We start from the raw sequence: 56,088 nt of genomic DNA on the forward strand, positions 1-56,088 counted from the left end.
GGCGGCAGGAACGCCAGGGTGCCCGCCGGGGAGCCGGACCCGCCCGCCGGGGAGCCGGCCCCGCCGGACCCGCCGGCCGCGGCACCCGGGCCCCCCGGACCGGACCCCGCCCCGGCCGGCGCGGTGAGCACCGGCAGTCCGGACGGGGCCGGGCCCTGCGGCACCTCGCCCGCGACCCGCTCCGCCGTCCCCCGGCAGGTCGGGCAGTCCACCACGTGCCGCACCAGCTCGCGGCGGAGCGCCGGGCCGAGCACCCAGTCCCGCCAGCTCTCCGCCCCGGCGCCGCCGAGCCGGTCCAGTTCGGGGCAGCTGCCCACGCCCAGCACCAGCAGGGCGGCCCTGGTCCGGTCGACCTCGGCCCGCGCGGAGGCCAGCAGTACCCGGACGGTGTCGAAGGGCTGCCCCAGGACGGCGGCCACCTCGATCGGGCTGAGCCGGTGGCGGACGGCCAGTTCCAGCGCCTCGCGCTGCTCGGGATCGGTGCCGGCCGCCTCGGGCCAGGCCAGTGAGGCCAGCTCGCGCCGCCGCCGGACCGCCTCGGGCCCGCCCTCGCCGTCCCCGCCCGCCCGGTCCCCGGCCGTCCCCGCCGCCCAGCTCCCGCGCGCACGCCCCGCCGCACCCACAGCGCCCACCGCACCCGCGGGGCCCGCCGTACCGGTCTCCGGACCGCCCTGCGGGCCGTCCGCCAGCCGCCGCAGGCAGCAGTACCGGGCCAGCGAGTAGAGCCAGGCCCGGAGCAGCCCGGGCTCGGCCAGCCGGGCGCCGTGCCGCACCGCCAGCTCGCGCACCTCCCGCAGGGCGGCCGCCGCGGCCTCGTGCTCGCACAGCACCGAGAGGCAGTAGGTGAAGAGGCCGTCGACCTGTCGCTCGTACGCCGCGAGGACGGCGTCGCGCGGCCCTTCGGTACTCGTCGTCACCCGTCCGACGGTAGAGACGGCGGCGGCCCGGCCCGGGCCATTCCGCCCGGTTGTACTTCTTTCGGGTAACAACATCGCTCATTCGTGGACCGGCTCCGGCTCCCGCCCTCGCGCCCGTGCCCGTGCCGTCCCCGGCCCGGCCGCCCCCCGCGTTGTCGTACCCGGGCGCTACGGTGACCGCATGGCTGCCCGTACCAAGACCACCGCCAAGCCGCGCCCGGCCTACCGCTGCACCGAGTGCGGCAACCAGCTGCCCAAGTGGGTCGGCCGCTGCCCGGAGTGCAACGCCTGGGGCACGGTCGAGGAGTACGGCGCGGTGCCGATCCGGACGACGGCCGCCGGGCCGGTCAGCTCGCCCGCCCGCCCGATCGGCCAGGTGGACGGTCAGGTGGCGACGGCCCGCTCCACCGGCGTGCCCGAGCTGGACCGGGTGCTCGGCGGCGGCCTGGTCCCGGGCGCCGTGGTGCTGCTGGCCGGCGAGCCCGGCGTCGGCAAGTCCACCCTGCTGCTCGACGTCGCCGCCAAGGCCGCCAGTGACCGGCACCGCACGCTCTACGTCACGGGTGAGGAGTCGGCCGGCCAGGTGCGGCTGCGCGCCGACCGGATCAACGCGCTCTCCGACCACCTCTACCTGGCCGCCGAGTCCGACCTCGGCGCCGTGCTCGGCCACATCGAGGCGGTCGACCCCGGCCTGCTGATCCTGGACTCGGTGCAGACCATCGCCTCCGCCGAGCTGGACGGCGCGCCCGGCGGCCCGGCCCAGGTCCGCGAGGTGGCCGGCGCGCTGATCCGGGCCTCCAAGGACCGCGGCATGGCCACCCTGCTGGTCGGCCACGTCACCAAGGACGGCCAGATCGCGGGCCCCCGCCTGCTGGAGCACCTGGTGGACGTCGTGCTGAGCTTCGAGGGCGACCGCCACGCCCGGCTGAGGATCATCCGCGGGATCAAGAACCGCTACGGCGCGACCGACGAGGTCGGCTGCTTCGAGCTGCACGACGAGGGCATCGAGGGCCTGGCCGACCCCTCCGGCCTCTTCCTGACCAGGCGTGACAAGCCGGTGCCCGGGACGTGCCTGACCGTGACCCTGGAGGGGAAGCGCCCGCTGGTCGCCGAGGTGCAGGCGCTGATGGTCGATTCGCAGATCCCCTCGCCCCGGCGGACCACCTCCGGTCTGGAGTCGCCCCGGATCGCGATGATCCTCGCCGTGGTCGAGCGGCACGGCGGGGTCAAGCTCGGCAAGCAGGACATCTACACCGCCACCGTCGGCGGCGTGAAGCTCTCCGAGCCCTCGGCGGACCTCGCGATCGCCCTCGCGGTCGCCAGCTCCTCCTCGGACACCCCGCTGCCCAGCAACCTGGTCGCGATCGGCGAGGTCGGCCTGGCCGGCGAGGTGCGGCGGGTGACGGGTGTGCAGCGGCGGCTGGCCGAGGCGCACCGGCTGGGCTTCACCCACGCGCTCGTCCCGCCGGACCCGGGCAAGGTCCCGCCGGGCATGAAGGTGGTCGAGGTGGCGGACATCGGCGAGGCGCTGCGGGCGCTCCCGGGCCGCCGTCGGGCCGCCGCGAAGCCGAAGGGTGAGGCCCCGTCGGCGCCGCCGGCCCCCCGGGCGCACCGGCCGGCGGCCTACCCGGAGGAGGTCATGGAGGGGTGGGAGCCGCTCGACTCCGACGAACTGCGCTGACCCAAGCCCTGTCGTTGCCGCACGCAGTTAGACTTTCCCCTGTCTCATTGGTGATAAGGCAGTACTAAGCGACAGAGCAACAGACCGCAGGCCGGCGCCCGCCGCACGAGGCGCCCGGTACGGGGTCGACCGGAGGAGTCACGTGGCAGCCAGCGACCGGGCGGACAAGTCCTCCCGCGAGGAGGCCCTGCTGCGGGCCTCCCTCACCGCCATCGCCCCCGGCACCGCACTGCGTGACGGTCTGGAGCGGGTGCTCCGGGCCAACACCGGCGGTCTGATCGTGCTCGGTTTCGACAAGACCGTCGAGCCGATCTGTACCGGCGGCTTCGTGCTGGACGTCGAGTTCACCGCGACCCGGTTGCGCGAGCTGTGCAAGCTCGACGGCGCCGTGGTGCTGGACAAGGACATCACCAAGATCGTCCGGGCCGGTGTCCACCTGATGCCGGACTCCACCATCCCGACCGACGAGACCGGGACCAGGCACCGCACCGCCGAGCGGGTCAACCGGCAGACCGGCTTCCCGGTGGTGGCGGTCTCGCACTCGATGCGGCTGATCGCCATGTACGTCAACGGCACCCGCCGGGTGCTGGAGGACTCCACCACCGTGCTGTCCCGCGCGAACCAGGCGCTGGCCACCCTGGAGCGCTACAAGCTGCGCCTGGACGAGGTGGCGGGCACGCTCTCCGCACTGGAGATCGAGGACCTGGTGACGGTCCGGGACGTCACCGCCGTCGCGCAGCGGCTGGAGATGGTCCGGCTGATCGCCACCGAGATCGCCGGCTACGTGCTGGAGCTCGGCATCGACGGCCGGCTGCTCTCGCTCCAGCTGGACGAGCTGATCGCGGGTGTGGAGCCGGAGCGCGAGCTGGTCGCCCGGGACTACTTCCCGGAGCGCGCCGCCAAGAAGGGCCGGACCGTCACCGAGGTCCTGGCCGACCTGGAGGCGCTGACCCACGCCGAGCTGCTCGACCTCACGACGGTGGCCAAGGCGCTCGGCTACTCGGGCACGCCGGAGTCGCTGGACTCGGCGGTCTCGCCGCGCGGCTACCGGCTGCTGGCCAAGATCCCGCGCCTGCCCAACACGGTGATAGAGCGCCTGGTGGAGCACTTCGGCGGACTGCAGAAGCTGCTGGCCGCCAGCATCGACGATCTGCAGACGGTCGAGGGCGTCGGCGAGACCCGGGCCCGCTCGGTCCGGGAGGGCCTGTCCCGCCTTGCCGAATCGTCCATCCTGGAGCGCTACGTCTGATCGGACGCCGGGCCCCGGGGCCACCCGGGGCCCGGCCCCGGACCCGCAAGGCGCGGAGCATGCGGAAGGCCCGGACCGTTCCCACGGTCCGGGCCTTGCGCGTGGTCCGAAGGACCCGCCTCAGTTCTCCAGGCGGATGGGGGAGCGGGCCGAGGCCTGGCCGCCGGAGAGGCCGGTGAGGTCGGCGACCACCAGGTAGTTGCCGGCCGGGGCGGGCGCCGGGTCGGCGGTCGCGCACTGCGGCTTGCTGCGGACCCGGTCCCAGCCGAAGGTCTCGGTCAGCCCGCCGTTGGCGGGGAGCTGGACCCAGGAGCTGTTCCGGTCGGCCGGGCAGTCGCCGGAGGACCAGATGCGCTCGCCGTTGCTGGCGGTGACGGTGATCGCGGAGGCGGTCCGGCCCAGGTCCACCCGGCAGCTGGTGGCGGAGGAGTTGTTGATGGTCAGCGCCAGCTTGGGCTTGTCCTTGGGCTGGTAGGAGTTCTGGGCGCTGGCCAGATTGAGCGTCACCTGGGAGGAGGCGCAGACCGGCAGGGCCATGATCTCGGTGGTGTTCACCGGAGGCTGGCCGCCGTTGCCGCCCGCACCGCCGGTCCCGGCCGGAGTGCCGCCGCCCGAGCCGCCCGCGCCCGTGGCGCCGCTGCCGCCCGTGCCGCCCGTGCCGCCGGCGCCGCCCGCCGCTCCGCCGCCCGCCGCTCCGCCGGTGGCGGGTGCCGGGGCAGCGCCGCCGCCGGTCGTGCCGCCGGTGCTCAGGCTGACGTCCCCGCCGCCGGAGCCGCCCACCGCGCCGCCGGAGGCACTGCCGCCGCCGCTGCCGCTGCCGGGCCGGGAGTTGTTGGCCGGTCCGCTCGGAGAGGCGCCCGGCGTGATCGCCTGGGCGGGCGTCTGGTTCTGGGACTGGGTCGGTACGGCCTGTGCGGCCTTGTCCTTCGCTCCGTCGCCACCCCCGCCCTGATCGGTCATCAGCCAGATGACGAGGGCGGCGACCGCGACGGCGGCGACGATCACGACGACGCGCCGACGCCAGTAGATCGAGGCCGGCAGCGGTCCTACGGGTTGACGGAGAGAGGGCACGCCCAAACTCTACGAGACAGTGTGTGCCCCTTGACGCACCAACACCGCACAGTCACCCCTTCCTTCACATGATCCGCCATTTGCGCCGTTCGGGCGAGGCTGAATGGGGTGTTTTGCACGCTGAAGCGGAACCCGATGATCCACTTCGGTGACCGGGTCGGGCGTGGGAGGATCGAAGGGCCATGGCTGCCAACACCGTCACCCCTGTCCTTCCCGCGCCCGCCGGCCCCGCCGCACCGCCGGGCCCCGACGCGCCCGCCGGGGCGACGCCGAAGCTCGGGCTGCCGCTGCCGGTCCTGCACGCGACCGTCCTCGACTGGTACGCGGCCAACGCCAGGGAGCTGCCCTGGCGGACGCCGGACGCCTCGCCCTGGGCCGTGATGGTCAGCGAGTTCATGCTTCAGCAGACCCCGGTGAAGCGCGTCCTGCCCGTCTGGGAGACCTGGATGGAGCGCTGGCCGACCCCGGCCGACCTGGCCGCCGAGGCGCCCGGCGAGGCCGTCCGGATGTGGGGCCGGCTGGGCTACCCGCGTCGGGCGCTGCGCCTGCACGGCGCCGCGGTGGCGATCACCGAGAAGCACGGCGGCGAGGTCCCGGACGACCACGCGACCCTGCTCTCGCTGCCCGGGGTCGGCGAGTACACCGCGGCGGCGGTGGCCTCCTTCGCCTTCGGCCAGCGGCACGTGGTGCTGGACACCAATGTCCGCCGGGTGTTCGCCCGGGCCGTGACCGGTGACGAGTACCCGGCGCAGGCCACCACGGCGGCCGAGCGGCGGACCGCGACCGCGCTGCTGCCCGCCGCCGACCGCACGGCCGCCACCTGGGCGGTCGCCGTGATGGAGCTGGGCGCGCTGGTCTGCACGGCCCGCGGTCCGGAGTGCGGGGACTGCCCGCTGTTCACCTCCTGCGCCTGGCAGCGGGCCGGCCGCCCGCCCTACGAGGGCCCGGCCCGGCGCGGCCAGACCTACGAGGGCACCGACCGCCAGGTCCGCGGCAAGCTGCTCGCGGTGCTCCGCGAGGCGCACGACGAGGTGCCGCAGGCCCGGCTCGACGAGGTCTGGCCGGATGCCGTGCAGCGCGCCCGCGCCCTGGACGGGCTGGTCGCCGACGGACTCGTCGAACCGGTCGAGCAGGGCGTCTACCGGCTCCCCCGCTAGCGGGCTCCCGGCCCCGGGAACGACACGAGGGCCCCCGCCCGCCGGTTCGGCGAGCGGGGGCCCGGTGCGTTCCGGTGGTGGACCGGGTCAGATCGCGACGGCCTCGGTGTTGCCGACCGCCGCGCCCTTGCCGGCCTCGCCGTCCTTGGTGTCGGTGGCGGGTCCGCCGGCCCCGCGCAGCGGCACCTCCCGCATGAAGACCGCGGCGGCGACCGAGATCACGGCGGCGGCCGCACCCCACAGGAAGACGGTGTGCATGCCGTTGGCGACCGCGTGGTGGTAGGCGTCCTGGACCGGCGCGGGCAGCGCCCTGAGCGCGCCCGGGCTCAGCTGGGCCGGGTCGCCGCCCTGCGCGGAACCCGCACCGGCGGCCGAACCGAGCCGCTCGTTCATGGTCTCGGTGACCCGGTTGTTGAACAGCGCGCCGAACAGCGCGACACCGAAGGAGCCGCCGATGGTGCGGAACAGGGTGGCGGTGGAGCTGGCCACGCCCATGTCCTTGAGCTCGACGCTGTTCTGCGCGACCAGCATGGTGATCTGCATCAGGAAGCCCATGCCGGCACCGAGCACCACCATCCAGCAGGCGGAGGTGAAGCCCGAGGTGTCGGTGGAGAGGGTCGACAGCAGCAGCATGCCGGCGGTCATCACGACGGTGCCGATGATCGGGTAGATCCGGTACTTGCCGGTCTTGGTCACCGCCTGGCCGACCACCAGCGAGACGACCAGCATCCCGAACATCATCGGCATCAGCAGCAGGCCGGAGTTGGTGGCCGAGGCGCCCTGCACGGTCTGCTGGTAGAGCGGCAGGAAGACGGTCGAGCCGAACATCACGAAGCCGACCACGAAGCCGATGATCGAGACCAGGGTGAAGTTCAGGTTCTTGAACAGCGACAGCGGCAGCATCGGCTCCTCGACCCGCTGCTCGACGTAGCAGAAGCCGATCAGGGAGGCCGCGGCCAGCGCGCCCAGGCCGAGGATCTGCTTCGAGCCCCAGGCGTACTCCTGGCCGCCCCAGGTGGTGATCAGGGTGAGCGAGGTGATGCCGGTGGTGAGCAGCACCGCGCCGAGGTAGTCGATCCTGGCCTTGCTGCGGACCTTCGGCAGCTTCAGGGTGACCACGACGACGGCGAGCGCGACGGCGCCGAGCGGCAGGTTGATGTAGAAGGTCCAGCGCCAGTTCAGGTGGTCGGTGATGAAGCCGCCGACCAGCGGGCCGCCGATGGTGGCGAGCGCCATCACCGCGGCGAACATGCCCTGGTACTTGCCGCGGTCGCGCGGCGGGACCAGCGCGCCCATGATCGACATCACGCCGACCATCAGACCGCCGGCGCCCAGGCCCTGGAGGGCGCGGAAGCCGATGAGCTCCGTCATGTCCTGGGAGAGGCCGGAGAGCGCCGAGCCCGCCAGGAAGATCACGATCGAGGTGAGGAAGGTGCCCTTGCGGCCGTAGAGGTCGCCGAGCTTGCCCCAGATCGGGGTGGAGGCGGCGGTGGCCAGGGTGTAGGAGGTGACCACCCACGAGAGGTGCTCGGCGCCGCCGAGCTCACCGACGATGGTCGGCATCGCGGTGCCGACGATCAGGCCGTCGAGCATGGCGAGCAGCATGGTGACCACCAGGCCGACCATGACCAGGCGGATCTCGCGGGCCGAACGGGGCTGCTCGTCCTCGGCCGGTTGCTTCTCGGGGGCCGCGGTGCCGGCCTTGGGGTGTGACATGGGTGGGACTCCCGGGCAGGGGCGGGCGACCGATGGGGCCTGCGGAAGTTCCCTTACTTGTCGCCCGGCTAGTTTGTGGACCGTGGGCACGGTAGGTTGTTCACTAGCCGGTCGTCAAGCCAGTTTTTCGGTGGACCTCCGGGGCAGGAAGAATGGGCGCACCCATGGTCGCCGGTCAGGGGCGCCAGCCGCTCATGCCGCGGCTGCCGCGGGTCGCCGGGGACCGAACCACGACGCAGTCAGAGGCAGGCGATGGGCACGACGCAGAGCCCCCGTAGCGACACCCGGGCGCGCATCGTCGCGATCGCCCTGGAGCTCTTCTCCGAGCAGGGCTACGAGCGCACCTCGCTGCGGGAGATCGCGGACCGGCTGGGCGTCACCAAGGCCGCGCTCTACTACCACTTCAAGACCAAGGAAGACATCGTCCACGGCATCGTGGCGACCACCGCCGCGCCGCTCGACGAGCTGATCGCCTGGGGCCGGGACCGGACCTGGACCCCCGAGGTGCGGGACGAGCTGATCCGCCGGTTCGCGGCCGGGATGGCCGAGCGGGCGCCGCTGCTCCGCTTCTTCCAGGAGAACCAGCCCGCGCTGCGCGACCTGCAGGCCGGTCAGGAGTTCCGGGACCGCATGATCGCCCTGGTCCGGTTGGTGCACGGTCCCGGGGCGAGCTTCGAGGACCGGCTGCGGGCGATGATGTCCCTGTTCACCATCAACTCGGCGCTCTTCCTGCTGTACCAGGACCAGCGGCCCGAGGTGGACCGCTACGTCGGGGACATCCCGGTCGCCGAGGCCACCCGCGAGGAGGCGATCGAGGCCGCCCAGCACGTGGCGCTGGAGATCTGCCGACTGATCGTCCGGCCCGCCCCGACGGCCTGACCGGCCGGCGGCGCCGGCACCCCTGGCCGCGCACGGGAGGCCGCCGGTACCGGAGGCCGCGCGCAGCGGTGCCCCCGGTGCCCGCAGGCACCGGGGGCACCGGGGATCAGAAGTCGGTGACCCCGCGCGCGGCGAGGTAGGCGATCGGGTTGATCACCGCGCCGTACTGGTTGGCCGAGCGGATCTCGAAGTGCAGGTGCGGCCCGGTCGAGTTGCCGGTGTTGCCCGAGCGGCCGATCTGCTGCCCGGCCGCGACCTTCTGGCCCGGCGACACCGCGAGCGCCGACATGTGCGCGTACTGGGCGAAGCGGCCGTCGGCCAGCCGCAGGACGACCTCCTTGCCGTAGGCGCCGTCCCACCCGGCCGACACCACGGTGGCGTTGCCGACCGCGAGCAGCGGGGTGCCCGGGGAGACCGCGAAGTCCACACCGGTGTGGTACCCGGCCGCGTACTCGGCATTGCGCACACCGTAGGGGTTGCTGGTCGGCGCTCCCGGGATCGGCGCGGACCACTGCCGGGCCGGCGCGGGGGCCGGTGCGGGGGTGGGCGCGGGCGCCGGTGCGGGCGCGGCCGGCGCGGGGGCCTCCTCCGGCGCGGCGGGCTCCGGCTCGGCGGCGGGCGGCTGCCCCTCGGCCGGGGCCTGGTCGGCGGCCGGCGCCTGGTCGGCCGACGGCGCCTGGGCCTCCGCCTGCGCGGTCAGCAGATTGGCGGCGATCGCCACCGAGTCCTGGGCGGAGGACTGCTCCGACGGCAGGTTGTACGCGCTGGGGCCGGCCACCTGGACCAGGGCCGGGGCCGGGGCCGCGCCGTGCGGCGCGGTGAACACCGAGCTGCCGGGGGTGGTCGGGGCGATGGTCTGCGCCGAGGCGCTGACCGCGGCGGTGAGCACCAGGGCGCCGGTCAGGACGGCCGCCCCGGCCGCGGCGGCGGTGGTGGAGCGGTTCCGGTCGGTCTGCCTGAGGAAGGCGTCGGCGAGCCGGCACAGGGTCGGCCCCAGCGGGGGGACAGGAGACATCGGAACCTCACGAACACGTACGGGGGCAGCACGCTGAGCCCGTTCGGGCGTGCAGAGTGGGGGACCACTCAGGTGTAACCGTCACCGAGCGGAGTCCCAAACCGTGTGACGTACTACGGCGTGTAGTCATCATTGGGCCGGAGATTCAAACCGATGGAGTAAGGATCATGCGATCGGATGCTCCGTTCATGGGGCGAAGGCCGAGCCCGTCCGCCCCGCGGTCCTACTACTCCCGCTCGTACCGCCCCCGGTGGCTGTGAGGAGCACCACCCGCCCGTGGTGTTTGGACCGTCCGGGCACAAAGAATCCGGCCCGCCCCCGCGGGTGCGGGAGCGGGCCGAATCGGCTCAGCGGTGCCTGGTCACGGACCGGGCGTCAGAGCTCGGTTCGATCAGTTGTCGACCGGGCGGACGCGGATCCAGGTCTCCAGGTAGTTCGAGGACTCGTTCTCGACCTCGATGCTGGTGCCCGTCTTCGGGACGATGACGCTGCTGTACGGGTTGTCCTTGGTCCAGTAGGACTTCAGGTCGGAGAACTCGTCGACACCCTTGGCCTTCGGGACGACCGTCTCGACGCCCGCCTTGTGCAGGGTCAGACCGTCGGTGCGGCGCGAGCCGAAGGTGGAGTCGTAGCCGTTGATGCGCGGGCGCATCAGCGTGCCGTCCTTCCACTTCAGCGGGGTCGGGTGCGAGTCGACCGGCAGGATCAGGCCCTGACCCGGGTGGTTGGTGACGTTGTTGTCGGTCTGCGACTCGTCCCAGTACCAGATCAGCAGACCGGCCTGGTACGGGTAGTGCTCGACCCAGAGCGGCTTGTCGGCGAAGCCGAAGTTGTACGGGCCGACCTTGAGGGTGCGGTCGTACGACACGTACTGCCGGTTCTCGGCGATGTAGTACTGGTTGTAGTCGTTGGTGAACGAGCCGGTGGTCCGCGAGAAGCCCTTGGCGGTCCAGCCGTTGTCACCGTTCTCGGCACCGTCGGTGAAGACGTTGGCGCCGTCCGCGGTCACCGCGATGTCGTCCAGGGCCAGGCCCTTGAGGTGCAGACCGCCGTCGGTGGTGTAGCGGAAGCGGACCTTGACGGCCTTGCCGGCGTAGGCGTCCAGCGGGAAGGCGAGGTCGCCCCACTTGTCGCCCGAGTTGCCGGTCAGCGAGGCCTTGCCGGAGGGGTCCTTCGGCAGCGCGACGCCGTTGTAGGTGCCCTCGAGGGCGGACCAGTTGGCGCCGCCGTCGGTGGAGACCTCGGCGTAGCCGTAGTCGAAGTCCTGCTCGATGTCGTACCAGGCCTTGGCCGACAGCGCGGCCTTGGTCTTGCCGGTCAGGTCGAGGTCACGGGTCAGCGAGACGTTCAGGTCGTCCGCGCTGCCGCTCCACCACTCGTTCGCACCCGCGTAGGGCTTGTTGATGGTGGTGGTGACCGACTTCTTCGGCAGGTCGACGACGAGCGCCTGCGGGAGCGCGCTGTTGTACTCGACCGGGCCGATGTGGTGGGTCGACTCGGTGCCGGCCTTGGCCTTGTCGTACTTCAGCCAGCCGAGCTTGAGCTTGCTCCAGGCGTCGAGGTCGTTCGGCATGTCGCCGATCGAGTTCTTGCCCTCGCCGAGCCAGGAGCCGGACGACATCAGCGACCAGAAGCCGACCGAGTTGTCGATGCCGCTGCCGGAGGTGTCGTAGAGGTCCGGCAGACCGAGGTCGTGGCCGTACTCGTGGGCGAAGACACCGAGGCCGCCGTTCTCGGGCTGCATGGTGTAGTCGCCGACCCAGACACCGGTGCTGCCGACGGGGGTGCCGCCCAGCTTGTTGGTGGCCGGACCGGTGGTGCCGGCGCCGGTGCCGTAGACGTACGAGCGGTGGGCCCACAGGGCGTCAGTACCCTGCTTGCCGCCGCCCGCCGACTGGTCCTCACCGGCGTGCACGATCTGGAAGTGGTCGATGTAACCGTCCGGCTCGTTGAAGTTGCCGTTGTGGTTGTAGTCGTACCGGTCCCACAGGTCGTACTGCGCGATGGTGGCCTTGATCTGCGCGTCCGTCTGGCCCTTGGCCTTCTGGTCGGCGACCCAGGTGTCGATCGCGTCGCGGATCAGGTCCTGCGCGTTGGCGCAGACGTGCTGGCCGCAGTAGTCCGAGCCGTAACGGGCCTCGTTGTACTTGATCTTCACCCAGTCGGTGACCTGACCGTCGACCGAGTAGCGGCCCGAGGACTGCTTCTCGTAGAAGGTCTTCAGCGAGTCGCCGGTCTTGCTGAAGTACAGGTCCTGGTAGTGCTGCTGGTTGTAGTCAGCCTGCCAGAGGGTGGAGTTGTTGGTCGCGGCGTCCGGCTTCTCGATCTGGTTGCGCTGCGGGCCGGGCTGGCCGCCGTACTTGATCTTGCCGTCCGGGGTCTTGGTGGTGTTGTCCACCTCGTCGCCGAACTCCACCAGGATGGTGAAGATCTTGTCCGTGCGCTCACGGGCCAGCTCGACGTACTTGTCCTTGCCCAGCTTGATGCTGGAGCCGCCGCCGTGCTGCTCGATCTGGGCGGTGCCGGCGAGCAGCTGCTCGGTGGCGGCCTTCTGCTCGGCCTCGACCTTCTCGGTCAGCGGGCCGGGAATGTTGTGCTCAGTGCTGGTCTGAACGGCGTCGGCCGGGTCCTGCGGGACGGGGGCGGCGCCGGCGGCGACCGCCGTGCTCGGGAGCAGTCCCGCGCCGAGCGCGGCTATGACCGCCACGACTGAGGCGGCCGAAGCGGCTTTCCTGGTCATCTTCAACGTTGTGACGTCCTCCCCAAACCGTCCGGCTCTTGGCCTTCCGGTAAACCAATGAAAGACAGGTGGACGACATTTGATCCAAGCGTGGACGGAAAAGATAGACCTTGACCGTGACATGGCCACAGCGCTATCCTCCGCAACTTCGTATCAGCTGACGTGCTGTCAACAGCATTGCCATTAAAGATGACCGCAGCTTCGATCGCACCCGCACCGGCCCCCGTTCAGGCCAGCGACCTGCCGGTTCGTGGTTCGGGTCACAGTTTCGACCGGGGCACGGAAAACGGTCAGGGCCCCCGGCGCGAACGCCGGGGGCCCTAACCGTTGATGTTGTCTGTTAAATGTTGCTACTTCGTCAGGTCGGGACCCGGCGAGGCGACAGCGGCCGGAGTGTCCGCGACCGCGGACTTCTCCTCGCCGCGGAAGGTGAACTTCGCGTCCTTGCCCTCGCCCTCGACGCCGACGACCACGATGTGGCCGGCCCGCAGCTCGCCGAAGAGGATCTTCTCGGAGAGGTGGTCCTCGATCTCGCGCTGGATGGTCCGGCGCAGCGGCCGGGCGCCCAGGATCGGGTCGTAGCCGCGCTTGGCCAGCAGCTTCTTGGCCTCGACGCTGAGCTCCAGGCCCATGTCCTTGTCCTTGAGCCGCTCGTCCACCTTGTCGATCATGAGGTCGACGATCTGGATGATGTCTTCCTCGGACAGCTGGTGGAAGACCACGATGTCGTCGACGCGGTTCAGGAACTCGGGGCGGAAGTGCTGCTTGAGTTCCTCGCCGACCTTCGCCTTCATCCGCTCGTACCCGGTCTGGGTGTCGCCCTGGGCCGCGAAGCCCAGGTTGAAGCCCTTGGAGATGTCCCGGGTGCCGAGGTTGGTCGTCATGATGATGACGGTGTTCTTGAAGTCGACCACGCGGCCCTGGGAGTCGGTCAGCCGACCGTCCTCCAGGATCTGCAGCAGCGAGTTGAAGATGTCCGGGTGGGCCTTCTCCACCTCGTCGAAGAGGACGACGGAGAACGGCTTGCGGCGCACCTTCTCGGTGAGCTGGCCGCCCTCCTCGTAGCCGACGTAGCCGGGGGGCGAGCCGAAGAGCCGGGAGACGGTGTGCTTCTCCGAGAACTCCGACATGTCCAGCGCGATCAGCGCGTCCTCGTCGCCGAAGAGGAACTCGGCGAGCGTCTTGGACAGCTCGGTCTTACCGACGCCGGACGGGCCGGCGAAGATGAACGAGCCGCCGGGGCGCTTCGGGTCCTTGAGGCCCGCACGGGTGCGCCGGATGGCCTGGGAGAGCGCCTTGATGGCGTCCTTCTGGCCGATGACGCGCTTGTGCAGCTCGTCCTCCATGCGCAGCAGCCGGGAGGTCTCCTCCTCGGTCAGCTTGAAGACCGGGATGCCGGTGGCGGTGGCCAGGACCTCGGCGATGAGCTCCTCGTCGACCTCCGCGACGACATCCATGTCGCCGGCCTTCCACTCCTTCTCGCGCTTGGCCTTGGCCTGCAGGAGCTGCTTCTCGTCGTCGCGCAGGGACGCGGCCTTCTCGAAGTCCTGCGCGTCGATCGCGCTCTCCTTCTCGCGGCGCACGTCGGCGATCTTCTCGTCGAACTCGCGCAGGTCCGGCGGCGCGGTCATCCGGCGGATGCGCATCCGGGAGCCGGCCTCGTCGATCAGGTCGATCGCCTTGTCCGGCAGGAAGCGGTCCGAGATGTACCGGTCGGCCAGGGTGGCGGCGGCGACCAGGGCGGCGTCCGTGATCGAGACCCGGTGGTGGGCCTCGTAGCGGTCGCGCAGGCCCTTGAGGATCTCGATGGTGTGCGGCAGCGAGGGCTCGGCGACCTGGATCGGCTGGAAGCGGCGCTCCAGCGCGGCGTCTTTCTCCAGGTGCTTGCGGTACTCGTCGAGCGTGGTGGCACCGATGGTCTGGAGCTCACCGCGGGCCAGCATCGGCTTGAGGATCGAGGCGGCGTCGATGGCACCCTCGGCGGCGCCCGCGCCGACCAGGGTGTGCAGCTCGTCGATGAACAGGATGATGTCGCCGCGGGTGCGGATCTCCTTGAGGACCTTCTTCAGGCGCTCCTCGAAGTCACCGCGGTAGCGCGAGCCGGCCACCAGGGCGCCCAGGTCCAGCGTGTAGAGCTGCTTGTCCTTGAGCGTCTCCGGGACCTCGCCCTTGACGATCGCCTGGGCCAGGCCCTCGACGACGGCGGTCTTGCCGACGCCGGGCTCACCGATCAGGACCGGGTTGTTCTTGGTGCGGCGGGACAGCACCTGCATGACCCGCTCGATCTCCTTCTCGCGCCCGATCACCGGGTCGAGCTTGGCCTCGCGGGCGGCCTGGGTGAGGTTGCGGCCGAACTGGTCCAGGACCAGCGAGGTCGACGGGGTGCCCTCGGCGGGCCCGCCGGCCGTGGCCGACTCCTTGCCGCCGGGGGTCTGGTAACCGGAGAGCAGCTGGATGACCTGCTGACGGACCCGGTTCAGGTCGGCGCCCAGCTTCACCAGGACCTGGGCGGCGACGCCCTCGCCCTCGCGGATCAGGCCGAGCAGGATGTGCTCGGTGCCGATGTAGTTGTGGCCGAGCTGCAGGGCCTCCCGGAGCGACAGCTCCAGGACCTTCTTGGCCCGCGGGGTGAAGGGAATGTGACCGGACGGGGCCTGCTGGCCCTGGCCGATGATCTCCTCGACCTGCTGGCGAACGGCCTCAAGAGAAATCCCGAGGCTCTCCAGGGCCTTAGCGGCGACACCCTCACCCTCGTGGATCAGACCCAGGAGGATGTGCTCGGTGCCGATGTAGTTGTGGTTGAGCATCCGGGCTTCTTCCTGAGCCAGGACGACAACCCGCCGCGCGCGGTCGGTGAACCTCTCGAACATCGTTTATCGCTCCTCAGAGCGGTCGGGCAGTTCGGGGTCCGTCCCCGCCCTGTCCTTCCGCATGCTAGTCCCGCTCAGCGGCGCGGCCCACGGATTCGCTCCCCTCGCGGGGAGCGACATGCTGCGCGACCAGCCGACACCAGTCCCAACCCGATGTTGGGAGACGGTGTTCCCGCACGGGGGCCGGATGCACCGGATACCGCTACGCCATCGGCGAACAACCTCCGCCGCTGCGCAGCCGGTGGGCGTCCGACCGGTCACGCGTACTGCCCCGGACGGGGTCACGGACCTCGTCCATCTGCATTCATACCCGGTATCGGGGCGGTTCTCGCGCAGTTTCCGCGGTGGCGGTGTTCGCCTGGCGAGAAGTCGGCCGCCGCTGACGGTCGGTCAGCCGCGGCCGCGGTGGCCGGTACGCCGTCCCGGTGGTGTCCGCGTTACCGCTTCGCCCCTCCAGCGTTGCACAGGCCGTGACCGTTCTGCCGCCCGAGCCCGTGCCCGGCCCGCTGCCCGAACGGGCCGCCGCGCCCGCGCCGGGGCGCCGCGGCGCCGTCCGGACGTACGCCGCAGGGCGCGGAGGGAGTCCCTCCGCGCCCCGCGCGTGTGCCGTGGACGCTCCGGCCGGTGCCCGGGGCACCGCACCCGTCCGGGCGGCCGGGCCTCGCCCGGATCAGGCCGCGTTGGCCTTCTCGTAGGCCTCGCGCACATTGCTGGGGACGCGGCCGCGGTCGTTGACCTCCAGGCCCTGCTCCTTGGCCCACGCGCGGATCTTGGCGGTGTCCGGGACGCTGCCGGACGGGCGCGGGGCGGTGCTGCGGCCCGCGCGGCGGGGGCCGGCGAGGCGGCCGCTCTGCTTGCGGCCCTTCTCGACGTACGGCGCCAGCAGATCGCGGAGCTTGTCCGCGTTGACGCTCTTCAGATCGATCTCGTAGGCAACGCCGTCCAGGGCGAACGTCACCGTCTCGTCCGCCGACCCGCCGTCGAGATCGTCTTCAAGAATGACCTGCACCCTCTGTGCCACGGGCTTCCCTTTCCGCTAAACGACCCATTGCCTAAGGAAAGGAAAGCGCCTTTCTCCGGAAAACACAAACCCCTGACCGCCCGGGGGCGGCTCACAGGTGCAGCAGCATGCGCGAGTTGCCCAGCGTGTTGGGCTTCACCCGCTCCAGGTCGAGGAACTCGGCAACACCTTCATCGTACGAGCGGAGAAGTTCTTCATAGACATCCGTAGCGATCGCCGCCGGGTCTGTCGTACCATCATCGGTTTCCTGGACCTCTCCGATCTCCACGAAACCGTGTTTCGCGAAGAACGGGACCTCGAACGTCAAGCAGAAAATCCGACGGACGCCGAGCCAGCGGGCGGTCTGCAGCAGCTTCTCCAGCAGCAGGTGTCCGACGCCGTGGCCGCGGCAGGACTCGTCGACGGCGAGCGTGCGGACCTCGGCGAGGTCCTCCCACATGACGTGCAGCGCGCCGCAGGCCACCACCGTCCCGTTGTCGTCGCGTTCCGCGACCCAGAACTCCTGCACCGATTCGAACAGCGTGACGGTGGGCTTGTCGAGCAGAATCCCGTCGCGCGAGTAGGTGTCGATGAGCGTGCGCACTGCCCGAACGTCCGTGGTCCGCGCCCGGCGGATGGTGACCTCCATGGCGGGACGTTATCGTGCCGGCGCCGATCCGGTCTCCCCGGTATCCGGTCCGCTCTCCGGTCCGCTCCGCGCCCCGCTCTCCGGAGAATCCGGGGCCGCCGGATCGGTCGGGAACAGAGCGGCCACCCGCAGGGCGTCCCGCAGCGCCTCCCGTTGCTCGGGCGACATCAGGCCGAAGAAGTGCACCAGGGCCGCGGCCGGATTGTCGCCGGTGGCCCAGGCGTCGTTCATCAGGGCGGCCGTGTACGCCTCGCGCGAGGAGACCGGTTCATATCGATAGGCCCGGCCGACGCGCTCCCGACGGAGCCAGCCCTTTCGGTGCAGCTTGTCCAGGACGGTCATCACCGTGGTGTACGCGATTTCCCGTTCCGACCGCAGATCCAGAAGGACCTCGCGAACCGTGACCGGTCGGTTCCACTGCCACACCCGGGTCATGATGGCGTTCTCAAGTTCGCCGAGTTGCCGGACCATAGTGCGGCCAGGATAGGGAGTGAACGGGGCAAATCTTGTGAAGTGCGGTGAAACCGGCGCGCCGCCACCCCCGGAATCCGGGAATGGCGGCGCGGGTGCCGCGGGGGCGTCCGGCGGATGCCGGACGGGCCGTCGGCCGCTCAGTCGGCCAGGTCCTCCTTGGCCTTCTGGGCGCCGCCCTGGGTGCGGATGATGGCCCGCACCAGGAATCCGAAGCCGATCGCCATGACCAGCGGCGGGACGATCGCGCTGACGTAGTCCATCAGGTCACTCCTCCTCGGTCTGCTCCGCCGTACCGGCGGACGCCTTGGGCTCCGGCTTCACCAGCGGGAAGAGCACGGTCTCCCGGATGTTCTTGCCGGTGAGCAGCATGATCAGGCGGTCCACCCCGAGCCCGAGGCCGCCGGTGGGCGGCATCGCGTACTCCAGGGCCCGCAGGAAGTCCTCGTCGATCTGCATCGCCTCGACGTCGCCGCCGGCCGCGAGCAGGGACTGCGCGGTGAGGCGGGCACGCTGCTCGACCGGGTCGATCAGCTCGGAGTAGGCGGTGCCGATCTCGGTGCCGAAGATCACCAGGTCCCACTTCTCGGCCACGCCCGCGATCGAGCGGTGCTGGCGGGTCAGCGGGGAGACCTCGGTCGGGTAGTCCTTGATGAAGGTCGGCCGGACGGCGTTCTCCTCCAGCAGGCGCTCGACCATCTCCAGCACGATCTGGCCGTGGCCCCACTCCTTCTCGAAGGGGATGCCGTGCTCGGAGGCCAGCTTGCGCAGCTCCTCGACGCCGGTCTCCGGGGTGACCTCGGTGCCCAGGTGCGCGGAGATGCCGGGGTAGACGCTCACCTCGTCCCAGGGCTGGGCGAGGTCGATCTCGTGCTCCACGCCGTGCGGGTCCAGGCCCTTGATCACCGTGGTGCCCAGCGCGTCCCGGGCCGCGTTGACGATGGTGGCCCGGATCAGCTCGGCCTGGGTGTCGTAGTCGCCGTAGGCCTCGTACGACTCCAGCGAGGTGAACTCCGGGTTGTGGGTGGAGTCCGCGCCCTCGTTGCGGAAGTTGCGGTTGATCTCGAAGACCTTCTCCGCGCCGCCGACCACCAGCCGCTTGAGGTACAGCTCGGGGGCGATCCGCATGAAGAGGTCGATGTCGTAGGCGTTGATGTGCGTCTTGAACGGACGCGCGTTGGCGCCGCCGTGCACCGGCTGCAGCATCGGGGTCTCGACCTCGATGTAGCCGCGCTCCTCGTAGGTGCGGCGGATCGAGCGGACCACCCTGGAGCGCAGGTGCAGGATCTCGCGGGCCTCGGGGTTGACGATCAGGTCCACGTACCGCTGGCGGACCCGGGCCTCCGGGTCGGTCAGGCCCTTGTGCTTGTCGGGCAGCGGGCGCAGGCACTTGGCGGTGAGCTCCCAGCGGTCCACCATCACCGACAGCTCGCCGCGCCGGGAGGTGATCACCTCGCCCTCGACGCCGACCTGGTCGCCGAGGTCGATGTCCGACTTCCAGGCCGCCAGCCGCTCCTCGCCCAGCTTGTCCAGGGACAGCATCACCTGGAGGTCGCCGGAGCCGTCGCGCAGGGTCGCGAAGCAGAGCTTGCCACCGGTGCGGGAGAGCACCACCCGGCCGGTGATGCCGGCCCGCTCGCCGGTCGCGGTGTCCGGGGCCAGGTCCGGGTGCTTGTCCCGGAGGTCGGCGATGGTGCTGGTACGGGGGAAGCCGACCGGGTACGGGTCGATGCCGGCGGCCCGGAGCCGGTCCAGCTTCTCGCGCCGGACGCGCATCTGCTCGGGAAGGTCGTCGGTCGCGGTGATGGGACTCTGATCGCTCACCCCACCAGGGTAGCCAGCCCGCGGTGGTGCTCCGCCACGGGATTGCCGCGCCGCGCGACGGGTTCAGGGGCGCCGGCGGCCGAGGCGGCGGGAGGTGAGCAGCGCGGCGCCGCCCAGGGTCAGGGCGGTGGCGGAGGCCCAGGCCAGCGGGACGGCGTCGCGGCGGCCGCTGTCGGCCAGCTCGCCGCCGTCCGCGAGGCCGAGTGCCACCGTGTCGGTGGTCCCGGTGCTCCCGGTCCGGGCGGCGCTCCGGCCGGTGGTGGTGGCCGTGCCGGTCGCGGTGCCGGTCCCGGTGCCGCTGCCGCTGCCGGTGGCGTCCGCCGCCGAGGCCGGGACGACCGGTGCGACCTGCTCGGCCGGGGCTCCGGTCCCGGCGTCCGGGCCGGTGGGCACGGTCGCGGGGAGCGAGCGCAGCGCGACCTTGATCCGGTCGTTGTCCGGGTCGGGGTCCCAGCTCATGGGGGCGCTCGGGTAGCCCTCCTCGAAGTCGCTGAACTGGTTCTGGAACGAGACGGTGGCCGACAGCGGGACGGTGCCGTCGTCCAGCTGCACGCCCAGGACGTGCCGGCTGGAGGCGCCGTTCGCCATGAAGAAGGAGAAGGCGTCGCAGGAGTACCGGTTGAGCAGGCGGTCCGTCGGCTGTCCCTGGACGCGGTTGTCCGCCCGGCAGTTCTTGGGCAGGTCGGTGACGGTGGCGCCCTCGGGCAGCTGGATCCGGACGAACGGGGTGCCGTCGCCGCCGCTGCGGTCGTAGATCGAGGCCGGGCCCCGGTTGGCGGCCGTGACGGTGAGCGTGCCGGAACGGCCGGAGGCGTCCGGGGCCCAGCTGCCGGTCAGGGCGAAGTCGGCGCCGTTGTCCGCGAGCACCTCCTGCTCGGTGAAGTGGCCGTTGATGTCGGGGTAGCCGGAGGGGATGCCCTCGGCGGAGTCCCGGACCAGGGTGGCGGGCGCGCCGGTGCCGTGCTCGAAGGCCAGCCGCCGGCGCAGCGCCGGCCCCTGGGCGGCGGCCGCGTCCGGGTCGGCGAAGACCATGAAGTCCGCGAAGGTGTACCGGGCCTCGGAGGTGACGGTCAGGTCGACGCCTTTCAGCCGGACCGGCTCGTTGGGCAGGATCTCGCCCTCGACGGTGCAGATGGCGTGGGTGGTCGCGATCGGGGTGCCGAAGCCCTCCTGGCCGAGCCGGCCCGGGTCGGTGGCGTACTCGCAGTTGGACGGCCAGTTCTCGACCTTCAGCCCGGGCAGCATCATGACCTCGACGACGGCCCGGGCGGCCGAGACGCCGCCGCGGTTGGCGAACCGCACGGCCGGGGTGAAGGTGGTGCCGACCTTGGCCTGCTCCTTGGGGGCGATCTCGGCGACCCGGAACGCGGCGCCGCCGACCTCGACCGAGAAGTCCTTGTTCGCGGACTCGGCGCCGGGGGCGGTCAGCGCGGCGTGCACCACGCCCCTGGTGCCGGCCCTGACGCCGGGGACGGCGCTGAGCCACAGGTGGTCGGTGATGTTGATGCTGTCGCTGTTGAGGTAGCTGAGGTCGCAGGTGACGGTCCGGGCCGCGGTGGCGCACCGGCCGCCGGAGGCGGTGAGCGTGGCGACGCCGTCCAGCCCGGTGGTGTCGAGGGTGAGCTTGGCGCCCGGGACCGGGGCGGTGCCGGTCCGGCCGACCCGGAGGAAGACGTTCTCGCCGAACTGCGGCTGGGCCGTCGGCTCGCCCGGGACCTGGATCAGGGAGCCGACCTCGATGCTGAGGGCCGGTCCCGCGGCGTGGGCGGGGACGGCGAGCGTGCCGACGGACAGGGCGGCGACGGCCGTCGCGGCGGCCGAGCCGAGCACCCGGCGCATGCGGGTCGAGTTCACGGGGATCCTCTTGATCGTGGGGTGTCCCCGCGACCCTATGGACGGCCGGCCGGACGTCAAGCCGGTTGATCGCCCATCAATTCGTACAGGACGGGAGCGATCCGGCGGCGCGCGCGGTGATGGTTATCGAGTTGTGACCCGAACGATCCGCCCGGGGAACGGAATTGTCGACACATGGATCGGGGAGGCCGGGCCGCTCGGTGCGGCGCGGCCTCCCCGGGAGGCGGTGGCGGGGCGGGCTCAGCCGGTGCCGGTGGCCAGCTCCAGGTCCTCGGGTGCGGCCGGGTGGGCCGGCCGGTCCGGGTGCGCCGGGGCCTTGGGGCGGCGGCCGAAGAGTTCGGCGGGGGTCGGCATCCGGTGCGGCCGGGCGGGCTGCTGGTCCTGCGGGCCGCGGGGGGCGCCCTTGCGGCCGGCGGCGGGCTGCTCGGCGGGGTGCTCGGTGCTGCTCATCGGGATCCGTCCTCCAACAGGGATGAGGGGACTGCTCGGGGGTGCGGCGGGGCTCGGTACGGCGACGAGGTGGCGCTGGCCGGTGCTGAGCGCGAGCCGCTCGCGGACGGCGGCCTCGGCCAGCGCGTGGCAGCGGCCGGCCAGCCGGGAGCGGCGGGAGCGCTCGTGCTGGCCGCAGGGCTGGCGGGACAGTCCGCGCAGCGCGGTGAGGTCCTCCGGTCCCGGGAGGTAGCCGTCGGTGACCGCCTCCTCCAGCCGTTCCAGGTAGCCGCTGGCGCTGCCGGGCAGCGCGGCCCGGTAGCGGGTGAGGTCGGCGAGGAGGAAGGCGCGCAGCCGGCCCCCCTCCTGGACGGCCTCGTCGATCGCCTCGGTCAGGCGCAGTGCGTCCTGGACGTCCTCGGCCCACAGGGCGGCCACCGGGTCGGCGTACAGCGGCCGGTCGGAGAGCTGGAGGTGGGCGGGGACGGCGGGGTGCAGGGCTTGGGCGAGGGCGCGGCGCAGCACGCGGACTTCGTCGGCGCTGAAGGCCATGCCGCCGCGCGATCCGTGTGGCGTAGGCATGGACTGACACTACGTGAGGAATATCCGATTTGTCGGTAGTGTCGCGCCGAGCCCCCACGTTCGGACGCTGCGCCGCGCCCCCGGTCAGCTCGGGCGGTTGCGTTCGAAGACCAGGCGCAGGCCGATGAGGGTGAGCCAGGGCTCGTGGACGTCGAGGGAGCCGGCCTCGCCGAGGACGAGCGGGGCCAGTCCGCCGGTGGCGATCACCTGGACGTCGTCGGGGTCCTTGGACAGCTCCCGGGCCATCCGGTCGACCAGCCCGTCGACCTGCCCGGCGAAGCCGTAGAGGATGCCGGACTGCATGCCCTCGACGGTGTTCTTGCCGATCACGTTGCGCGGGCGGGTCAGCTCGATCTTGCGCAGCAGGGCGCCGCGGTTGCCGAGCGCCTCGACCGAGATCTCGATGCCGGGGGCGATCGCGCCGCCGACGTAGTCGCCGCGGGCGTTGACCGCGTCGAAGGTGGTGGCGGTGCCGAAGTCGACCACGATGCAGGGGCCGCCGTAGAGGTGGTTGGCGGCCAGCGCGTTGACGATCCGGTCGGCACCGACCTCCTTGGGGTTGTCCATGAGGACGTGCACCCCCGTCTTCACCCCCGGCTCCACGATCACCGCGGGGACGTCGCCGTAGTACCGGCGCGCCACCTCGCGGAACTCGTGGAGCACGGAGGGGACGGAGGAGCAGATCGCCAGGCCCTCGACCTTCGCGTCCGCGATCGCGGTCCCCGATCCCTGCGGGCCCATCAGGCCGTGCAGCAGCACCGCCAGCTCGTCCGCCGTGCGGCGCGGATCGGTGGAGATCCGCCAGGTCTCGACCACCTCCTCACCGCCGAACAGGCCGAGGGTGGTCTGGGTGTTGCCGACGTCGATGGTGAGCAGCATCGGGTGCTTTCTGCGTCGAGGGCCGGGAGCGAACGGGCGAACGGGCCGGACGGACGGTCAGGCGCGCAGGTCCAGGCCGATGTCCAGGATCGGCGAGGAGTGGGTCAGCGCGCCGACCGCCAGGTACTGGACACCAGTCTGGGCGACCTCGCGCGCGGTGGCCAGGGTGAGTCCGCCGGACGCCTCCAGCTCGGCCCGGCCGGCCACCAGGGCGACCGCCTCGCGCAGCTGCGGGACGGTGAAGTTGTCCAGCAGGATCAGCTCGGCACCGGCCTCCAGGACCGGGGGGATCTGCTCCAGGGTGTCGACCTCGACCTCGACCGGCAGCTCCGGGTAGGCGGCCCGGACGGCCCGGAAGGCCTCGGCGACGCCGCCGGCCGCGACCACGTGGTTGTCCTTGACCAGGGCCGCGTCCGAGAGCGCCATCCGGTGGTTGGCGCCGCCGCCGCAGCGGACCGCGAACTTCTCCAGCGCGCGCAGGCCCGGGGTGGTCTTGCGGGTGTCGCGGACCACCGCGTCGGTGCCCTCCAGGGCGTCCGCCCAGGCACGGGTGGCGGTGGCGATGCCGGACAGGTGGCAGAGCAGGTTGAGCGCGCTGCGCTCGGCGGTCAGCAGGTCCCGGGTGCGGGAGCGGACCGAGAGCAGCACCTGGCCGGCCTCGACCCGGTCGCCGTCCTGGACGTGCCGCTCGACCTCGAACTCCTCCTCGCAGACCAGCGAGACGACGGCCTCGGCGATCCGCAGGCCGGCCACCACGCCCGCCTCGCGGGCGGTGAAGTCGGCGGTGGCGACGGCGTCGGCGGGCACGGTGGCCACCGAGGTGACGTCCTCGCCGCCGGCCAGGTCCTCGGCCAGCGCCAGGGTCGCGATGTCCTCGACCTCGACCGGGTCGAGCCCGGCCTCCTCCAGCAGCTCGGCGAGCTGGGGGTCCAGGCCGGTCTCGTAGCCCTCGCCGTCCCCGCAGGCGCAGCCGTCGCCGCAGCCGCCGGCCAGCGGGAGCTCGTCGTGCTCGTGCTCGTGCAGGTGGGTCACGTCGGTCGCGTCGGTCATGGTGGTTACGGCTCCTCGAGGGTGCTGACGGGTCCGCCGGAGGCGGTGAGGGTGGTGATCAGATGGCGTCGCCAGTGCGCGTCGTCGCGCTCCGGGAAGTCCTCGCGCCAGTGGCAGCCGCGGGTCTCCTCGCGCTGCGCGGCGGCGGTGACCAGGGCGTCGGCGACCAGCAGCAGGTTGGCGGCCTCCCAGGTCTCCACCCGGGGGTCGGCCGGCTTCTCCTCGGCGACGGCGGCGCGGGTCTGCCCGGCGATCAGGGCCAGCCCCTCCGCCGTGGCGGCCATCGACGCGGCCGAGCGCAGCACACCGGTGCCGCGCGACATCAGCCGCTGGATCTCGGCCCGGGCCTCGGGCGCGGGCAGCGGCACCGGGTGGGCCGCGCGGGCCGCTCCGGCGTCCACGGCGCGTTCGGGCAGCTCCCCGGCGGTGTGCCGGGCGGCCAGGTCGGCGGCGATCCGCTCGGCGAAGACCAGGCCCTCCAGCAGCGAGTTGGAGGCCAGCCGGTTGGCGCCGTGCACCCCGGTGCAGGCCACCTCGCCGCACGCGTAGAGGCCGGGGACGGAGGTCCGGCCGCTGTTGTCGGTGCGCACCCCGCCGGAGGCGTGGTGCGCGGCCGGCGCGATCGGGATCGGCTCGGTGACCGGGTCGATGCCGTGCGCGCGGCAGGAGGCCAGGATGGTGGGGAAGCGGCGCTGCCACATCTCGGCGCCGAAGTGCCGGCCGTCCAGGTACATGTGGTCGGTGTCGTGCTCCTGCATCCGGCGGGTGATCGCCTTGGCGACGATGTCGCGCGGGGCCAGTTCGGCCAGCTCGTGCTGCCCGACCATGAACCGGACGCCGTCCGCGTCCACCAGGTGCGCGCCCTCGCCGCGGACGGCTTCGGAGACCAGCGGCTGCTGGCCCTCCGCCTCGGGGCCGAGCCAGAGCACGGTGGGGTGGAACTGGACGAACTCCAGGTCGGTGACCTCGGCGCCGGCCCGCAGCGCGAGCGCCACGCCGTCCCCGGTGGAGACCGGCGGGTTGGTGGTGGCCGAGAAGACCTGGCCCATGCCGCCGGTGGCGAGCACCACCGCGCGGGCGCGGACGGCGCCGACGCCGTCCCGCTGGCCCTCGCCCATCACGTGCAGGGTGAGTCCGGCGGCGTGCCCCTCGGCGTCGGTGAGCAGGTCGAGCACCAGGGCGTGCTCGATCAGCTCGATGTCCGGGTCCCGCCGGACGGCCTCGACCAGGGCGCGGGATATCTCGGCGCCGGTGGCGTCCCCGCCGGCGTGCGCGATCCGGTTCCGGTGGTGGCCGCCCTCGCGGGTGAGCAGGACGTCGCCGTCCTCGCCCCGGTCGAAGTCCGCGCCGAGCGCGATCAGCCGGCGGACCGCGTCCGGGCCCTCGGTGACCAGGGTGCGGACGCTGTCCTCGTCGCACAGCCCGGCGCCCGCCACCAGGGTGTCGGTCAGGTGCTGCTCGGGGGTGTCCCCCTCGCCCAGGGCGGCCGCGACGCCGCCCTGGGCCCAGCGGGTGGAACCGTCGTCCAGCATCGCCTTGGTGACCACCAGGGCCCGCAGGCCGGCCCGGCGGACGTTGAGGGCGACGGTGAGCCCGGCCACGCCGGAGCCGACCACGACGACATCGGTGTCGGCGGTCCAGCCCGGCGCGGGGGCGGTGAGGCGGTGGGTGACGGACATGACTTCAGTGGCTCCTTAGCGCGCGACCGGGCCGGCCGCGCCGTTGTCGCCACGGTACGCCGCGTCGCCGCGCAGCAGTCCGGTGCCCTCCCCGGCCTCGGCCGGGTCGCCGCCGAGGCCGGTGACCCGGTTCCGCTCGTCCACGAAGACGACCTTGGGCAGGTAGCCCTTGGCCTCGGCGGTGTCCATCTGCCCGTAGGCGATGAGGATGACCAGGTCACCGGGGTGGACCAGGCGGGCGGCGGCGCCGTTGATGCCGATGACGCCGGAGCCGCGCGGGCCCGCGATGGTGTACGTCTCCAGCCGGGCGCCGTTGTTGATGTCGACGATGTGGACCAGCTCGCCGGGGAGCAGGTCGGCGGCGTCGAGCAGGTCCTCGTCCACCGTGACCGAGCCGACGTAGTGCAGGTCGGCCTGGGTCACGGTGGCCCGGTGGATCTTGGACTTGAGCATGGTGCGGAGCATTGCGGGTCACGCCTCCTGTGAGTGCATGCCTAGGGGGTACTGGCGGGCCGGCGCTCTGCGGGAGAGCGTTCGTTCCGGTGGGGTGCCGCGGGTCGGGTGTGCCGGTCCGGCGCGATGCCTACCGGACGATGATGCGGACGTTGTCGATCAGGCGGGTCGTGCCCACCTTCGCGGCGACGGCGAGCACCGCCTCGCCCCGGAAGTCGTCCGGCGCCTCGGTGAAGTCGTGCGGATCGATCAGGGCGAGGTAGTCGAGGTCGACGCCCCCGGCGGCGTCGAGCGCGGCCGAGGCGGCCTCGCGCACGGCCTCCGGGCCCCGCGCGGCGGCGTCCCGGCCGGCGAACAGGGCCCCGGACAGGGCCAGGGCGCGGGTGCGCTCCTCCGCCGAGAGGTAGCGGTTGCGGGAGGAGAGCGCCAGGCCGTCCTCCTCGCGGACGGTCGGCACGCCGACGACCTCGACGTCGAAGTCCAGGTCGGCCACCATCCGGCGGACGACCGCCAGCTGCTGGGCGTCCTTCTCGCCGAAGAACGCGAAGTCCGGGTCGGTGATGTGCAGCAGCTTGGCGACGACGGTCAGCACGCCGTCGAAGTGGCCGGGCCGGGTGGCGCCCTCGTAGCGCTCGCCCATCGGGCCGGCCGCCATCCGCACCTGCGGCTCGCCGTTCGGGTAGACCTCGTCGGCGGACGGCGCGAAGACCACGTCGGCGCCGCTGGCCTCGGCCAGCCGCACGTCGTCGTCCAGGCTGCGCGGGTAGCGCTCGAGGTCCTCCCCGGCGCCGAACTGCAGCGGGTTGACGAAGACGGTGACGGCGACCCGGCCGTCCCGGCCGACCTGCTTGCGGGCGGCCCGGATCAGCGCGGCGTGGCCCTCGTGCAGGGCGCCCATCGTCATCACGACCGCGTTGTCGACCGGCTGCTCGTCGGGCCAGAACGCCGCCTCGAAGTCGTCGACGGTGCGGGTGACGACGGCCCGGTGGACCTTCGGGGCGTGCTGGGCCTTGCCCGGCTGCTTGCCGCGTGCCATTACTGCTTCTCCTCGTTCAGTACGTCCAGCAGCGCCGCCGCCGACGTCTCGTCGATCGTTCCGCGGGCCAGGGCCCGCTGGGCGGTGGCCCGGGCCATCGCCCGGTAGGCGGCGGGGATGTCCGGGGACACCGTACTGAGCTGCGCCAGGTGGCGCCGTACGGTGCCGGCGTCGCCCCGGGCGACCGGGCCGGTGAGGGCCGCGTCGCCGGAGCGCAGGGAGTTGTCGAGGGCGGCGCCGAGCAGCGGGCCGAGCATCCGGCCGGGTTCGGCGACGCCGGCCGTGCGCAGCAGCTCCATCGCCTGCGCGACCAGCGTGACCAGGTGGTTGGCACCGTGCGCGAGGGCGGTGTGGTACATCGGGCGGACGCTCTCCGGCACCCACTCGGGTTCGCCGCCCATCTCCACCACCAGTGCCTCGGCGACCGGGCGCAGCTCCTCGGGGGCGGTCACCCCGAAGGGGCAGCCGGCCAGCCGGGCCAGGTCGACCGAGGTGCCGGTGAAGGTCATCGCGGGGTGCAGCGCGAGCGGCAGCGCGCCGGCCGCGGCGGCCGGCTCCAGCACGGCCACGCCGTGCGCGCCGGAGGTGTGCACCAGGATCTGCCCGGGCCGGACGGCGCCGGTGGCGGCGAGGCCGGTGACCAGGTCGGCCAGCGCGTCGTCGGGGACGGTGAGCAGGACGAGGTCGGCGGCGGCCAGCACCTGCGGCGGGGTGACGATCCGTACGCCCGGCAGCAGGGTCTCGGCCCGGCGGCGCGAGCCGGCGGACACCCCGGAGGCGGCGACCACCTTGTGGCCGGCCAGCTGGAGGGCGGCACCGAGAGCCGGGCCGACCCGGCCGGTGCCGACCACGCCGACGGCCAGGCGGGCGGGGCGGTTGCCGGGGTCGGCCGGGTCGCCGAAGCCGTCGGCGAGCGGGGCGAACTCGCCGCGGTCGGCGAAGTCGGACGGACTCACGCGTCCACCTTTGTCCAGGGGTTCCGTTCCAGTCCACTGCCGGGGTACCGGACGTACCGGCCCAGTCTACGGTCGGGACCGGGCCCGCGGAGCGGTTCGCTCCGGACCGGGTGCGGGCCGGAGCGGGCGCGGGCCGGGCCCGGAGCGCGGGTGGGCCGCGGGCGGCCCGTCGGCGGGGGCGGGTCGCCCGCCGGCGGCGGGGTCAGTCGGTGGCGCCGGCCCGGATCAGCCCGGCCTCGTAGGCCAGCACCACGGCCTGGACCCGGTCGCGCAGACCCAGCTTGGCCAGGATCCGCCCGACGTGGGTCTTCACGGTGGCCTCGGAGAGCACCAGCTTGGCCGCGATCTCCCCGTTCGACAGGCCCTGGGCGACCAGCAGGAACACCTCGCGCTCCCGCTCGGTGAGCGGGCCCAGGGTGTCGGCGCCGCCCGGGCCGCTCTGCGGGGTCGGCAGCACCTCGGCGAAGCGGTCGATCATGCGTCGGGTGGTGGTCGGCGCGACCACGGCGTCCCCGCCGTGGACGGCGCGGATCGCGGCCACCAGCTCGGTCGGCGGCACGTCCTTGAGCAGGAAGCCGCTGGCCCCGGCCTTGAGCGCGGCGAAGGCGTACTCGTCGAGGTCGAAGGTGGTGAGGATGAGCACGTGCGGGGCGTTCGGCACCGGGCTGCCGTCCTCGGCCAGGCAGATCCGCCGGGTGGCCTGCACCCCGTCCAGCCGCGGCATCCGGACGTCCATGAGGATGACGTCCACCTCCGTGTGCCGGAGCTTGTCCACGGCCTGGGCGCCGTCCCCGGCCTCGGCGACGATCTCGATGTCCCCCTGCGACTGCAGGATCATCCGGAATCCGGTGCGCAGCAGCTCCTGGTCGTCGACCAGCATCACGCGGATGGTCAAGGGTGGCTCCTAGTTCCTCGGGGAGGACAGCGGGGGTCGGTGGCGTCCGTCGGCGGGGTGTCCGGGTCGGGTGTCCGGGGTCGGCGGGCGGCCGTGGTCAGGCGGCCTTGAGCGGCAGGACGGCGCGGATCCGGAACCCGCCGCCGGGGCGCGGCCCGATGTCGAGGCTGCCGCTGACCATACCGACCCGCTCGCGCATCCCGATCAGGCCGTGGCCCTGGCCGTCGGGGCCGCCGGACGCGAGCTGCTCGTCGGTGCTGCCGCGGCCGTCGTCCTCGACCAGCACCGCGAGTTCGCGCTCGCCGAAGTCGACCGCGACCCGGGCGTGGACATCGGGGCCGCCGTGCTTGCGGACGTTGGTCAGCGCCTCCTGGACGATCCGGTAGACCGTCAGCTCGACGCCGCGCGGCAGCTCGCGCGGGTGGCCGGAGGTGGCGAAGTCCACCTGGAGGCCGGCCGTGCGGACCTGGTCGAGCAGCTCCGGCAGCTCCTCGACGCCGGGCTGCGGCACGTACTCCTCGCCCTTGCTGTCGGCGCTGCGCAGCACGCCCAGCAGGCGGCGCATCTCGACCAGCGCCTGCCGGCCGGTGGAGGCGATGGTGCCCAGCGCCTCCTTGGCCTGCTGCGGCGAGTTGTCCAGGACGTAGGCGGCGCCGTCGGCCTGGACGATCATCACCGAGACGTTGTGCGCGACCACGTCGTGCAGCTCGCGGGCGATCCGGGCCCGCTCGGCGGCGACCGCGACCTTGGACTGGGCGTCGCGCTCCCGCTCCAGCCGGGCCGCGCGGTCCTCCAGCTCGACCAGGTACGCCCGGCGCACCCGGGTCAGCCGGCCCCAGGCCCAGCAGAGGACGAACGGGGTGGTCATCAGACCGATGATGAGCAGCGCCTCGGGAACGGAGTAGCTGACGTAGTGGACGTCCGAGTCGGTGGCCGACTCGAACTTCTGCGGATGCAGCCGCCAGTACACCAGCGGGCCCGCGGCCAGGCCGCCCAGCAGCGCGAACCGGGACGTCCACGGCCTGCCGAACGCGGCGCCGGTGTAGGCGAACACCAGGTAGGCGATGCTGGAGATCGCCGGGTTGACGTCCAGGAGGACCTGGGTGAAGCCGATCAGGCCCGCGGCGGCCACGGTCGCGTCGGGGAAGCGGCGGCGGAACACCATCAGCAGGGGAAGCAGGACGGCGACGGCGAAGTGGACCCCGAGTCGCCAGCCGCTGTTTCCGGTCCCGTCCTCCGGCAGCACGCCGACGAAGAGCACCATCGCGGCCCAGACGGAGTCGATCACCATCGGGTGACGGCGGAGCCAGGCGTTGAGTCGATGCACGACTCAAGCGTAGGCAGTCGCACCCCGTGCCCAGGTCCGCCGGGAGGGCGATCCGCCCTACTCCCTAGGTCGGAGAGCCCGGCATGCCGCTGCCGTAGGGATTGGGCGGGTACGGACCGGGTGTGTAGCGTCCCGCCCCATGACCTGGATGCGGTGGGCGCCCGCCACGGAGCGTGCCCTCTACGACCCCGACGGCGGCTTCTACCGCAGGCCGGAGGGCCCGGCCGGGCACTTCCGGACCTCGGTGCACGCCTCGCCGCTGTTCGCCCGGGCGGTGGCCCGGCTGCTGCTGGAGGTGGACGAGGCGCTCGGCCGCCCGGAGGAGCTGGCCTTCGTGGACGTCGGGGCCGGCCGGGGCGAACTGGTCGCCGGGGTGCTGGCCGAACTGCCGGAGCCGGTGGGCGAGCGGCTGCGGGTGTGGGCGGTGGAGCTCGCCGCCCGCCCGGACGCGCCGCCCGCCGCTCCGTCCACAGGCCTGTGGACGGAGCGGAGCTGGGACGGGACGGTGTGGACGGCCGAGGTGCCGCGCGGCGTCACCGGGCTGCTGTTCGCCAACGAGTGGCTGGACAACGTGCCGCTGGACACCGGCGAGGTCGGCGAGGACGGGCTGCTGCGCTACCTGGAAGTGGACCCGGCGACCGGCGAGGAGCGGCTCGGCGGGCCCGTGGACCCCGCCGACGCCGACTGGGCCGCCCGCTGGTGGCCGGCCGAACGGCCCGGGGACTTCGTCGAGTTCGGTGCGCCCAGGGACGCCGCCTGGGCGCACGCGGTGGCCGGTCTGGACCGGGGCCTGGCCGTCGCGGTCGACTACGGGCACACCGCGGGCCGCCGCCCGCCGTTCCCCACCCGGACCGGCTTCCGGGCCGGCCGCGAGGTGCCCCCGGTGCCCGACGGCTCGTGCGACGTCACCGCGCACGTGGCCCTGGACGCGGCGGCCGCGCCCGGTCTCCACAGCCTGTGGACGACGCAGCGGGAGGCGCTGCGGGCGCTCGGGGTCAGCGGCGCCAGGCCCCCGCTGGCGCTCGCCTCCAGCGACCCGGTCGGCTACCTGCGCGCGCTCGGCGGCGCGGGCGAGGGCGCCGAGCTCACCGACGCCGCGGGCCTGGGCGGATTCGGCTGGCTCTCGCAGGCCGTCCGGATGCCGGTACCGCCGAGCCTCGGGGCGCTGCCGGGATGGCAGACTCTGACCCCATGAGGGAGACCACGGTCGGCATCGGGGCGGGAGCCGAGAACGTCACGGGCGGGGCGGGCGGCACCGACATGGTGCTCAACATCGGCCCGCAGCACCCGGCGACCCACGGCGTGCTGCGCCTGCGCCTGGTGCTGGACGGCGAGCGCATCGTCAGCGCCGAGCCGGTGATCGGCTACATGCACCGGGGTGCGGAGAAGCTCTTCGAGGCCCGGGACTACCGGCAGATCATCATGCTGGCGAACCGGCACGACTGGCTCTCGGCCTTCTCCAACGAACTGGGCGTGGTGCTCGGCGTCGAGCGGATGCTCGGCATGGAGGTGCCCGAGCGGGCGGTGTGGATCCGCACCCTGCTGGCCGAGCTGAACCGCGTCCTCAACCATCTGATGTTCCTCGGCTCCTACCCGCTGGAGCTGGGCGGGATCACCCCGATCTTCCACGCCTTCACCGGCCGCGAGGACCTCCAGCACGTGCTGGAGGAGGCCTCGGGCGGCCGGATGCACTACATGTTCAACCGGGTCGGCGGCCTCAAGGAGGACCTGCCGGCCGGCTGGCTCGGCCGGGTCCGCGCCGCCGTCGCCGTCGTCCGCTCCCAGCTGCCGGTCTTCGAGGACCTCGTGCTGGGCAACGAGATCTTCCGTGCCCGCACCGCCGGGGTCGGCGTCCTGACCCGGGCGCAGGCCGAGGCGTACGGCGCCAGCGGCCCGATCGCGCGGGCGAGCGGGCTGGACCTCGACCTGCGCCGGGACGAGCCCTACCTGGCGTACGGCAGCGAGGAGCTGCGGCAGGTGCTGACCGTGGTCACCCGCGAGGAGGGCGACTGCCTGGCCCGCTTCGAGTGCCTGCTGGAGCAGACCGCCAACGCGCTCGACCTCGCCGACGCCTGCCTCGACAAGCTGGCCACGCTCGCTCCCGGGCCGGTCAACCTGCGGCTGCCCAAGGTGCTCAAGGCCCCGGAGGGCAGCACCTATGCCTGGACCGAGAACCCGCTCGGCGTCAACGGCTACTACCTGGTGTCGCGCGGCGACAAGACGCCGTGGCGGCTGAAGCTGCGCTCGGCCTCGTTCAACAACATCCAGACCCTGACCGAGCTGCTGCCGGGGACGCTGGTCGCGGACATGGTGGCGATCCTGGGCTCGATGTTCTTCGTCGTCGGCGACATCGACAAGTAGCCGGCCGGGGGCGGGCCGGGCCCGCCCCCGGGGTGCGCCGCGGGGGCGCTCCCGCTCCGGTCACTTCTTCGGCACCTTCGGCCGCTTCGCCGGGTCGGCCGGGTGCGGGGCCACCTTGCGGTCGCCCTTGGTGGCGATCCGCTCCTCGCAGAGGCCGGCCAGCGTCCTGTACGCGGCCCGGCCCATCAGCTCGGTGAGCTCCGGGCGGTAGCTGACGTACACCGGGTCGGCGCCCTGGTGGGCGTCCGGGCTGCCGGTGCACCACCAGTGCAGGTCGTGGCCGCCCGGGCCCCAGCCCCGGCGGTCGTACTCGCCGATGGTGACCTGGAGGTAGCGGGTGTCGTCCGGCCGGTCGATCCAGTCGTAGGTCCGGCGCACCGGCAGCTGCCAGCAGACGTCCGGCTTGGTCTCCAGCGGCTCGCGGCCCTCCGCGAGCGCCAGCGCGTGCAGGGCGCAGCCCCCTCCGCCGGCGAAGCCGGGGCTGTTCACGAAGATGCAGGCGCCGCCGACCCGCCGGGTCTGGCGGTCGCCGTCCTCGTCGAACATGGTGATGCCGCCGTCGAGCCTGAGCCGGCCCTTGGCGTCGGTGCCGTGCGCGTGGTTCTCCCACAGTTCCGGGGTCAGCCGGGCCGCGTGGCCGGCCACGCGCTTCTCGTCGTCCTCGTCCGAGTAGTGCGCGCCCAGGGTGCAGCAGCCGTCGGACTCGCCCCGGCCCTCGCGGATGCCCTGGCAGCCCTGGCCGAAGATGCACGACCAGCGGGAGGTCAGCCAGGTCAGGTCGCAGCGGAAGACCTGCTCCTCGTCCTCGGGGTCGGTGAACTCGACCCAGGCGCGCGGGAAGTCGAGCGGGACCTCGGGGCGGAGTTCGGAGCGGAGGGTCGGCATCGCCAGGTCGACGGCGCCCGGGCCGCCGCTCCCGGACTTCTTCCTGCCGCCCTTGGGGGTGCCGCTGTGCTGGGACGTGTCTGCTGCTGCCACCCGGCAAGGGTAGAGCCTCCGCGGAGCTGCGAACCGTCCGTGGTCGCGCGGTTCACGGCGAGTTCACCGCCGGGCCCGGTGAACGCCCGGTCAACACCGGCCGAATGCTGTTCGAACCGGGGCCCCGGTCCGGCCCGGGCCGACCGCCCCGGGCCGCGATCAGTACCCGGACCAGCACGAACACCGGCACGACCGGTCTCGTTCGGCGTGAGATCGCGTAGCGTGGAGGGTTATGCGACTCGGTGTGCTCGACGTAGGTTCCAACACGGTCCACTTCCTGGTGGTCGACGCCCACCCGGGCGCCGCCCCGCTGCCCGCGTACTCCCACAAGGCCGAGCTGCGGCTCGCCGAACTGCTCGACGAGCAGGGCGCGATCGGCGGGTCCGGGGTCGAGAAGCTGATCGGCATGATCGCTTCCTCGCTGCGGGTCGCCGAGGACAAGGGCGTGGTCGACATACTGCCCTTCGCCACCTCGGCCGTGCGCGAGGCCGCCAACGGCGAGGAGGTGCTCCGCCGGGTCGCCGAGGAGACCGGGGTCGAACTGCGGGTGCTCTCCGGCCAGGACGAGGCCCGGCTCACCTTCCTCGCGGTCCGCCGCTGGTTCGGCTGGTCCTCCGGCCGGCTGCTCAACCTCGACATCGGCGGCGGCTCGCTGGAGATCGCCTGCGGCCTGGACGAGCAGCCGGACGTGGCCTGCTCGGTGCCGCTGGGCGCCGGCCGGCTGACCGCCCGCTGGCTGCCCGGCGACGTCGCCGACCCCGAGCGGCTGCGCGAGCTCAGACGGCACATCCGGGCCGAGATCGCCACCGTCGTCGGCGAGATCTCCCGGCTCGGCGCGCCGGACCACGCCGTCGCCACCTCCAAGACCTTCAAGCAGCTGGCCCGGATGACCGGTGCCGCCCCGGCCGACGCGGGCCCGTACGCGGACCGCCGGCTCACCCGCCACAACCTCGCCGCCTGGCTGCCCCGGCTGTCCGCGATGACCGTCGCCGAGCGGGCGCAGATCCCCGGGGTGTCCGAGGGCCGCGCCAAGCAGCTGCTCGCGGGCGCGCTGGTCGCCGACGCGGCCATGGACCTGTTCGGCCTGGCCGAGCTGGACGTCTGCCCCTGGGCGCTGCGCGAGGGCATCATCCTGCGCCGGCTGGACGCCATGGACAGCCCGGCCGACCGCCGCCGGCCCGTGCTCACCCCCTGACCGCAGGGGGCGGGGCGGCCTGGCGCGCGCCGACCGGCTCCCCGTTCCGGGCGCGGTCCGCTTACGCTGTCTCCCGTGGCGCAACCAGCGGACGAGGACGGGACGCGGGAGGGCCGTGCGCCCCGGGACGGGAAGCCGCGGCCGGACGCCCCGCGCCGCGCCGGGCGCCGCACCGGACCTGACCCCGCTCCGGACGTCGTTGCGGACACCGACCCGACCCCTGGCCCGGACACCGGTCCCGGGGCTCCCGCGCCGGCCCGCAAGCTCGGCAAGGCGGTCAAGGGCGTCAGGCCGGCGAAGGGCGTCAAGGCGGTGCAGGCGGCCCGGGAGGCGGCCGGCGGCGTCGCCGAGAAGGCCGCCCGCAAGGCCGCCAGCCGCGCGGCCGGCAAGGCCACGAAGGCGACCAAGGCGACCGAGGCGTCCAGAACGACCGGGGCCACCGGGCCCACCGGTGCGACCGGACCCGCCGCGGCCGCCGGGGCGGCGAAGACCGCCAGGACGCGCAAGGGGCCCAAGGCCCCCGGCGCCGAGCCCACCCGCACCGCCCGGGCGGCCGGCGCCGCCAAGGCCGCCGTCCAGTCCGTGAAGTCGGTCAAGGCCGCCCGCCAGGCCGCCGCCCGCCCGCCGCTGCTGCGCACCACCGACCGCCTGGTCCTGCCCCCGCACCCGGCCCTGCACATCCCGGACACCAAGGTCGTGCTCTCCACCGCCTCGGTCTACCCGGCCACCACCGCGGTCGCCTTCGAGCTGGCCGCCAAACTCGGCTACGACGGTGTCGAGGTGATGGTCTGGAACGACCCGGTCAGCCAGGACGTCGAGGCGCTGCGCCGGCTCTCCGACGCCCACCGGATGCCGGTCCTCGCGGTGCACGCGCCGTGCCTGCTGATCACCCAGCGGGTGTGGAGCACCGACCCGTGGACCAAGCTGGTCCGTGCCCGCGCGGCGGCCGAGAAGCTCGGCGCGAGCGCGGTGGTGGTCCATCCGCCGTTCCGCTGGCAGCGCCAGTACGCCCGGGAGTTCGTCGAGGGCATCCACCGGATGGCGGGCGAGACGGACGTCCGTTTCGCGGTCGAGAACATGTACCCGTGGCGCTACAAGGACCGCGAGATGCTGGCGTACGCGCCGGGCTGGGACGTCACCGAGGAGGAGTACCGGCACTTCACCATCGACCTGTCGCACGTCGCCACCTCGCGGGTGGACGCCTTCGCGATGGTCGAGCGGATGGGCGACCGGCTCGCCCACATCCACCTGGCGGACGGCTCCGGCTCCGGCAAGGACGAGCACCTCATCCCCGGCCGGGGCAAGCAGCCCTGCGCCGAACTGCTGGAACACCTCGCCCGGACCGGCTTCGACGGCCACGTCGTGCTGGAGGTCAACACCCGCCGCTCCGCGTCGCCCGCCGAACGCGAGGCCGACCTGGCCGAGGCCCTCGCCTTCACCCGCTTGCACCTGGCCACCCCCGCGCGCGTACGCTGACGGCACACGAACTGCCGTCCACAGGGGGACACATGGCGGAAAAGACCGGGCCCGGGCCGAGCAGCGACTTCCGTGAACTGGCGAAGTCCTTCGGCGGCGTGGCGGCGGAGTACGACCGGGCCAGGCCCTCGTACCCGCAGGAGTTGTTCGACGCGCTGGAGCGGCTGGCCGGGCGCGGCCTGAAGGGCGCGCGGGTGCTGGACGTCGGCGCCGGCACCGGCATCTCGACCCGGCTGCTGGCCGCCCGCGGCGCCGACGTGCTCGCGGTGGAACCGACCGCGGGCATGGCCGAGCAGTTCCTCGCCGTCTCGCCCGGGCTCGGCCTGGTCCGCGGCAGCGGCGACGAGCTGCCCTTCCACGACGGCTCGGCGGACTTCGTCACCTACGCCCAGGCCTTCCACTGGACCCGCCCGGAGCGCTCGGTGCCCGAGGCGATCCGGGTGCTGCGGCCCGGCGGCGCGCTGGCCGTCTGGTGGAACGTGAAGGACAGCGGCGTGGCCTGGGTGCGGGCGATGGGCGAGCGGCTCGCCGCCGCGCTGCCCACGAGCTACCACGGCTACGGCGCCGTGAACGAGATCGGCTCCCACCTCGCCCCGTACGACCTGCGGACCGAGCACGCCGTGCTCCGCTGGGAGCGCCGGATCACCGTCGACCACCTGATCACCGACCTCACCTCCCGCTCCTACCTCGCTGTCCTCACCCCGGAGCAGCGCGCACCGCTGCTGGCGGTCGAGCGCGAGGCCCTGCTGGCGGAGTTCCCGGACGGCACGGTGGTCGAGCCGTACGTGCTGGACCTGACCGTCGCGGTCACCCCGTCCTGACCCGCGCCGGGGGCGGCCCGGCCCCGGGGTGCGGCCACCCGGCTGACCGCATCGCGGACGCCGGGTCCGCCGCCCGGACGGCGGGCGTAGGCTCGACAGACACAGTGGTCCCGCACCCTCCTGATCGAGCGGGGCCGCCAGCCAGCCTCCGAAGGAGTCGAGCACAGTGCCCGAGCTGAGGTCCCGTACGGTCACCCACGGTCGCAACATGGCAGGCGCCCGGGCGCTTCTCCGGGCGGCCGGCGTAGCCCGCGAGGACTTCGGCAAGCCGATCGTCGCGGTCGCCAACTCCTTCACCGAGTTCGTCCCCGGTCACACCCACCTCCAGCCGGTCGGCCGGATCGTGTCCGAGGCGATCAAGCAGGCCGGCGGCATCCCCCGCGAGTTCAACACCATCGCGGTGGACGACGGCATCGCGATGGGCCACAGCGGCATGCTCTACTCGCTGCCCTCGCGCGACCTGATCGCCGACTCGGTCGAGTACATGGTCAACGCGCACTGCGCGGACGCACTGATCTGCATCTCCAACTGCGACAAGATCACCCCCGGCATGCTGATGGCCGCCCTGCGGCTGAACATCCCCACGGTGTTCGTCTCCGGCGGCCCGATGGAGGCCGGCAAGGCCACCCTGGTCGACGGCACGGTGCGCAAGCTCGACCTGGTCGACGCGATCTCCCAGGCGGTGAACGAGAACGTCTCCGACGAGGACATCGCGATCATCGAGGAGAACGCCTGTCCGACCTGCGGCTCCTGCTCGGGCATGTTCACCGCCAACTCGATGAACTGCCTCACCGAGGCGATCGGCCTCTCGCTGCCCGGCAACGGCTCGCTGCTCGCCACCCACACCGCCCGCCGGGCGCTGTACGAGGCCGCCGGCCGGACCGTGGTCGAGATCACGAACCGGCACTACGGCCAGGACGACGACTCCGTCCTGCCGCGCTCGATCGCCTCCCGCGCCGCCTTCGAGAACGCGATGGCCCTCGACATCGCCATGGGCGGCTCGACCAACACCATCCTCCACCTGCTCGCCGCCGCCCAGGAGGCCGAGCTGGACTTCGACCTGCGGGCCATCGACGCGATCTCCCGCAAGGTGCCGTGCCTGTCCAAGGTCGCGCCCAACGGCGCCTACTACATGGAGGACGTGCACCGGGCCGGCGGGATCCCCGCCATCCTCGGCGAACTGCACCGGGGCGGGCTGCTGAACGAGGACGTGCACACCGTGCACTCCGACTCGCTCACCGAGTGGCTCAAGACCTGGGACGTGCGCGGCGGCTCGCCGTCCGCCGAGGCCGTCGAGCTGTGGCACGCCGCCCCCGGCTGCGTCCGCTCCGCCGAGGCCTTCTCGCAGTCCGAGCGCTGGGAGTCGCTGGACACCGACGGCGCGGGGGGCTGCATCCGCTCGGTCGAGCACGCCTACTCCGTCGAGGGCGGACTCGCCGTGCTGTACGGCAACCTCGCCGAGGACGGCTGCATCGTGAAGACCGCCGGTGTCGACGAGTCGATCTGGACGTTCAGCGGCCCGGCCGTCGTGGTCGAGTCCCAGGAGGACGCGGTCGAGGCGATCCTCGCCAAGCGGATCAAGGAGGGCGACGTCGTCGTCATCCGCTACGAGGGTCCGAAGGGCGGCCCCGGCATGCAGGAGATGCTCTACCCGACCTCCTTCCTCAAGGGCCGGGGCCTGGGCAAGGCCTGCGCGCTGGTCACCGACGGCCGCTTCTCCGGCGGCACCTCGGGCCTGTCGATCGGCCACGCCTCCCCGGAGGCCGCGTCCGGCGGCACCATCGCCCTGGTCGAGGACGGCGACACCATCGCCATCGACATCCCGGGCCGGCGGATCGCGCTGGAGGTCCCGGCCGAGGTCCTGGACGAGCGCCGCCGCGTCCTGGAGGCCGGCCACGGCTACCGGCCGAAGAACCGCGACCGCCAGGTCAGCCAGGCCCTGCGCGCCTACGCCGCGATGGCCACCTCCGCCGACAAGGGCGCCGTCCGGGACGTCAGCAAGCTCGGCTGACCCCCACCGCGACCACGAGGCGCCGTCCCGGCCACCGGGACGGCGCCTCCGGCTTTCCCGGCCACCGGGGATAATCGGATCCGTGACCCAGGAACGCACCCCCAGCACCCAGCCCGCCGGCGCCCCCGAGCCGCAGCCGATCCGCTGGTTCGGCACCAGCTGGGTCGGGCGCGGCGGCGACTACCGGCTGCGCCGCGTGCTCGTCCCGGTCGGGGCGCTGCTCGCCGCCGCGGCCGGCGCCTTCGTGCTGCGCCTCGCCGTCGAGGGCATCCAGGTCGCCGACAACGGCGGCTTCCTCAACGGACTGCTGGTCGCCGCCGTCGCGGTCTGCTCGCTGCTCGCCGCGCTGCGCACCTGGAAGCTGCTCACCGAGGGCCGGGACGCGCTGACCGGCTGGATGGCCGAGGACAGGTCGCTCGGCGTGGTCTGGGTGATCGGCGGGGTCGGCTCCCTGCTCGCCTACTTCCTCCGCGCCCTGCGCGAGGCCCCCGGCGAGGCCCTCCACCGGGCCGCCTACGAGCAGGCGCTCGCCCAGCACGAGCGGCGGCAGGCCGGCCGCAGCGGCCGGCCCGGCAGCACGGGCCCGGGCCGGGGCCGGCGCAAGCGCTGAGCCACCGGCCCGGCGCCGGTCAGCTGCGGCTGACGGTCCCGCAGAGGCCGTCCGTGCTGAGTTCGCCCCGGCGGTCGTACGGGTCCGAGGTCGGACCGGACTGGTCGGGGTTCGGGGCCCCGGCGGCCGCGAACTGGTCGAACTGCGGGTGGTACCAGCCGTCGTACACCCCGCACTCGCTGTTCCCGGACTCGGACAGGTGCCGCTGGAAGTAGAGCCGGTCCCGCTCGACCGAGAACTTCGCCGGGTCGTAGAAGCGGAAGGTGTCCGCCCGGCGCACGACGGTGCGGGTCGTCCAGGTGTCCCCGGGCACGTCCGCCACCGGGGTGACCAGGCCGACCGGCTTCGCGGTGGCGTTCCCGCCGGGGGCGGGGTCGCGCGGCGGGCGCGGGGACAGCGAGGGCTTGGGCGCGGCGGCGCGCCCGGCGGCGTCCGGGCCGGGCCGGAGCGGGTAGACGTAGGTGAAGTCGGTGTGCACCAGCACGCCGCGCTTGCCGTCGCCCTCGACACTGATCGAGCCCTGGACGCGGTAGACCCCGCCGACCGGGATCGCGTCGCGCGCGTCGAAGCGGCTGAACCACGTCAGCGGGTCGTCGTCGTAGGAGGGTGTGGCCAGCGCCTTCTCGGCCTCCGCCCGGTCCTCGGGGCCGAGCAGGGCGAGGGCCGCCTCCGGCCGGCCGCCGGCCACCGTCCGGGGGTCCAGGTTGGCGGCCGCCAGGTACCGCTTGACCAGCTCGACCTGGGCGGCGACCTGGTCGGCGCCGAACACCCCGATCCTGGTGACGGTGCTCGGATCGGGCCCGAAGACCTCGATGCCGGTGGGCCAGTTCTCGGCGGGGGAGCCCGCCCAGGGGCGGTCGACGGTCGGCTGCGCCGGGTCGACCGGGGGCGGCGCGGTGGTCGGCCGGCCGGACTCGGGCGCGACGCTCCGCACGGGCGCGGCGGCGGACCCGGAGCCGTCGCCGAACCGCGTCGAGTACCAGGACCGCAGACCGTCGACGTTCAGCGCGGCGAGCACCAGGGCGACGGTGAGCACCACGAACAGCGGCGTCCGCCACTCCCGGGCCCGGCGCGGCCGGGGGTTGCCCCACGGGTCGACCGGCCGCGGCCGGCGGGCGAAGCGCCGCTTCGGCCGGGGCCCGTCGTTCACCGACCGGCGGCCGCCGGGGTCGACCGGCGGCGTGTGCTGCCAGCGGGCCGCGAGCATCCGGGTGCGGCCCGCCTGTTCCTTGACGGTCGCGCCGCGGACGAACTCCTCGTCGAGCACGAGGTCGGCGAACGGGTCCTTCCCGTCCGTCCCGTCCTTCGGATGCCCGGACGGGCGCGGTTCTGGGTCTTCGGCGATCGGCATCGCGCCAGTATGCCGAGGGGGTGCGACGGACGTTCGATCGGGGCCGCACCACCGGGTGAACACCCCCGGCGCGGGCCGGGCGGCCGACCACCCGTTTCCTCCCGGAACGTCAGTTCTTGTCGCGGGCGCGCTTCACCGAGCCGACCACCCCCGCCACGCCCAGGACCATGACCGCCGGGAACAGCGAGGTGAAGAACGCCTCGAACACGCCCGCGTCGCCGAGGAACAGCTGGACCAGGGTGTTCAGGAGGAGCAGTCCGCCCGCCGCCGGGAGCGCGGCCTGCCAGGGATGCTCGTTCGCCCACGCGGCCAGCCGCCGGTCGGTGGTGTCGCGGCGCAGCCGGCCGCCCACCGTGCCGACCAGGAAGAAGAAGAACAGGGCGACGCCGGCCGGACCGGCCAGCATGCTCGACGACCAGTCCCCGTCGATCAGATCGATCACCAGGTCCGTCGCCCCCACCAGTGCACCGACCCCCGCGGCCGTCCGCCACGGGCCCAAGGTCGCCGCGGCGACGGCGACCTGCCGGTTCTCACGTCGGGACATCTCTCCGTGTGCCATGCCTCCACGGTGCGCCCGCGCCCACCGCCGGGCCATAGGGGAGAACCCCGAGATTCGCCCTAGGGGGTGTCCGCGGTGCTCGCGTCACGGCCCCGGCGGCCCCGGCGGGACCCGGCGGACACCCTCCGGGGGTGCCACCGCGCGGGGTGCCCGCAGAGTGGACGGTGCCGCCCGGGGGCCGGGCGCGGTGCGAGGATGGCCGGGGCAGTGGGACCCGGGACCGTAGGCAAGGAGCGGCCATGACCAGCAGCGCGGCACACGGACAGAAGATCGCCTTCCTCGGCACGGGCAAGATCGGGGAGGCCCTGCTCTCCGGTCTGCTGCGGGCCGGCAAGGACCCGGCGGACGTCCTGGTGACGGCCCGCCGGCCCGAGCGGGCCGTCGAGCTGGCCGCCAGGTACGGGGTCGGCGCGGTGGGCAACGCCGAGGCCGCCAAGCTCGCGGACACCCTGATCCTCGCGGTGAAGCCGCAGGACATGGGCACCCTGCTGGACGAGCTGGCGCCGCACATCGCCCCCGACCGGCTGGTGATCTCGGCCGCGGCCGGCATCCCCACCGCCTGGTTCGAGGCCAGGCTGGCGCCCGGCACCCCGGTGGTCCGGGTGATGCCGAACACGCCCGTCCTGGTGGACGAGGGCATGAGCGTCATCTCCGGCGGGTCGCACGCCGCCGAGGCGCACCTGGAGCGGGCGGAGGAGATCTTCCGCTCGGTCGGCAAGGCGCTGAGGCTGCCGGAGTCCCAGCAGGACGCGGCGACCGCCCTCTCCGGCTCCGGCCCGGCGTACTTCTACTTCCTGGTCGAGGCGATGACCGACGCGGGCATCCTGCTCGGGCTGCCCCGGCAGGTCGCGCACGACCTGATCGTGCAGTCGGCGATCGGCGCCTCGGTGATGCTGCGGGACTCCGGGGAGCACCCGGTGAAGCTGCGCGAGGCGGTCACCTCGCCGGCCGGCACCACCATCTCGGCCATTCGCGAGCTGGAGAACCACGGGGTGCGGGCGGCCCTGCTGAGCGCCCTGGAGGCGGCCCGGGACCGCTCCCGGGAGCTGGCCTCCGGCGGCAGGTAGGCCGCCCAGTAGGCTCGGCCGCATGGCCTACGACCTGGTGATCTTCGACAACGACGGTGTGCTGGTGGACAGCGAGCCGCTCTCCAACCGGCTGCTCGCCGAGTACCTCACCGAACTCGGCTACCCGACCACGATCGAGGACTCCTACCGGGACTTCATGGGCACCGCGGCCCACCGGATCCACGACGTGATCGCCGAGCGCCACGACGGCGCGAGGCTCCCGGAGGGCTTCGACGAGCTGTTCCACGCCCGGGTGTTCGCCGCGTTCGGGGCCGAACTCACCGCTGTGCGGGGCGCGGAGGCGCTGCTGAAGGAGCTCGGGCGGAGCTCCGTGCCGTTCTGCCTGGCCTCCTCGGCGCACCACGAGTGGATCCGCACCGCCCTGGACGTCACCGGTCTGCGCGGGTGGTTCCCCGAGGAGCGGATCTTCAGCGCGCAGGACGTCGGTGTCGGCAAGCCGGCGCCCGACCTCTTCCTGCACGCCGCCCGCACCCTCGGCGTCGACCCGGCCCGCTGCCTGGTGCTGGAGGACAGCGTCAACGGTGTGCTGGCCGCCCGGGCCGCCGGGATGGACGTGTACGGCTACACCGCCCTCACCGACCCGGCGAGGCTGACGGCGGCGGGCGCCACCGGTCTGATCGGGGACCTCGCCGAGGCCGCCGCGCTGCTCGACCGGTAGCGCTCCGGGACCGCCCGGGGGTGGGGCACCGGCGCCGGTGCCCCACCCCGTTCTCATGGTGAGCGATCAGCAGGCGTAGTTCGGCTGGACGTTCCAGTAGTCCAGCTTCGACCAGGTCTGCGGACCGACCTCGCCGTCCTGCTGGATGTGCACACAGTTCTGGAAGTACAGGACGGCGTTGCGGGTGGCCTGGCCGAACACGCCGTCGGCGATCAGCTTGTAGCCGCGGTCCGGGTGGATGGAGCGGTTGAGCTCGCACTGCAGCTCGCGCACCGCGTCACCGGTGGCACCGGCCTTCAGCAGCGGCTCGGCGGTGCTCCACTCGGAGCAGGGCTGGCCGCTGCTCGCGGCGGAGGCGGTGGTGGCGGTGGAGACGCCGCCGGCGAACACGAGACCGGCGACGGCCAGGCCGGTGATGATCCTGCGCATGGGGTTCCCTCCCTGTGAACGCGTGCCGGGGCCGGCACACGGTCGGTGCGTCCGGCGCGGTGCCGGACTGGCGACGACTCTGCTCGTCCGGGGACCGACGACCAAGGTCCGGAACGTCCCGAGCCGTCCCCACCCCGTCCCGGGACGGCTGTGGGACGGCTGTGGGACGGCTGTGGGACGGCGCCGGCGACGACGCCGCAGGTGGGTCCGGGGCCGCCGATCGGCCGTCCCACGCGCACACCCCCTCCCGCGAACGCCCGTCAGCGCCTACGCTCTCGCCACCGACCGCCGTACCGGCCAGTAGTGAGGTGGATGTGCCTACCGAGAGTGCCTGCCGTTCCGGGAGCGACGCGGGGGACGGGAGCGCGGGGGGCGGGAGCGTCCCGGTCACGCCGCGGCTCCGGGCCGGCCGGGCCGCACTGGCCGCGAGCTTCCTCCTCCAGGGCGTCACCTTCGCCCTGCTGGTCACCTGCATCCCGGAGATCCAGGACCGCTACGGGCTGAGCGACTCGCTGCTGCCGCTGTTCCTGGCCGCGGTGCCGGTACTGGCCGGGGTGGGGTCGATCGCCTCCGAGCGACTGGTGCGCCGGACCAGCGCGCGGGCCGTGCTGCGGGTGGTCCAGCCGGCGGTCTGCGCCACTCTGGCCGCCGCCGGTCTGGGCGAGGAGCTCTGGCAACTGGCCCTGGCCCTGGGTGCGTTCGGTCTGCTGGTCGGCGCGTTGGACGCGAGTATGAACATGCTCGGGGTCGGGCTCCAGCACCGCTACGGGCGCTCGGTGATGCTGGGCTTCCATGCCGCGTTCAGCCTCGGCGGCATCGTCGGCGCGGCCGTCGCGGGTCTCGGCGCGCACTTCGGGCTCGGCCTGCCGGTGCTGTTCGGGGCGGCGGCCGGGGTGGTCGCTCCGCTCGCGCTGCTGGCCGGGCGCCGGTTCGCCGGACCGGCCGAACTCGGCGACGCGGTGCGGGAGGCCGCCGCGGCCGCGGCCCGGTCGATCCCCTGGCGGCCGCTGCTGCCGCTCTGCCTGGTGATGGCCTTCGCCTACATCGCCGACGCCTCGGTCTCCAACTACAGCGTCAAGTACCTGACCGACGGTCTGGGCAGCCCCGAGGACGTCGCCAAGCTCTCGTACCTCGGCTACATGGTCGCGATGCTGCTGGGCCGGGCGCTCGGCGACCGCGCGGTGCAGCGCTGGGGTGCCGTCCCGGTGGTGCGGTCCGGAGCCGCGCTGTCCGCGCTCGGCTTCGCGCTGGCCGCCGCCGCGCCCGCCGCCTGGGCCGGGATCGCCGGGTTCACCGTGCTGGGGCTGGGGATCTGCGCGATCATCCCGCAGGTGTTCGCGGCCGGCGGGCGGCTGTTCCCGGCCGACTCGGACGCCGCGGTGGCCCGGCTCAATCTGTTCAACTACGTCGGGTTCCTGGTGGGTTCGCCGCTGGTGGGGGCACTCGCGGACGCGAGTTCGTACCGCTGGGCACTGCTGGCGCCGATGCTGCTGGTGCTGGCGGTGCTGCCGCTGGCGGACCGCTTCGCCCCGGCGGCGTCGTCCCCGGCGCCCGCCGGTCCGTCCGCCGGTCCGGCCGTTCGGGACGCCGTCCGGGGCACGCCGTAGGGCGCGCCGCCGGGGGAGCGGGGGCCGGACTCAGGGCGTCGCCTCCCTGATCTCCGTCAGTGACTCGTCCAGGATCGCCTTCGCGCGGCTGAACCAGTCGGTGAGCACGGCGATCTCGGCCGGGGTGTAGTCGGCGAAGAGGCCGTTGATCCGTCCGTAGAACGGTCCGTAGACCTCCATGATCCGGTCCTGCGCGGCCGCCTCCAGCACCACCCGCACCCGGCGCCGGTCGCCCGGATCGGCCTCGCGCCGGGCGTACCCGGCCTTCTCCAGCCGGTTGATCACGCCGGTGACCGCACCGGTGGTCAGCTGCGCGCGCTCGGCGAGGTCGCCCGCGGCGAGGGCCTCGCCGGCCGTCGCCGCCTCGATCAGGAAGCCGATGCAGGTCAGGTCGGTGACGTTCAGGCCGAGCCGCGCCGCGATGTCCTGCTGGCCGAACTGCGCAAGCGCGATCATCCGGTCCATCGCGTAGAGCGCCTGCTCGGGCGACGCCTCGGGGCGCGGCTTGCCCTCCACGGGAAATCTCCTTAGCATCTAAGTTACTTACCTCGTGAGATAAGACATCAGTCCGTTCGCGGACGGGAGCCCGGGCGGACCCGTCCATCACACCAAACGAGGACACATGGGCGCACACGCCGATCACGACATGGGCCACACCGTCGCAGGCTGGACCGGCACCGCCGTCGTCACCCTGGGCTTCGCCGTCGCGGGCGCCGCCTTCGTCGCGGGCTCCGGGTCGGGACTCTGGGCGGGCGCGGCGCTGATCCTGCTGGGGGCCCTCGCCGCCTGGGCGCTCCACCTGGCCGGCCGGGGCAAGGCCACCGGGCCGCGGCCGCCGGAACTGCGGCACTGGCGCACCCCCGACCCGGCCGGCCGACACGGCCACCCCGACTGCCTCGGCTGCCGGCTGGCCGGCCGCCGGTCCGCCCGGGCCACCGGCCCGGCCGCGACCCGCGCCACCGTCGGCGCGGCCGCGCCCGCCGCCGCGCCCGCCCCGGGAGCGGGCGCCCGGGTCTGACTCCCGTACCGCGGGCGTTCAAGGACCCGTTGCCGGGCCGCACGGCCGCCACCCACTACGGTGGAGGCCATGCCCGACGCCGAGCGCGACCCCTCCTGCGGCCTGCACCTCTTCTGGGACGAGGCGGTCACCGCCTACGACTTCGGCCCGGGCCACCCCATGGACCCCACCCGGCTGTCGCTCACCATGCGCCTGGTCGAGGACCTCGGCCTGGCCGGCGGACCGGGCGTCACCGTCCGCTCCGCGCCGGCCGCGGGCGACTCCACCCTCCGCCTGGTGCACACCGCGGAGTACGTCGAGGCGGTCAAGCGCGCCGCCGCCCACCCCGACCGGCAGGATCCGCGGCACGGCCTCGGCACCGACGACAACTGGTCCTTCCCCGCCGTCCACTCCGCCTCCGCGCTGATCGCCGGCCAGTCGGTCGCCGCCGCCGAGGCCGTCTGGCGCGGCGAGACCCCGCACGCCGTCAACTTCGCCGGCGGGCTGCACCACGCGATGCCCGACCGCGCCTCCGGCTTCTGCGTCTACAACGACCCGGCGCTCGCCATCGCCCGGCTGCTCGAACTCGGCGCCGAGCGGATCGCCTACGTCGACGTGGACGTCCACCACGGCGACGGCGTCCAGCAGGCGTTCTGGGACGACCCCCGGGTGCTCACCGTCTCGCTGCACGAGCACCCGGCCACGCTCTTCCCGCAGACCGGCTGGAGCACCGAGACCGGCGGCCCGGGTGCCGAGGGCTCCGCCGCCAATCTCCCGCTGCCGGCCGGCACCGGGGACGCCGGCTGGCTGCGCGCCTTCCACGCCCTGGTGCCCGAGCTGCTCGCCGCCTTCCGCCCGCAGGTCCTGGTCACCCAGCACGGTGCCGACACCCACCTGGAGGACCCGCTCGCCCACCTCGCCGTCACGGTGGACGCCCAGCGGGCCATCGCCGAGGAACTGCACGGGCTGGCGCACGAGCACGCCGACGGCCGGTGGATCGCGCTCGGCGGGGGCGGCTACGCGGTCGTCGACGTCGTCCCGAGGGCCTGGACCCATCTGGTGGCCACCGCCGCGGGCCGGCCGGTCGACCCGGCCACCGAGACCCCGGAGTCCTGGCGCGCCGAGGTCTACCGGCGGACCCGGGGCCCCGCGCCGCTGCGGATGACCGACGGCGCCCGTCCGGTCTGGCGCGACTTCGACGCGGGATACGATCCGGCCGACCGCCTCGACCAGGCGATCCTGGCCGCCCGCCGGGCCGTCCTGCCGCACCACGGCCTGCTGCCCTGACCGGATGCCGAAGGCCGCCGTCCGTTTGTGAGGACCTGGTGTCCGGTCGCGTTCCGTGCGCAGGCCGACCGGTACAGATCGCCGATCGACTACGTACTGCAACCGGCTTATCCCTCACCGTACGAGGACTGGGCTTCTCCCTCTTCCCACTGGTACCACCCATAACTACTCTGGGGATACACGTGTGCCGGTGGAGTCACCGGAGGGGAAGCCGGTGCCTTGCACACGGGTAAGGGTCGGGTGATGGTCATGAGTTCCGGCGAACGCCCCTTGCAGGACGTCGTCTTCCTGACCGTGGCCGAGGTGGCCGCGGTCATGCGGGTCTCCAAGATGACGGTCTACCGGTTGGTGCACAGCGGCGAGCTGCCCGCCATCCGGGTCGGCCGCTCGTTCCGGGTGCCCCAGCAGGCAGTGCACGAGTACCTCAAGGAGTCCTACGTGCGGCTCGAGAGCGCGTAGGCAAGGCCGGTCCGGGCGGGGTCCACCACCGGTGGGCCCCGTCTCCGTTCGCTCCGGATTCGCCTGCGGTTCGCCTGCTCCCGGGGTGCGATTACGACCCTGGGCGAGTGGACGGTAGGCTGGGCCCTCACGTCAGTCGTATGGACTCCGTCTCTCACGGGCGAGAGTCTCAGTGAGCGAGGGTTGTTCCGTGGGCTCTGTCATCAAGAAGCGTCGCAAGCGTATGGCCAAGAAGAAGCACCGCAAGCTTCTCAAGCGCACGCGCGTTCAGCGTCGCAACAAGAAGTAAGCGCCCCCGGCCGCGCTCGCGCGCCCAGCGCTTGGCACCGCCCGTCCTGGCCCTCCGGCCGGGGCGGGCGGTGCCGTTTTCCGGGCCCGGTCTCCGCGCCCGGCCCGCTCCTTCCTCCGCTCCTTCCCCCGGTCCGGGCGTCACCGGCCCGGTCGTTTCCCGGCCCGCCGGGGCGGCGCGGTACGGTGCACGCAGGTCTCCCGGGCCGAGGAATGGGGTGCAGCGCTGTGGGAACGGTCGTGCTCGTCACCGGCGTCGGCCGGCACCTGGGCGCCCGCTTCGCCGCCGAGCTGCGCCGCCGGCCGGGGGTGGACCTGGTGGTCGGCGTGGACGTGCAGCCGCCGGGCCCGGCGCTGCGCGCGCTCGCCGAGCCGGACGGGCCCGCCGCGCCGTACCGCTTCCACCAGCTGGACCTGCGCCGCCCCGCCGTGGCGCGGGTGATCGCCGAGCACGGCGTCGACACCGTGGTGCACCTCGCGGTCAGCGCCACCGGACTGGGCTCCACCAACCGCTCCGCGGTGAAGGAGTCCAATGTGATCGGCACCATGCAGCTGCTCGGCGCCTGTCAGAAGGCGCCGGGGGTGCGTCGGCTGGTGGTGAAGTCGACCACCGGCGTCTACGGCTCGGCACCGCGCGACCCGGCCGTCTTCAGCGAGCGGACCCAGCCGAAGACCCTGCCGGGCGGCGGCTTCGCCAAGGACGCGGTCGAGGTGGAGGGCTACGTCCGGGGCTTCGCCCGGCGCCGTCCGGACGTCGCGGTCACGGTGCTGCGGTTCGCCAACATCGTCGGCCCCGGCGCCGACACCCCGCTGACCGACTACTTCGCGCTGCCGGTCCTGCCGACCGTGCTCGGCTACGACCCCCGGCTGCAGTTCGCGCACGAGGACGACGTGGTCGAGGTGCTCTGCCGGGCCTCCTTCCCGGCCGAGCCGGGCACCGTGAACACCGGCACCGTCAACGTCGCCGGGGAGGGGGTGCTGCTGCTCTCCCAGTGCGCCCGCCGACTGGGCCGGCCGACCCTGCCGCTGCTGCTGCCGGCGGTCAGCTGGATCGCCGGACTGGCCCGGCAGACCCGGCTGGTCGACGTCTCGCCCGAGCACCTGCGGCTGCTGACCCACGGCCGGGTGGTGGACACCGCCCGGCTGCGCGAGGCCTTCGGCTACCGCCCGGTGTTCAGCACTCCGGAAGCCTTCGCGGACTTCGCCGCCGCGCAGTCGCCCGGCCTGCTGCCGCCCCGGCGGCTGACCGCCGTCACCGACGGACTGGCCGCGCTGCTCGGCCCGGAGGCCGGCCGCACCACCGGCCCGGCCACCCCCGCCCCGGGCGCCCCCGCCCGACCGCACCGACCGAGGAGCTGAACCCGCATGAGTGCCGCCGCCGAGAACGCGCCGGGCGAGGCGAAGGTCATCCCGATCGAGTCCGCCCCCAGCTGGAGCGAGTCGCCGGCCGACGGTTCCGGCCTGGCCGACCGGGTGGCCGGCGCCGTCGGCGGTGCGCTGGCCGGACGGCTCGGCGCCGCCGCGACCCGTGCGTTCGGCAAGGGCTGGGAGGACCGGGCCGCCGACGGCCTCGCCTTCCTGCGCCGCCGGATCACCGGTGACTACGAGGTGGACGAGTTCGGCTTCGACCGGGAGCTCACCGAGGAGGTACTGCTCGGGCTGCTGCGGCCGCTGGCGGAGAAGTACTTCCGGATCGAGGTGCGCGGGATCGAGAACATCCCGGCCGAGGGCGGCGCGCTGATCGTCGCCAACCACTCCGGGACGATCCCGCTGGACGCGCTGATGACCCAGGTGGTGATACACGACCACCACCCGCACCACCGGCACCTGCGGATGCTCGCCGCCGACCTGGTGTTCGTCCTGCCGGGGATCAACGAGCTGGCCCGCAAGGCCGGGCACACCCTGGCCTGCAACGAGGACGCCCAGGCGCTGCTGGAGCGCGGCGAACTGGTCGGGGTCTGGCCGGAGGGCTTCAAGGGGGTCGGCAAGCCGTTCTCCGAGCGGTACAAGCTCCAGCGCTTCGGCCGGGGCGGTTTCGTCTCCTCGGCGCTGCGGGCCCGGGTGCCGATCGTGCCGTGCTCGATCGTCGGCGCCGAGGAGACCTACCCGATGATCGGCGACTTCCGGACCCTGGCCCGGCTGCTGGGCCTGCCGTACGTGCCGATCACGCCGACCTTCCCGTGGCTGGGCCCGCTCGGGGCGGTGCCGCTGCCGACCAAGTGGATCATCGAGTTCGGCGAGCCGATCGCGACCGACGGGCACCCGGTGGAGGCGGCGGACGACCCGATGCTGGTCTTCGACCTGGCCGACGAGGTCCGGGAGACCATCCAGCACACGCTGTACCAGCTCCTGGTGCGGCGGCGCTCGGTCTTCTTCTGAGCCGGGCGCTCCGGACCGGGCGCTCCGGACCGGGCTCGCCGGACCGGGCGCCCGCCGGAGCCGGGGGGACGGGGGGGGGGGGGGGGGGGCCGCCCCCCCCCCCCGCCCCCCCCCCCCCCGCCGGCCGGGGCCCCCCCCCGCGGCCCCCCCCCCCGGCCCCCCCCCCCGGCCCCCCCGGCGGGGGGGGGGGGCGGGGGCGGGGGGGCGGCCCGGGGGGGGGGGGGGGGGGGGGGGCGGCCCCCCCCCCGCCCCCCCCCCCGCCGCATCCAGCCCCGCCGGATCCAGCCCTGCCGTGACCTGCTAGGTTCCCTCCCGGCGAACGTACGTACGAGGGGGCAGCACTGTGGTCGGGCTGGGAGCAATCGCGGGAATCGCACTGGTGGAACTCGGCATGGTGATGACGCCGGGGCCGAACATGATCTACCTCGTCTCCCGCTCGATCGCCCAGGGCCGCCGGGCCGGGCTGACCTCGCTGGCCGGGGTGGCCCTCGGCTTCCTGGTCTACCTGTTCGCGGTGTCCGCCGGGATCGCCACCGTCTTCGCGCTGGTGCCGGAGATCTACCTGGCGGTCAAGCTGGCCGGGGCCGGCTACCTGCTCTGGCTCGCCTGGAAGGCCGTCCGGCCCGGTGGCGGATCGGCCTTCGCACCGCAGGAACTGGAGCACGACAGCCCCCGCAAGCTCTTCCTGATGGGCCTGCTCACCTGCCTGCTCAACCCCAAGGTGGCGATCCTCTACATCTCGCTGCTGCCGCAGTTCGTCGACCCGTCCCGCGGCCACGTCGGCCTCCAGGGCGTGGTGCTGGGGCTGACCCTGATCGTGGTCGGGGTCGCGGGCAACGCCTTCTTCATCGTCACGGCCGGCTCCGTCGCCGGGTTCTTCTCCCGGCACCCGCTCTGGCAGCGCGTGCACCGCTACGTGGTGGGCACCGCCCTGGCCGGCTTCGCCGTCCGGATCGCCACCGAGCGTTCGGGCGCGGCGGTCGCCCTGCGCTGACCGCTGACCGCTGACCGCCGATGGCGGTGCGCGGCGCGGCCCGGTGCTCGGGCCGCGCCGCGCACCCCGGGCCGGCGCTCAGGCCGCGCGGCAGAGTCCCGTCGGGTCGGCGGCCGCGATCGGGGCCCGGGCGACGGCGACGCTCAGGGGGCGGGCCGCGGTCGCGGCCGCCGACCGGGTGCGTGCGAACACGACCAGGCGCAGCACCGCGAACCTGGCCACGCCCGCGAGCGCGGAGGCCGAGAGGTAGACGGCCTGCTCGGCGAGAGCGCCGGGCCGTGCCACCACCTGGTGCAGGACGAGCACCGCCGAGCAGGTCACCGCGTACGCGGCCGCCGCCGATCCGGCCGACTGGACGTGCTGCCGCCAGGTCGCGCGGCCGCCCGCGCCGAAGGTGAAGCGGGCGTGCAGCTCGGTCGCGAGCAGCGTGGAGACCACGGTGACCAGCGCGTTGACCAGGACCCAGGGGACCTGCGGGAGCCACGAGGCCAGGGCCGCCACGGCGAAGCTCGCGGCGACTCCCACCCCGCCGCCGCAGACCACGAAGCGGGCGAAGGCGACCAGGCCCCCGACCTCCGCCCGCCCCCGGCGCCGTACTGCCGCCACGATCCGCCCCCTCCGGTTCCCGCTCCCCCGGAACGCGCGCCCCGACCACCGGGCCGGGAGCGCGCATTTCCCCTTGGCATCAGCATGGCGTAAGCGATGGCGCCATGTCCAGTCCATGTGGCACCACAGTGGCACCACATGAGACGGGGGCGTGCCCTACCGGAACAGCCGGTCGCCGCTGTTCGCCATCCGGTGGGTGCCGCTGTGGCGGCCGACCCAGTCGCGGACGAGATTGACGGCGTTGGCGCACTGCCAGCTGTTGTCGTACTCGCGCACGCCGGTGAAGGCGCCGTAGCCCGCGATGATGCCGTCCACCCGGGCGTCGCCGAGGAGCTTGTCGACGTACCAGGGGTCGTTGTAGGTGGTCGTCCAGGAGAAGGTGGCCGCCAGTCGGCCGGCAGCCCGGTCGGCGGCGCCCTTCTTCAGTTCGGCGCAGGTGTTCCAGGTGGCCTCGGTGCAGTTGCCGAAGCCCTTGGTGATGTCGCTGTCCCCGTAGTCCATCACCCGCCGGCCGGCCGGGAAGCCGGAGCCGGAGCGGTCGAAGGCGCCGACCACCTGGTCGCGGGTGCCGGTCGTGGTGATGCCCTCCAGGGGACCGAGCCGGCCCGCGAGGCTCTGCCAGCCCCGGCCGCCGACGTCCGGGGTGCTGCCGCCGTGGTACTCGAAGAAGCCGTAGAGCACCTGGATCCCGGCGGCCGTCAGCCGCTGGGCCTTGTCGCGCAGACCGGCGACGCTGCAGGTGCGGTTCGGCGCCTCGCCGCAGTAGTTCGGGTCCTTGATGTCCAGCCAGACCAGTGACAGCCGGCGGCCCGCGGCGGCATGGGAGAGGATGCGGTCCAGCATGCTGTCGAAGCTGGGCCCGAGGCGGTTCTCGCCGGCCGAGGAGCAGTCGTGCCAGGCGCGCCACTCGTTCGGGTTCCACCAGGCGCAGACGTCGATCTCGATGGCGTTGGCGCCGTGGCCGATCGCGGCGTCCACCCCGTCCAGGGTGTCCACCCGGTGCGCGACGGCGTAGACCGGCCGGCGCGTGTCGGCGGCCTGTGCGGGGGACGCGAGCGCGGTGGCCCCGAGGATCCCGCACAGCGCCGCCACCAGGGTGTTCAGCAGGCGCGGGCGGATGCCGCGCGGGTGCTGGGTCGTCGTCACGAGGTCGCTCCCTTCTGGTCGTTCGTGCCGCTTCGGCACTTTTCTTGTCCGTCCTCCGACAATCGATATCACCAACGGTGCGTCAACGTACGGTGAACGGGGCGTTTCGCGGAGAACCGGGCAGCCGACGGCCGACCCGCCGCCATCGGCCCGCCGGCCTGCCGACCCGTCGCGGTACTCGTTCAGGGAGATCATCTACAGTGCTGTAGAAGTCGGCTGACGGAGGACCCGGTCCGGTCACGTCACGCCGAGCACCGAACGACAGGAGAAGCAGTGAAGTCGCGCATATTCGCGAAGGCCGCCCCCGCCCTCGTCGCCGCCGGGCTGGTGCTGGGCGCGCCCGCCGCGGCCCTGGCCGCCACGGTCTCCCCCGCCGTCGCCCGGGCCGGGGCGGCGGTCGCCCCGGCCGGGCCGGCCGCCGGCGTCGCCGTCGTCGCGCCCGCCGCCCCCGCCACCCTCCACGGCACCGCCCTCGCGGCGGGCGACAAGAAGGACGAGAAGAAGAAGGGCGGCTTCTTCAAGAAGCTCGGCATCGCCGTGATCGTCGTCGTCCTGCTGATCGTGCTCTTCGTGATCGGGCTGATCGTCGCGATCGTGCTCGCCCTGCGGGCGATCTTCCGGCGCCGCCGGGCGGCGTGACACCGCCCGGCCCGGGTCGGCACGCGCGCGGGAACGCGTGGCGACCCGGGCCTTACGCCGCACTGATTTGCCATTCCTTTACACTTCTGTAGAACCGATCATCCCCCGCACGAAGGAGTCGCGGTCCCCGCGATGGACGAACCTCCCAGTCAGCACCCAGCAGTTCCCCGCCCCCCGCACGCGCCGACCCGGGCGGGGGTGACCCGGTGACCGAGGTGCTCCTGCTGGTCCTGGCCCTGCTCCTGACCGCGGCCTGCGCCCTGTTCGTCGCCGCGGAGTTCTCCCTCACCACCGTGGAGCGCGCCGCCGTCGAGCGGGCTGCCGAAGCCGGTGAGCGGGGCGCCGCGACCGCGCTCAAGGCCGTCCGGCGCCTCACCTTCCAGCTCTCCGGTGCCCAACTGGGCATCACCATCACCAGCCTGGTGATCGGCATGATCGCGCAGCCCTCGGTGGCCGCGCTGCTCCGCGGCCCGCTGGAGGCCGTCGGCCTGCCCGAGGCCGCCGCCGAGACCGGCTCGCTCGTCCTCGGCGTGCTGCTGTCGACCGTCGTGCTGATGGTCGCCGGCGAACTCGTGCCCAAGAACTGGGCGATCTCCCGGCCCCTGGCGGTCGCCAAGGTGGTGGCCGCCCCGCAGTACTGGTTCTCGGCCGCCTTCGCGCCGTTCATCGGCCACCTGAACAACAGCGCCAACCGCGTCGTCCGGCGATTCGGCCTGGAGCCGGCGGAGCACCTCGCCTCCGCCCGCACCCCGCAGGAACTGGTCGCGCTCGCCCGGCACTCCGCCCGCGAGGGCGTCATGGAGCCCGACACCGCCGAGCTGTTCATCCGCTCGCTCAACCTGCGCGAGCTGACGGCGGAGAACGTCATGAAGCCCCGGGTGGACGTCCAGGCCCTGGCGGAGCACGCCACCGCGGCCGATGTCGCCGACCTCACCCGGGCCACCGGCCTGTCCCGCTTCCCGGTCTACCGGGACAGCCTCGACCACGTCGTCGGCACCGTCCACATCAAGGACGCGCTCGGCGTGCCCGTGGAGCGGCGGGCGACCCAGGGGGTCTCGGCGCTGATGACCGAACCGATGCTGGTCCCCGAGAGCCTCACCGTCGACCGCCTCCTGGACCGGATGCGCGGCGAGGAGACCCTCGCCGTGGTCATCGACGAGTACGGCGGCACCGCCGGCATCGTCACCCTGGAGGACATCGTCGAGGAGGTCGTCGGCGAGGTCCGCGACGAGCACGACCCCACCGGAACCCCCGACCTGGTCGACCTCGGCACCGCCGACGACGGCCGGCACCGGTGGGACTCCGACGGCATCACCCGCGCCGACGAGCTCGAGGCGATCGGCATGCCGGTGCCCGAGGGCCCGTACGAGACGCTGGCCGGCCTGATCGCCGAGCGGCTCGGCCGGATCCCGGAGGTCGGCGACACCGTCGAGGTCGACGGCTGGACCCTGGAGGTCGGCGCCGTCGCCCACCACGTCGCCGAGCGGGTGCGGATCACCGCCCCCGAGCCCGCCGACTCCCCGGACGAGGACCGGACCGAGCGCCGTCCCGAGCACCGGCCCGAGCACCGCTCCGAGAAGCGCTCCGAGCGCGAGGAGGGGAACCGATGACCGCGGTCCAGCTGATCGTCGGCCTGCTCACCATCGTGGCCAATGCCTTCTTCGTCGGCGGCGAGTTCGCCCTCATCTCGGTGCGGCGCAGCCAGGTCGAACCTCTCGCCGAGGCCGGTGACCGCCGGGCCCGCACCGTCATCTGGGGCCTGGAGCACGT

At 73.4% G+C, this 56,088-nt stretch carries 52 protein-coding genes (2 of these 52 running past the window's edge); 24 read left to right on the forward strand and 28 right to left on the reverse strand.

Features of this window, described 5'->3' with window-relative positions:
* Positions 1-917: the start of a sigma-70 family RNA polymerase sigma factor gene (locus ACIPYS_RS28295; protein WP_400751157.1), read on the reverse strand. 1,210 nt of this gene lie to the left of the window's left edge; the window shows 917 of its 2,127 coding nt (coding positions 1-917); it begins with the start codon at positions 915-917; the stop codon falls past the left edge of the window.
* 181 nt (positions 918-1,098) lie between these two features.
* Here ACIPYS_RS28295 and radA point away from each other — a divergent pair, with 181 nt between their 5' ends.
* Together radA and disA are read left to right on the forward strand one after the other, a co-directional pair.
* Positions 1,099-2,598 (forward strand): DNA repair protein RadA, encoded by a 1,500-nt coding sequence (gene radA / locus ACIPYS_RS28300; protein ID WP_093861567.1) that lies wholly within the window; start codon positions 1,099-1,101, stop codon positions 2,596-2,598.
* Between the two features lie 142 nt (positions 2,599-2,740).
* Entirely contained in the window at positions 2,741-3,847 is a 1,107-nt protein-coding gene (gene disA, locus ACIPYS_RS28305; protein ID WP_051741604.1) for a DNA integrity scanning diadenylate cyclase DisA, read from the forward strand.
* 120 nt (positions 3,848-3,967) lie between these two features.
* Here disA and ACIPYS_RS28310 read toward each other — a convergent pair whose 3' ends face one another.
* The gene (locus ACIPYS_RS28310) at positions 3,968-4,918 is read right to left on the reverse strand and encodes a hypothetical protein (RefSeq protein WP_400751161.1); all 951 of its coding nucleotides are present in this window, start codon (positions 4,916-4,918) and stop codon (positions 3,968-3,970) included.
* 182 nt (positions 4,919-5,100) lie between these two features.
* Here ACIPYS_RS28310 and ACIPYS_RS28315 point away from each other — a divergent pair, with 182 nt between their 5' ends.
* Entirely contained in the window at positions 5,101-6,075 is a 975-nt protein-coding gene (locus ACIPYS_RS28315; protein WP_400751163.1) for an A/G-specific adenine glycosylase, read from the forward strand.
* Between the two features lie 87 nt (positions 6,076-6,162).
* On the opposite strand, the gene ACIPYS_RS28320 is transcribed toward ACIPYS_RS28315, so the two are convergent.
* Entirely contained in the window at positions 6,163-7,791 is a 1,629-nt protein-coding gene (locus ACIPYS_RS28320; RefSeq protein ID WP_400751166.1) for an MDR family MFS transporter, read from the reverse strand.
* Between the two features lie 252 nt (positions 7,792-8,043).
* On the opposite strand from ACIPYS_RS28320, the gene ACIPYS_RS28325 reads away from it, so the two are divergent.
* On the forward strand, positions 8,044-8,670 hold the full coding sequence (locus ACIPYS_RS28325) for a TetR/AcrR family transcriptional regulator (RefSeq protein WP_093861572.1): 627 nt from the start codon (positions 8,044-8,046) through the stop codon (positions 8,668-8,670).
* 106 nt (positions 8,671-8,776) lie between these two features.
* Here the strand turns inward: ACIPYS_RS28325 and ACIPYS_RS28330 are convergent, their stop codons facing one another.
* The 18 genes from ACIPYS_RS28330 to ACIPYS_RS28415 form a co-directional block, all read right to left on the reverse strand.
* On the reverse strand, positions 8,777-9,685 hold the full coding sequence (locus tag ACIPYS_RS28330) for a M23 family metallopeptidase (RefSeq protein ID WP_400751170.1): 909 nt from the start codon (positions 9,683-9,685) through the stop codon (positions 8,777-8,779).
* A 391-nt stretch (positions 9,686-10,076) separates the two neighbouring features.
* The gene (locus tag ACIPYS_RS28335) at positions 10,077-12,425 is read right to left on the reverse strand and encodes an immune inhibitor A domain-containing protein (RefSeq protein WP_173862104.1); all 2,349 of its coding nucleotides are present in this window, start codon (positions 12,423-12,425) and stop codon (positions 10,077-10,079) included.
* Between the two features lie 350 nt (positions 12,426-12,775).
* Positions 12,776-15,295, reverse strand: coding sequence for an ATP-dependent Clp protease ATP-binding subunit (locus tag ACIPYS_RS28340; RefSeq protein ID WP_093861575.1), 2,520 nt, complete (start codon positions 15,293-15,295; stop codon positions 12,776-12,778).
* Between the two features lie 670 nt (positions 15,296-15,965).
* Complete coding sequence (locus ACIPYS_RS28345; RefSeq protein ID WP_093861576.1) at positions 15,966-16,316, reverse strand: Lsr2 family protein; 351 nt, start codon at positions 16,314-16,316, stop codon at positions 15,966-15,968.
* Between the two features lie 91 nt (positions 16,317-16,407).
* The gene (locus tag ACIPYS_RS28350) at positions 16,408-16,944 is read right to left on the reverse strand and encodes an amino-acid N-acetyltransferase (protein WP_093861577.1); all 537 of its coding nucleotides are present in this window, start codon (positions 16,942-16,944) and stop codon (positions 16,408-16,410) included.
* A gap of 9 nt (positions 16,945-16,953) precedes the next feature.
* Positions 16,954-17,415, reverse strand: coding sequence for a BlaI/MecI/CopY family transcriptional regulator (locus ACIPYS_RS28355; protein WP_093861578.1), 462 nt, complete (start codon positions 17,413-17,415; stop codon positions 16,954-16,956).
* 140 nt (positions 17,416-17,555) lie between these two features.
* Positions 17,556-17,678, reverse strand: coding sequence for a hypothetical protein (locus ACIPYS_RS28360; RefSeq protein ID WP_286158571.1), 123 nt, complete (start codon positions 17,676-17,678; stop codon positions 17,556-17,558).
* A 4-nt stretch (positions 17,679-17,682) separates the two neighbouring features.
* Positions 17,683-19,239, reverse strand: a complete 1,557-nt coding sequence (lysX, locus tag ACIPYS_RS28365) for a bifunctional lysylphosphatidylglycerol synthetase/lysine--tRNA ligase LysX (RefSeq protein ID WP_400751177.1) — start codon at positions 19,237-19,239, stop codon at positions 17,683-17,685.
* 63 nt (positions 19,240-19,302) lie between these two features.
* Positions 19,303-21,093, reverse strand: coding sequence for a hypothetical protein (locus ACIPYS_RS28370; RefSeq protein ID WP_400751180.1), 1,791 nt, complete (start codon positions 21,091-21,093; stop codon positions 19,303-19,305).
* A gap of 240 nt (positions 21,094-21,333) precedes the next feature.
* Entirely contained in the window at positions 21,334-22,104 is a 771-nt protein-coding gene (locus tag ACIPYS_RS28375) for a hypothetical protein (protein ID WP_093861581.1), read from the reverse strand.
* A gap of 84 nt (positions 22,105-22,188) precedes the next feature.
* Complete coding sequence (locus ACIPYS_RS28380; RefSeq protein ID WP_093861582.1) at positions 22,189-22,983, reverse strand: type III pantothenate kinase; 795 nt, start codon at positions 22,981-22,983, stop codon at positions 22,189-22,191.
* 57 nt (positions 22,984-23,040) lie between these two features.
* Positions 23,041-24,033, reverse strand: coding sequence for a carboxylating nicotinate-nucleotide diphosphorylase (nadC, locus tag ACIPYS_RS28385; RefSeq protein ID WP_093861583.1), 993 nt, complete (start codon positions 24,031-24,033; stop codon positions 23,041-23,043).
* Positions 24,034-24,038: 5 nt separating this feature from the next.
* The gene (locus ACIPYS_RS28390; protein ID WP_400751186.1) at positions 24,039-25,712 is read right to left on the reverse strand and encodes an L-aspartate oxidase; all 1,674 of its coding nucleotides are present in this window, start codon (positions 25,710-25,712) and stop codon (positions 24,039-24,041) included.
* 15 nt (positions 25,713-25,727) lie between these two features.
* Positions 25,728-26,177 (reverse strand): aspartate 1-decarboxylase, encoded by a 450-nt coding sequence (gene panD / locus ACIPYS_RS28395; RefSeq protein WP_093861585.1) that lies wholly within the window; start codon positions 26,175-26,177, stop codon positions 25,728-25,730.
* Between the two features lie 118 nt (positions 26,178-26,295).
* Positions 26,296-27,201 (reverse strand): pantoate--beta-alanine ligase, encoded by a 906-nt coding sequence (gene panC, locus ACIPYS_RS28400; protein ID WP_400751191.1) that lies wholly within the window; start codon positions 27,199-27,201, stop codon positions 26,296-26,298.
* Positions 27,201-28,157: a Rossmann-like and DUF2520 domain-containing protein gene (locus ACIPYS_RS28405; protein ID WP_400751194.1), complete on the reverse strand. Its 957-nt coding sequence runs from the start codon at positions 28,155-28,157 to the stop codon at positions 27,201-27,203. Before ACIPYS_RS28405 ends, panC begins: the two co-directional genes overlap by 1 nt.
* Before the next feature lie 202 nt (positions 28,158-28,359).
* Complete coding sequence (locus ACIPYS_RS28410; RefSeq protein ID WP_093861588.1) at positions 28,360-29,052, reverse strand: response regulator transcription factor; 693 nt, start codon at positions 29,050-29,052, stop codon at positions 28,360-28,362.
* A gap of 97 nt (positions 29,053-29,149) precedes the next feature.
* Positions 29,150-30,343: a sensor histidine kinase gene (locus ACIPYS_RS28415; RefSeq protein ID WP_400751334.1), complete on the reverse strand. Its 1,194-nt coding sequence runs from the start codon at positions 30,341-30,343 to the stop codon at positions 29,150-29,152.
* A gap of 175 nt (positions 30,344-30,518) precedes the next feature.
* On the opposite strand from ACIPYS_RS28415, the gene ACIPYS_RS28420 reads away from it, so the two are divergent.
* Complete coding sequence (locus ACIPYS_RS28420) at positions 30,519-31,574, forward strand: SAM-dependent methyltransferase (RefSeq protein ID WP_093861590.1); 1,056 nt, start codon at positions 30,519-30,521, stop codon at positions 31,572-31,574.
* The gene (locus tag ACIPYS_RS28425; protein WP_093861591.1) at positions 31,571-32,740 is read left to right on the forward strand and encodes an NADH-quinone oxidoreductase subunit D; all 1,170 of its coding nucleotides are present in this window, start codon (positions 31,571-31,573) and stop codon (positions 32,738-32,740) included. Before ACIPYS_RS28420 ends, ACIPYS_RS28425 begins: the two co-directional genes overlap by 4 nt.
* A gap of 60 nt (positions 32,741-32,800) precedes the next feature.
* Here ACIPYS_RS28425 and ACIPYS_RS28430 read toward each other — a convergent pair whose 3' ends face one another.
* A complete protein-coding gene (locus ACIPYS_RS28430; protein ID WP_400751337.1) occupies positions 32,801-33,625 on the reverse strand; it encodes a hypothetical protein in 825 nt (274 codons plus the stop codon).
* A gap of 325 nt (positions 33,626-33,950) precedes the next feature.
* On the opposite strand from ACIPYS_RS28430, the gene ACIPYS_RS28435 reads away from it, so the two are divergent.
* From ACIPYS_RS28435 to ACIPYS_RS28455, 5 genes are all read left to right on the forward strand, one after another.
* Complete coding sequence (locus ACIPYS_RS28435; protein WP_093861592.1) at positions 33,951-34,913, forward strand: Ppx/GppA phosphatase family protein; 963 nt, start codon at positions 33,951-33,953, stop codon at positions 34,911-34,913.
* A 648-nt stretch (positions 34,914-35,561) separates the two neighbouring features.
* Positions 35,562-36,389 (forward strand): sugar phosphate isomerase/epimerase, encoded by an 828-nt coding sequence (locus ACIPYS_RS28440; protein ID WP_173862281.1) that lies wholly within the window; start codon positions 35,562-35,564, stop codon positions 36,387-36,389.
* Between the two features lie 32 nt (positions 36,390-36,421).
* A complete protein-coding gene (locus ACIPYS_RS28445) occupies positions 36,422-37,210 on the forward strand; it encodes a class I SAM-dependent methyltransferase (protein WP_093861593.1) in 789 nt (262 codons plus the stop codon).
* 166 nt (positions 37,211-37,376) lie between these two features.
* Positions 37,377-39,221: a dihydroxy-acid dehydratase gene (gene ilvD / locus ACIPYS_RS28450; RefSeq protein ID WP_400751199.1), complete on the forward strand. Its 1,845-nt coding sequence runs from the start codon at positions 37,377-37,379 to the stop codon at positions 39,219-39,221.
* A gap of 82 nt (positions 39,222-39,303) precedes the next feature.
* Positions 39,304-39,831, forward strand: coding sequence for a hypothetical protein (locus tag ACIPYS_RS28455; RefSeq protein ID WP_400751202.1), 528 nt, complete (start codon positions 39,304-39,306; stop codon positions 39,829-39,831).
* Between the two features lie 19 nt (positions 39,832-39,850).
* Here the strand turns inward: ACIPYS_RS28455 and ACIPYS_RS28460 are convergent, their stop codons facing one another.
* Positions 39,851-41,182 (reverse strand): hypothetical protein, encoded by a 1,332-nt coding sequence (locus tag ACIPYS_RS28460; protein ID WP_400751205.1) that lies wholly within the window; start codon positions 41,180-41,182, stop codon positions 39,851-39,853.
* A gap of 109 nt (positions 41,183-41,291) precedes the next feature.
* Positions 41,292-41,726 (reverse strand): hypothetical protein, encoded by a 435-nt coding sequence (locus ACIPYS_RS28465; protein ID WP_093861597.1) that lies wholly within the window; start codon positions 41,724-41,726, stop codon positions 41,292-41,294.
* A 254-nt stretch (positions 41,727-41,980) separates the two neighbouring features.
* On the opposite strand from ACIPYS_RS28465, the gene proC reads away from it, so the two are divergent.
* Together proC and ACIPYS_RS28475 are read left to right on the forward strand one after the other, a co-directional pair.
* A complete protein-coding gene (gene proC / locus ACIPYS_RS28470) occupies positions 41,981-42,808 on the forward strand; it encodes a pyrroline-5-carboxylate reductase (RefSeq protein WP_400751209.1) in 828 nt (275 codons plus the stop codon).
* A gap of 22 nt (positions 42,809-42,830) precedes the next feature.
* A complete protein-coding gene (locus tag ACIPYS_RS28475; protein ID WP_400751212.1) occupies positions 42,831-43,487 on the forward strand; it encodes an HAD family hydrolase in 657 nt (218 codons plus the stop codon).
* A gap of 66 nt (positions 43,488-43,553) precedes the next feature.
* Here ACIPYS_RS28475 and ACIPYS_RS28480 read toward each other — a convergent pair whose 3' ends face one another.
* The gene (locus ACIPYS_RS28480) at positions 43,554-43,916 is read right to left on the reverse strand and encodes a peptidoglycan-binding protein (RefSeq protein WP_093861600.1); all 363 of its coding nucleotides are present in this window, start codon (positions 43,914-43,916) and stop codon (positions 43,554-43,556) included.
* A 419-nt stretch (positions 43,917-44,335) separates the two neighbouring features.
* Between ACIPYS_RS28480 and ACIPYS_RS28485 the strand changes: the two genes are divergently transcribed.
* Positions 44,336-45,523 (forward strand): MFS transporter, encoded by a 1,188-nt coding sequence (locus tag ACIPYS_RS28485; RefSeq protein ID WP_400751341.1) that lies wholly within the window; start codon positions 44,336-44,338, stop codon positions 45,521-45,523.
* 30 nt (positions 45,524-45,553) lie between these two features.
* Here the strand turns inward: ACIPYS_RS28485 and ACIPYS_RS28490 are convergent, their stop codons facing one another.
* Positions 45,554-46,039, reverse strand: coding sequence for a MarR family winged helix-turn-helix transcriptional regulator (locus tag ACIPYS_RS28490; RefSeq protein ID WP_093861602.1), 486 nt, complete (start codon positions 46,037-46,039; stop codon positions 45,554-45,556).
* Between the two features lie 106 nt (positions 46,040-46,145).
* On the opposite strand from ACIPYS_RS28490, the gene ACIPYS_RS28495 reads away from it, so the two are divergent.
* The 7 genes from ACIPYS_RS28495 (at position 46,146) to ACIPYS_RS28525 (ending at position 51,927) form a co-directional block, all read left to right on the forward strand.
* Positions 46,146-46,541 carry an HGxxPAAW family protein gene (locus ACIPYS_RS28495; RefSeq protein ID WP_400751217.1) on the forward strand — a complete coding sequence of 132 codons (396 nt, stop codon included), beginning with the start codon at positions 46,146-46,148 and terminating at the stop codon, positions 46,539-46,541.
* Between the two features lie 69 nt (positions 46,542-46,610).
* Positions 46,611-47,807 carry an acetoin utilization protein AcuC gene (locus ACIPYS_RS28500; protein WP_093865047.1) on the forward strand — a complete coding sequence of 399 codons (1,197 nt, stop codon included), beginning with the start codon at positions 46,611-46,613 and terminating at the stop codon, positions 47,805-47,807.
* 249 nt (positions 47,808-48,056) lie between these two features.
* Positions 48,057-48,266 carry a helix-turn-helix domain-containing protein gene (locus ACIPYS_RS28505; protein ID WP_045937940.1) on the forward strand — a complete coding sequence of 70 codons (210 nt, stop codon included), beginning with the start codon at positions 48,057-48,059 and terminating at the stop codon, positions 48,264-48,266.
* A gap of 190 nt (positions 48,267-48,456) precedes the next feature.
* Positions 48,457-48,555: a 30S ribosomal protein bS22 gene (locus tag ACIPYS_RS28510; RefSeq protein WP_003948845.1), complete on the forward strand. Its 99-nt coding sequence runs from the start codon at positions 48,457-48,459 to the stop codon at positions 48,553-48,555.
* A 227-nt stretch (positions 48,556-48,782) separates the two neighbouring features.
* Positions 48,783-49,913, forward strand: a complete 1,131-nt coding sequence (locus tag ACIPYS_RS28515; RefSeq protein WP_400751221.1) for an NAD-dependent epimerase/dehydratase family protein — start codon at positions 48,783-48,785, stop codon at positions 49,911-49,913.
* A gap of 6 nt (positions 49,914-49,919) precedes the next feature.
* Positions 49,920-50,933, forward strand: coding sequence for a lysophospholipid acyltransferase family protein (locus ACIPYS_RS28520; RefSeq protein ID WP_400751224.1), 1,014 nt, complete (start codon positions 49,920-49,922; stop codon positions 50,931-50,933).
* 343 nt (positions 50,934-51,276) lie between these two features.
* The gene (locus ACIPYS_RS28525) at positions 51,277-51,927 is read left to right on the forward strand and encodes a LysE family translocator (protein WP_093858686.1); all 651 of its coding nucleotides are present in this window, start codon (positions 51,277-51,279) and stop codon (positions 51,925-51,927) included.
* 78 nt (positions 51,928-52,005) lie between these two features.
* Here ACIPYS_RS28525 and ACIPYS_RS28530 read toward each other — a convergent pair whose 3' ends face one another.
* Both ACIPYS_RS28530 and ACIPYS_RS28535 read right to left on the reverse strand, forming a co-directional pair.
* The gene (locus ACIPYS_RS28530) at positions 52,006-52,533 is read right to left on the reverse strand and encodes a GtrA family protein (RefSeq protein WP_400751227.1); all 528 of its coding nucleotides are present in this window, start codon (positions 52,531-52,533) and stop codon (positions 52,006-52,008) included.
* A gap of 156 nt (positions 52,534-52,689) precedes the next feature.
* Positions 52,690-53,679, reverse strand: coding sequence for a phospholipase (locus ACIPYS_RS28535; RefSeq protein ID WP_231978261.1), 990 nt, complete (start codon positions 53,677-53,679; stop codon positions 52,690-52,692).
* A 273-nt stretch (positions 53,680-53,952) separates the two neighbouring features.
* Here ACIPYS_RS28535 and ACIPYS_RS28540 point away from each other — a divergent pair, with 273 nt between their 5' ends.
* From ACIPYS_RS28540 to ACIPYS_RS28550, 3 genes are all read left to right on the forward strand, one after another.
* Positions 53,953-54,318 (forward strand): hypothetical protein, encoded by a 366-nt coding sequence (locus tag ACIPYS_RS28540; protein ID WP_400751231.1) that lies wholly within the window; start codon positions 53,953-53,955, stop codon positions 54,316-54,318.
* Between the two features lie 206 nt (positions 54,319-54,524).
* Positions 54,525-55,928, forward strand: a complete 1,404-nt coding sequence (locus ACIPYS_RS28545; protein WP_400751234.1) for a hemolysin family protein — start codon at positions 54,525-54,527, stop codon at positions 55,926-55,928.
* Positions 55,925-56,088 carry the 5' end (the start) of a hemolysin family protein gene (locus ACIPYS_RS28550; RefSeq protein ID WP_093858690.1) on the forward strand. The gene runs 868 nt beyond the window's last position, so only the first 164 of its 1,032 coding nucleotides appear in the window; the start codon lies at positions 55,925-55,927; the stop codon falls past the right edge of the window. The genes ACIPYS_RS28545 and ACIPYS_RS28550 overlap by 4 nt, the downstream gene beginning before the upstream one ends.

The organism is Kitasatospora sp. NPDC089913 (genome assembly GCF_044748625.1).
In the GTDB taxonomy this organism is placed as follows: Bacteria; Actinomycetota; Actinomycetes; order Streptomycetales; family Streptomycetaceae; genus Kitasatospora.

What these genes read in the sequence shown, in the direction of transcription:
- radA (WP_093861567.1), top strand. Translation starts at nt 1,099, where the DNA reads ATGGCTGCCCGTACCAAGACCACCGCCAAGCCGCGCCCGGCCTACCGC.
- ACIPYS_RS28315 (WP_400751163.1), top strand. Translation starts at nt 5,101, where the DNA reads ATGGCTGCCAACACCGTCACCCCTGTCCTTCCCGCGCCCGCCGGCCCC.
- ACIPYS_RS28320 (WP_400751166.1), bottom strand. Translation starts at nt 7,791, where the DNA reads ATGTCACACCCCAAGGCCGGCACCGCGGCCCCCGAGAAGCAACCGGCC.
- ACIPYS_RS28325 (WP_093861572.1), top strand. Translation starts at nt 8,044, where the DNA reads ATGGGCACGACGCAGAGCCCCCGTAGCGACACCCGGGCGCGCATCGTC.
- ACIPYS_RS28330 (WP_400751170.1), bottom strand. Translation starts at nt 9,685, where the DNA reads ATGTCTCCTGTCCCCCCGCTGGGGCCGACCCTGTGCCGGCTCGCCGAC.
- ACIPYS_RS28335 (WP_173862104.1), bottom strand. Translation starts at nt 12,425, where the DNA reads ATGACCAGGAAAGCCGCTTCGGCCGCCTCAGTCGTGGCGGTCATAGCC.
- ACIPYS_RS28340 (WP_093861575.1), bottom strand. Translation starts at nt 15,295, where the DNA reads ATGTTCGAGAGGTTCACCGACCGCGCGCGGCGGGTTGTCGTCCTGGCT.
- ACIPYS_RS28350 (WP_093861577.1), bottom strand. Translation starts at nt 16,944, where the DNA reads ATGGAGGTCACCATCCGCCGGGCGCGGACCACGGACGTTCGGGCAGTG.
- ACIPYS_RS28355 (WP_093861578.1), bottom strand. Translation starts at nt 17,415, where the DNA reads ATGGTCCGGCAACTCGGCGAACTTGAGAACGCCATCATGACCCGGGTG.
- ACIPYS_RS28360 (WP_286158571.1), bottom strand. Translation starts at nt 17,678, where the DNA reads ATGGACTACGTCAGCGCGATCGTCCCGCCGCTGGTCATGGCGATCGGC.
- ACIPYS_RS28375 (WP_093861581.1), bottom strand. Translation starts at nt 22,104, where the DNA reads ATGCCTACGCCACACGGATCGCGCGGCGGCATGGCCTTCAGCGCCGAC.
- ACIPYS_RS28380 (WP_093861582.1), bottom strand. Translation starts at nt 22,983, where the DNA reads ATGCTGCTCACCATCGACGTCGGCAACACCCAGACCACCCTCGGCCTG.
- nadC (WP_093861583.1), bottom strand. Translation starts at nt 24,033, where the DNA reads ATGACCGACGCGACCGACGTGACCCACCTGCACGAGCACGAGCACGAC.
- ACIPYS_RS28390 (WP_400751186.1), bottom strand. Translation starts at nt 25,712, where the DNA reads ATGTCCGTCACCCACCGCCTCACCGCCCCCGCGCCGGGCTGGACCGCC.
- panD (WP_093861585.1), bottom strand. Translation starts at nt 26,177, where the DNA reads ATGCTCCGCACCATGCTCAAGTCCAAGATCCACCGGGCCACCGTGACC.
- panC (WP_400751191.1), bottom strand. Translation starts at nt 27,201, where the DNA reads ATGGCACGCGGCAAGCAGCCGGGCAAGGCCCAGCACGCCCCGAAGGTC.
- ACIPYS_RS28415 (WP_400751334.1), bottom strand. Translation starts at nt 30,343, where the DNA reads ATGGTGATCGACTCCGTCTGGGCCGCGATGGTGCTCTTCGTCGGCGTG.
- ACIPYS_RS28420 (WP_093861590.1), top strand. Translation starts at nt 30,519, where the DNA reads ATGACCTGGATGCGGTGGGCGCCCGCCACGGAGCGTGCCCTCTACGAC.
- ACIPYS_RS28425 (WP_093861591.1), top strand. Translation starts at nt 31,571, where the DNA reads ATGAGGGAGACCACGGTCGGCATCGGGGCGGGAGCCGAGAACGTCACG.
- ACIPYS_RS28430 (WP_400751337.1), bottom strand. Translation starts at nt 33,625, where the DNA reads ATGCCGACCCTCCGCTCCGAACTCCGCCCCGAGGTCCCGCTCGACTTC.
- ACIPYS_RS28435 (WP_093861592.1), top strand. Translation starts at nt 33,951, where the DNA reads ATGCGACTCGGTGTGCTCGACGTAGGTTCCAACACGGTCCACTTCCTG.
- ACIPYS_RS28445 (WP_093861593.1), top strand. Translation starts at nt 36,422, where the DNA reads ATGGCGGAAAAGACCGGGCCCGGGCCGAGCAGCGACTTCCGTGAACTG.
- ACIPYS_RS28460 (WP_400751205.1), bottom strand. Translation starts at nt 41,182, where the DNA reads ATGCCGATCGCCGAAGACCCAGAACCGCGCCCGTCCGGGCATCCGAAG.
- ACIPYS_RS28465 (WP_093861597.1), bottom strand. Translation starts at nt 41,726, where the DNA reads ATGTCCCGACGTGAGAACCGGCAGGTCGCCGTCGCCGCGGCGACCTTG.
- proC (WP_400751209.1), top strand. Translation starts at nt 41,981, where the DNA reads ATGACCAGCAGCGCGGCACACGGACAGAAGATCGCCTTCCTCGGCACG.
- ACIPYS_RS28475 (WP_400751212.1), top strand. Translation starts at nt 42,831, where the DNA reads ATGGCCTACGACCTGGTGATCTTCGACAACGACGGTGTGCTGGTGGAC.
- ACIPYS_RS28480 (WP_093861600.1), bottom strand. Translation starts at nt 43,916, where the DNA reads ATGCGCAGGATCATCACCGGCCTGGCCGTCGCCGGTCTCGTGTTCGCC.
- ACIPYS_RS28495 (WP_400751217.1), top strand. Translation starts at nt 46,146, where the DNA reads ATGGGCGCACACGCCGATCACGACATGGGCCACACCGTCGCAGGCTGG.
- ACIPYS_RS28500 (WP_093865047.1), top strand. Translation starts at nt 46,611, where the DNA reads ATGCCCGACGCCGAGCGCGACCCCTCCTGCGGCCTGCACCTCTTCTGG.
- ACIPYS_RS28505 (WP_045937940.1), top strand. Translation starts at nt 48,057, where the DNA reads ATGAGTTCCGGCGAACGCCCCTTGCAGGACGTCGTCTTCCTGACCGTG.
- ACIPYS_RS28520 (WP_400751224.1), top strand. Translation starts at nt 49,920, where the DNA reads ATGAGTGCCGCCGCCGAGAACGCGCCGGGCGAGGCGAAGGTCATCCCG.